Source organism: Butyrivibrio sp. AE2015 (assembly GCF_000420825.1).
In the GTDB taxonomy this organism is placed as follows: domain Bacteria; phylum Bacillota; class Clostridia; order Lachnospirales; family Lachnospiraceae; genus Butyrivibrio.
Window position 1 is genome coordinate 1 of record NZ_ATVR01000012.1, and the last position, 57,671, is coordinate 57,671.

At 40.0% G+C, this 57,671-nt stretch carries 51 protein-coding genes (1 of these 51 running past the window's edge); 11 read left to right on the plus strand and 40 right to left on the minus strand.

All coding sequences use genetic code 11. The features are described from left to right. Window positions 1–794 precede the first annotated feature (794 nt). The 18 genes from G585_RS0107740 to G585_RS0107830 all read right to left on the minus strand — a co-directional run bounded on the left by G585_RS0107740 (window position 795) and on the right by G585_RS0107830 (window position 23,662). Window positions 795–2,027 (minus strand): glycerate kinase type-2 family protein, encoded by a 1,233-nt coding sequence (locus G585_RS0107740; RefSeq protein ID WP_022774147.1) that lies wholly within the window; start codon window positions 2,025–2,027, stop codon window positions 795–797. A 33-nt stretch (window positions 2,028–2,060) separates the two neighbouring features. Next, window positions 2,061–2,744, minus strand: a complete 684-nt coding sequence (locus G585_RS0107745; RefSeq protein ID WP_022774148.1) for a GntR family transcriptional regulator — start codon at window positions 2,742–2,744, stop codon at window positions 2,061–2,063. A 132-nt stretch (window positions 2,745–2,876) separates the two neighbouring features. Next, window positions 2,877–4,337, minus strand: a complete 1,461-nt coding sequence (locus G585_RS0107750; RefSeq protein WP_022774149.1) for a GntP family permease — start codon at window positions 4,335–4,337, stop codon at window positions 2,877–2,879. A 31-nt stretch (window positions 4,338–4,368) separates the two neighbouring features. Beyond that, on the minus strand, window positions 4,369–5,535 hold the full coding sequence (locus tag G585_RS0107755; protein WP_022774151.1) for a UxaA family hydrolase: 1,167 nt from the start codon (window positions 5,533–5,535) through the stop codon (window positions 4,369–4,371). Continuing rightward, window positions 5,532–5,852, minus strand: a complete 321-nt coding sequence (locus G585_RS0107760; protein ID WP_022774152.1) for a UxaA family hydrolase — start codon at window positions 5,850–5,852, stop codon at window positions 5,532–5,534. The genes G585_RS0107755 and G585_RS0107760 overlap by 4 nt, the downstream gene beginning before the upstream one ends. Before the next feature lie 12 nt (window positions 5,853–5,864). Further along, window positions 5,865–7,151, minus strand: a complete 1,287-nt coding sequence (larA, locus tag G585_RS0107765) for a nickel-dependent lactate racemase (protein ID WP_022774153.1) — start codon at window positions 7,149–7,151, stop codon at window positions 5,865–5,867. 178 nt (window positions 7,152–7,329) lie between these two features. Next, complete coding sequence (locus G585_RS0107770) at window positions 7,330–8,973, minus strand: SulP family inorganic anion transporter (RefSeq protein WP_022774154.1); 1,644 nt, start codon at window positions 8,971–8,973, stop codon at window positions 7,330–7,332. Window positions 8,974–9,119: 146 nt separating this feature from the next. Beyond that, window positions 9,120–11,018 carry a peptide ABC transporter substrate-binding protein gene (locus G585_RS0107775; RefSeq protein ID WP_022774156.1) on the minus strand — a complete coding sequence of 633 codons (1,899 nt, stop codon included), beginning with the start codon at window positions 11,016–11,018 and terminating at the stop codon, window positions 9,120–9,122. Between the two features lie 88 nt (window positions 11,019–11,106). Beyond that, window positions 11,107–12,099 (minus strand): ABC transporter ATP-binding protein, encoded by a 993-nt coding sequence (locus G585_RS0107780; RefSeq protein ID WP_022774157.1) that lies wholly within the window; start codon window positions 12,097–12,099, stop codon window positions 11,107–11,109. Continuing rightward, a complete protein-coding gene (locus G585_RS0107785) occupies window positions 12,099–13,085 on the minus strand; it encodes an ABC transporter ATP-binding protein (RefSeq protein WP_022774158.1) in 987 nt (328 codons plus the stop codon). Before G585_RS0107785 ends, G585_RS0107780 begins: the two co-directional genes overlap by 1 nt. Window positions 13,086–13,150: 65 nt before the next feature. Then, window positions 13,151–14,209: an ABC transporter permease gene (locus G585_RS0107790; protein WP_022774159.1), complete on the minus strand. Its 1,059-nt coding sequence runs from the start codon at window positions 14,207–14,209 to the stop codon at window positions 13,151–13,153. Between the two features lie 37 nt (window positions 14,210–14,246). Further along, entirely contained in the window at window positions 14,247–15,176 is a 930-nt protein-coding gene (locus G585_RS0107795; RefSeq protein WP_022774161.1) for an ABC transporter permease, read from the minus strand. Between the two features lie 433 nt (window positions 15,177–15,609). Then, the gene (locus tag G585_RS0107800) at window positions 15,610–16,377 is read right to left on the minus strand and encodes a flagellin (protein ID WP_022774162.1); all 768 of its coding nucleotides are present in this window, start codon (window positions 16,375–16,377) and stop codon (window positions 15,610–15,612) included. Between the two features lie 425 nt (window positions 16,378–16,802). After that, on the minus strand, window positions 16,803–17,240 hold the full coding sequence (locus G585_RS0107805; protein ID WP_022774163.1) for a hypothetical protein: 438 nt from the start codon (window positions 17,238–17,240) through the stop codon (window positions 16,803–16,805). A gap of 294 nt (window positions 17,241–17,534) precedes the next feature. After that, complete coding sequence (locus tag G585_RS0107815) at window positions 17,535–19,112, minus strand: helicase HerA-like domain-containing protein (protein ID WP_022774166.1); 1,578 nt, start codon at window positions 19,110–19,112, stop codon at window positions 17,535–17,537. 106 nt (window positions 19,113–19,218) lie between these two features. After that, window positions 19,219–22,470 (minus strand): carbamoyl-phosphate synthase large subunit, encoded by a 3,252-nt coding sequence (gene carB / locus G585_RS0107820; protein WP_022774167.1) that lies wholly within the window; start codon window positions 22,468–22,470, stop codon window positions 19,219–19,221. Between the two features lie 144 nt (window positions 22,471–22,614). Next, entirely contained in the window at window positions 22,615–22,989 is a 375-nt protein-coding gene (locus G585_RS0107825; RefSeq protein ID WP_022774168.1) for a desulfoferrodoxin family protein, read from the minus strand. Between the two features lie 142 nt (window positions 22,990–23,131). After that, complete coding sequence (locus G585_RS0107830; protein WP_442852423.1) at window positions 23,132–23,662, minus strand: arsenate reductase/protein-tyrosine-phosphatase family protein; 531 nt, start codon at window positions 23,660–23,662, stop codon at window positions 23,132–23,134. 187 nt (window positions 23,663–23,849) lie between these two features. Here G585_RS0107830 and G585_RS0107835 point away from each other — a divergent pair, with 187 nt between their 5' ends. The 3 genes from G585_RS0107835 (at window position 23,850) to G585_RS0107845 (ending at window position 26,981) form a co-directional block, all read left to right on the plus strand. Next, window positions 23,850–24,629 (plus strand): REP-associated tyrosine transposase, encoded by a 780-nt coding sequence (locus G585_RS0107835; RefSeq protein ID WP_022774171.1) that lies wholly within the window; start codon window positions 23,850–23,852, stop codon window positions 24,627–24,629. A gap of 143 nt (window positions 24,630–24,772) precedes the next feature. Then, window positions 24,773–25,798, plus strand: coding sequence for an acyltransferase family protein (locus G585_RS0107840; RefSeq protein WP_022774172.1), 1,026 nt, complete (start codon window positions 24,773–24,775; stop codon window positions 25,796–25,798). Between the two features lie 169 nt (window positions 25,799–25,967). After that, on the plus strand, window positions 25,968–26,981 hold the full coding sequence (locus G585_RS0107845; protein WP_196802896.1) for a hypothetical protein: 1,014 nt from the start codon (window positions 25,968–25,970) through the stop codon (window positions 26,979–26,981). A 79-nt stretch (window positions 26,982–27,060) separates the two neighbouring features. Here G585_RS0107845 and G585_RS0107850 read toward each other — a convergent pair whose 3' ends face one another. The 3 genes from G585_RS0107850 to G585_RS0107860 are packed head-to-tail and all read right to left on the minus strand — an operon-like array spanning window position 27,061 to window position 28,251. After that, window positions 27,061–27,471, minus strand: a complete 411-nt coding sequence (locus G585_RS0107850; protein WP_022774174.1) for a C-GCAxxG-C-C family protein — start codon at window positions 27,469–27,471, stop codon at window positions 27,061–27,063. Between the two features lie 5 nt (window positions 27,472–27,476). Then, window positions 27,477–28,064: a 4Fe-4S binding protein gene (locus G585_RS0107855; RefSeq protein ID WP_022774176.1), complete on the minus strand. Its 588-nt coding sequence runs from the start codon at window positions 28,062–28,064 to the stop codon at window positions 27,477–27,479. Further along, the gene (locus tag G585_RS0107860; RefSeq protein WP_022774177.1) at window positions 28,051–28,251 is read right to left on the minus strand and encodes a DUF362 domain-containing protein; all 201 of its coding nucleotides are present in this window, start codon (window positions 28,249–28,251) and stop codon (window positions 28,051–28,053) included. Before G585_RS0107860 ends, G585_RS0107855 begins: the two co-directional genes overlap by 14 nt. A 126-nt stretch (window positions 28,252–28,377) precedes the next feature. On the opposite strand from G585_RS0107860, the gene G585_RS0107865 reads away from it, so the two are divergent. Beyond that, entirely contained in the window at window positions 28,378–28,722 is a 345-nt protein-coding gene (locus tag G585_RS0107865) for a winged helix-turn-helix transcriptional regulator (protein ID WP_022774179.1), read from the plus strand. A gap of 20 nt (window positions 28,723–28,742) precedes the next feature. Here the strand turns inward: G585_RS0107865 and G585_RS18900 are convergent, their stop codons facing one another. The 5 genes from G585_RS18900 to G585_RS17565 all read right to left on the minus strand — a co-directional run bounded on the left by G585_RS18900 (window position 28,743) and on the right by G585_RS17565 (window position 33,821). Continuing rightward, on the minus strand, window positions 28,743–29,705 hold the full coding sequence (locus tag G585_RS18900) for a class B sortase (protein WP_022774180.1): 963 nt from the start codon (window positions 29,703–29,705) through the stop codon (window positions 28,743–28,745). Window positions 29,706–29,850: 145 nt separating this feature from the next. Further along, window positions 29,851–31,311 carry an amidohydrolase gene (locus tag G585_RS0107875; RefSeq protein WP_022774181.1) on the minus strand — a complete coding sequence of 487 codons (1,461 nt, stop codon included), beginning with the start codon at window positions 31,309–31,311 and terminating at the stop codon, window positions 29,851–29,853. A 38-nt stretch (window positions 31,312–31,349) separates the two neighbouring features. After that, a complete protein-coding gene (locus G585_RS0107880; protein ID WP_022774182.1) occupies window positions 31,350–32,126 on the minus strand; it encodes an amino acid ABC transporter ATP-binding protein in 777 nt (258 codons plus the stop codon). Beyond that, window positions 32,110–32,898 (minus strand): amino acid ABC transporter permease, encoded by a 789-nt coding sequence (locus G585_RS0107885; RefSeq protein WP_026663855.1) that lies wholly within the window; start codon window positions 32,896–32,898, stop codon window positions 32,110–32,112. The genes G585_RS0107880 and G585_RS0107885 overlap by 17 nt, the downstream gene beginning before the upstream one ends. A gap of 65 nt (window positions 32,899–32,963) precedes the next feature. Further along, window positions 32,964–33,821, minus strand: coding sequence for a transporter substrate-binding domain-containing protein (locus tag G585_RS17565; protein ID WP_022774185.1), 858 nt, complete (start codon window positions 33,819–33,821; stop codon window positions 32,964–32,966). A gap of 222 nt (window positions 33,822–34,043) precedes the next feature. Between G585_RS17565 and G585_RS19500 the strand changes: the two genes are divergently transcribed. Both G585_RS19500 and G585_RS0107900 read left to right on the plus strand, forming a co-directional pair. Continuing rightward, a complete protein-coding gene (locus G585_RS19500) occupies window positions 34,044–34,196 on the plus strand; it encodes a hypothetical protein (RefSeq protein WP_022774186.1) in 153 nt (50 codons plus the stop codon). A 12-nt stretch (window positions 34,197–34,208) separates the two neighbouring features. Continuing rightward, on the plus strand, window positions 34,209–34,937 hold the full coding sequence (locus G585_RS0107900; RefSeq protein ID WP_022774187.1) for an ion transporter: 729 nt from the start codon (window positions 34,209–34,211) through the stop codon (window positions 34,935–34,937). A gap of 2 nt (window positions 34,938–34,939) precedes the next feature. Here the strand turns inward: G585_RS0107900 and G585_RS0107905 are convergent, their stop codons facing one another. Next, complete coding sequence (locus G585_RS0107905) at window positions 34,940–35,602, minus strand: hypothetical protein (RefSeq protein WP_196802897.1); 663 nt, start codon at window positions 35,600–35,602, stop codon at window positions 34,940–34,942. 155 nt (window positions 35,603–35,757) lie between these two features. Between G585_RS0107905 and G585_RS17570 the strand changes: the two genes are divergently transcribed. Continuing rightward, a complete protein-coding gene (locus tag G585_RS17570) occupies window positions 35,758–36,663 on the plus strand; it encodes a PrsW family intramembrane metalloprotease (protein WP_022774190.1) in 906 nt (301 codons plus the stop codon). Between the two features lie 53 nt (window positions 36,664–36,716). Here G585_RS17570 and G585_RS0107915 read toward each other — a convergent pair whose 3' ends face one another. Continuing rightward, window positions 36,717–37,943 carry an EAL and HDOD domain-containing protein gene (locus G585_RS0107915; RefSeq protein WP_022774192.1) on the minus strand — a complete coding sequence of 409 codons (1,227 nt, stop codon included), beginning with the start codon at window positions 37,941–37,943 and terminating at the stop codon, window positions 36,717–36,719. A gap of 96 nt (window positions 37,944–38,039) precedes the next feature. Next, on the minus strand, window positions 38,040–38,957 hold the full coding sequence (locus tag G585_RS0107920) for a glycosyltransferase family 2 protein (protein ID WP_022774193.1): 918 nt from the start codon (window positions 38,955–38,957) through the stop codon (window positions 38,040–38,042). A gap of 108 nt (window positions 38,958–39,065) precedes the next feature. On the opposite strand from G585_RS0107920, the gene G585_RS0107925 reads away from it, so the two are divergent. Then, window positions 39,066–40,208: a glucose-1-phosphate adenylyltransferase gene (locus tag G585_RS0107925; protein WP_022774195.1), complete on the plus strand. Its 1,143-nt coding sequence runs from the start codon at window positions 39,066–39,068 to the stop codon at window positions 40,206–40,208. Next, entirely contained in the window at window positions 40,208–41,323 is a 1,116-nt protein-coding gene (gene glgD / locus G585_RS0107930; RefSeq protein WP_022774196.1) for a glucose-1-phosphate adenylyltransferase subunit GlgD, read from the plus strand. The genes G585_RS0107925 and glgD overlap by 1 nt, the downstream gene beginning before the upstream one ends. 56 nt (window positions 41,324–41,379) lie before the next feature. On the opposite strand, the gene G585_RS0107935 is transcribed toward glgD, so the two are convergent. Beyond that, a complete protein-coding gene (locus tag G585_RS0107935) occupies window positions 41,380–43,449 on the minus strand; it encodes a methyl-accepting chemotaxis protein (protein ID WP_022774197.1) in 2,070 nt (689 codons plus the stop codon). 261 nt (window positions 43,450–43,710) lie between these two features. Here G585_RS0107935 and G585_RS0107940 point away from each other — a divergent pair, with 261 nt between their 5' ends. Beyond that, a complete protein-coding gene (locus G585_RS0107940; RefSeq protein ID WP_022774199.1) occupies window positions 43,711–45,174 on the plus strand; it encodes a methyl-accepting chemotaxis protein in 1,464 nt (487 codons plus the stop codon). 68 nt (window positions 45,175–45,242) lie between these two features. On the opposite strand, the gene G585_RS0107945 is transcribed toward G585_RS0107940, so the two are convergent. Next, on the minus strand, window positions 45,243–46,034 hold the full coding sequence (locus G585_RS0107945) for a hypothetical protein (RefSeq protein WP_022774200.1): 792 nt from the start codon (window positions 46,032–46,034) through the stop codon (window positions 45,243–45,245). Window positions 46,035–46,214: 180 nt separating this feature from the next. On the opposite strand from G585_RS0107945, the gene G585_RS0107950 reads away from it, so the two are divergent. Beyond that, on the plus strand, window positions 46,215–46,466 hold the full coding sequence (locus G585_RS0107950) for a hypothetical protein (protein WP_022774202.1): 252 nt from the start codon (window positions 46,215–46,217) through the stop codon (window positions 46,464–46,466). 96 nt (window positions 46,467–46,562) lie between these two features. Here the strand turns inward: G585_RS0107950 and G585_RS19505 are convergent, their stop codons facing one another. The 9 genes from G585_RS19505 to mmsB all read right to left on the minus strand — a co-directional run. After that, complete coding sequence (locus tag G585_RS19505; RefSeq protein ID WP_022774203.1) at window positions 46,563–46,736, minus strand: hypothetical protein; 174 nt, start codon at window positions 46,734–46,736, stop codon at window positions 46,563–46,565. Window positions 46,737–46,867: 131 nt separating this feature from the next. Beyond that, the gene (locus tag G585_RS0107960; protein ID WP_022774204.1) at window positions 46,868–47,122 is read right to left on the minus strand and encodes a hypothetical protein; all 255 of its coding nucleotides are present in this window, start codon (window positions 47,120–47,122) and stop codon (window positions 46,868–46,870) included. Between the two features lie 19 nt (window positions 47,123–47,141). After that, a complete protein-coding gene (locus G585_RS19985; protein WP_022774206.1) occupies window positions 47,142–48,662 on the minus strand; it encodes an oligopeptide/dipeptide ABC transporter ATP-binding protein in 1,521 nt (506 codons plus the stop codon). Further along, a complete protein-coding gene (locus tag G585_RS0107970; protein ID WP_022774207.1) occupies window positions 48,649–49,641 on the minus strand; it encodes an ABC transporter ATP-binding protein in 993 nt (330 codons plus the stop codon). Before G585_RS0107970 ends, G585_RS19985 begins: the two co-directional genes overlap by 14 nt. Before the next feature lie 13 nt (window positions 49,642–49,654). Continuing rightward, window positions 49,655–51,733, minus strand: coding sequence for an ABC transporter permease subunit (locus G585_RS18905; protein WP_022774208.1), 2,079 nt, complete (start codon window positions 51,731–51,733; stop codon window positions 49,655–49,657). Between the two features lie 14 nt (window positions 51,734–51,747). Next, window positions 51,748–52,800: an ABC transporter permease gene (locus tag G585_RS0107980; RefSeq protein WP_022774210.1), complete on the minus strand. Its 1,053-nt coding sequence runs from the start codon at window positions 52,798–52,800 to the stop codon at window positions 51,748–51,750. 210 nt (window positions 52,801–53,010) lie between these two features. Further along, window positions 53,011–55,308 (minus strand): ABC transporter substrate-binding protein, encoded by a 2,298-nt coding sequence (locus G585_RS0107985; protein ID WP_022774211.1) that lies wholly within the window; start codon window positions 55,306–55,308, stop codon window positions 53,011–53,013. A 156-nt stretch (window positions 55,309–55,464) separates the two neighbouring features. Continuing rightward, window positions 55,465–57,135, minus strand: a complete 1,671-nt coding sequence (locus tag G585_RS0107990) for a M3 family oligoendopeptidase (RefSeq protein WP_026663858.1) — start codon at window positions 57,133–57,135, stop codon at window positions 55,465–55,467. A 330-nt stretch (window positions 57,136–57,465) separates the two neighbouring features. After that, window positions 57,466–57,671: the 3' end of a multiple monosaccharide ABC transporter permease gene (mmsB, locus tag G585_RS0107995; protein ID WP_034481723.1), read on the minus strand. The gene runs 988 nt beyond the window's last position; only the last 206 of its 1,194 coding nucleotides appear in the window; its start codon lies beyond the right edge, outside the window; its stop codon occupies window positions 57,466–57,468.

Below are 57,671 nucleotides of genomic sequence, written 5' to 3' on the forward strand. Positions count from 1 at the left end.
ACCGATATAAACTTAGTCTTAATAAACTATCACCAAATGAATACTACAGATACATAAAAACCGGAGAATATCCAAAGAAGATGCTGGTCTAAAAAATGGGTGTAAATTTCAAATACTGTCCTTGACATGGGTAGTAGTTTATTTTAAATTGCAGGTGGCTGAGCTATTGAAAAAGAGCTATATGCCCAAAACAGCAGCTCGCTCTCATAACATTGGGAGCCGAGGGAATAAATCCTTATACGTTCTAGAAGTATCAACATCTACTGTTCCTAGCACTACGCATTCTTGAATGTCGCCACTTCTGTTGTTTTTGATTTCGGTGCGCGAGGCACCTTAAATTATCTCCCTGCAGTTCTTGAATTCGGAGGCCGAAGCACTTTAAAGTAGCCACTCCTACTGTTCTCGGATTCAGAGCCTGAGGCATTAAAACCCAGCCACACCGTAGGTGCTTGCCATTGACGGGTTCTGAGGAAAACGCTACAATGTTGAATCCGACGGTGCGTGAAAATCTACTGTTCCCATCATCCTCACCGTCGGCAGAGCCTACAGGGCGTTTTTCTCAGACTCAGTCAATGGTGGCGGACGCTGCCAATTACTTACCAATCAATTACCAATTTCTTAAGCCTATACATAGAAAACAGGGACGGTTCTAATGACTTATAAAAACAAGTCATTAGAACCGTCCAATCACTTACGCATATACAAATAAAGAGGATTACTGTGCGCCCAAACATGTTGCGCAGTAATCCTCCCGTTAATCTACAACGATATTCTTTTATAGCATTATCATTGCCTTAAACTCCTATGAGCAATACTGCAACATCATTAACGTTTGTCCCGGTGGGGCCTGTTATAACAAGACCATCTACGAGCTTTAATGCATTATATGAATCATTATTGGCAAGAACATCAGATATTGTTATTTCTTTTGTCAAAAGAGCTTCTTTTGTGTTTCCATCCACAATGCCGCCTGCGGCGTCTGTTGGCCCGTCTGTTCCGTCACTTCCAACAGAAAATGCACATACATTCTTAAGGCCGCCTATGCCTTCTGCACAAGCCAGGGCAAGCTCCTGATTTCTGCCGCCAAGGCCTTTTCCTGTAAGTTTTACTACTGTCTCACCGCCCATGATATAGGCAAGCTTTTTTCCATCTCCTGAGTGTTCTCTTGCAATGGCAGAAATAAACTGCCCTGCTGCCTTTGCTTCACAGTCAAGACATGCAGTCAGGACAATAGGTTCATATCCAAGTTCCTTGGCCTTTATGGAAGCTGAAGCACAAAGCTGCTTAACACTTCCTGTAACTATAGTTGTAACATTAGACAGCTCTTTTGGTGTCTCCTCAGTTAAAAGAGCTTTCACATCTCCTGTCACTTTAAGGCTATATTTATTTATGATTCCAATTGCATCCTCAGTCGTTGCTGAGTCAGGGTACGCCGGCCCTGATGCGATCATATCAAGAGGATCGCCGATTATATCTGAAAGAATAATCGAAAAGACTGTTGCCGGCTCACACATTTTTGCAAAACGGCCGCCCTTAACATTTGAGAGTCTCTTTCTTATAGTGTTTATCTCTGTGATACTTGCTCCTGATGAGAGAAGCTGCTTATTGATATCCTGAAGTTCAGAAAGAGACACCTTGGGATCTTCAAACAGCGCTGAACCGCCACCTGAAACAAGGAAAATAACAAAATCATCTTTTGAAAGACCTGATACAAGCTTTTCTGCTTCTTTTGTTGAAGCTACAGAGTTTTCATCAAGAACAGGGTGTCCTGCCTCAAAGCATCTGATTCCGGCTATCTGTTCCTTAACATGATCATATTTTGTAATACAGACTCCGTCTATTATTTTATCGCCAAGTTCATCTTTTGCAGCCTTGGTCATCTGCCAGGCAGCTTTACCTATTGCGACGAGATATATTTTCCCATAACACGCAGGTAACTTCTTAAGAGCTTTTTTTACCGCATTATCGGGTAGTGCACTCGCGATTGAAGCATCGATTATTTCTTTTGCATCTTCTCTTATACCCATGTTTTACCCCCATTGATACTTATGTAGCATGTTTTATTCATCCTCATCTTCTTTAGAACTTTCTCCAAGCAAGTGCTCCAAAGCTGTATCCTTTGCATATGTCAGATGAGTTTTATTTATCCTGTCTGCGCCTTTATAATCACCACTTATTAGTTTATCAATTATATCTGAGTGCTCTTTTTGAGACTCATCAAAACGTTCTCTTGTAGATAAAGAGAATATTCTAAATAGCATATTCATATTTCTGACTTTTCTGTAAAGCTCCATCAGAATACTGTTATCACAGCACTCAATGATAAATCTGTGAAATTTGGAATCAACTTCAATATACATGTCAAGATCATCATCTTTATGATACTTTTTGAAATCCTTTTTATAATCCGTAAGCTTCTTTTGCTGCTCTTTTGTAAGCTCTTTTGGAAGGTTCAATATAGCGTAGGACTCTAAAAGTTCTCTGATCTCATATATCTCAATTATCTCTTTTTGTGTAAACTCTCTTACAAATGTCCCCTTATTTGGAATTTCTTTTACAAGCCCATCTGCAGATAATTGCTTTAAGGCCTCGCGAACAGGGCTCCTGCTAACTCCAAGTTCCTTGGAAAGCTCCACTTCCTGAAGCCAGAACCCCGGTGCATACTCCCCTGAGACAATAGCTTTTTTAATAATAGAATATACCTGATGACTTATTGTATTTACCTGCAGTTTTTTTGTTGGCATGCGTTTTTCCCCATATAATACGATTTCTGATAAAAAAACTTATCATCAGAATTATACCAAATTTCGAGCTGTTAAAAGAAATAATCCGGTCCAAAAGTCTGTATATTTGGACCGGATCTTTCGCATATAGTCTTAATGAATGAACAAGCTAAGAATGATTATAAGAATCGATCCAAAGATCGGTATTGCTATTGTTGATACTGTCCACGTCTTAAGTGATGTCTTAATATCCATTCCTGAGAAGTTGGTTACTACATGGAAGTAAGAGTCATTAAGGAAGGAAGGCATCATAGCTGTAAGGCAGACTGCCAAAGCTGCAAGATATGGATTGATTCCAAGTGTAGCCATCATAGGTGCTACGATTGCTGAACCTGTGATCATAGCAACTGTTCCTGAGCCCTGTGGGAATCTCATGATCGTTCCAATGAGGAGTGGAACAAGGATTGCCGGAATACCCATAGCTACAATTCCGTTAGCCATTATCTGAGCTGCACCTGTTGCTTTAACAACAGCACCTAAAGCACCACCGGCTGCTGTGATAAATACTATAGGGCCAGCGTCCTTACAAGCTTCTCCCATCATAGCAATTACAGTCTTGTTATCAAGGTCTTTTGCCAGTCCAAATGCACCAATGCAGAGAGAGATGAAAAGGGCGATGATTGGTGTTCCAAGGAACTGTACGATCTGTCCGACCATTGTGGCCTTAAGTGCTGTCTGTCCTACCAATGTATTTAAAAGAATAAGTACTACAGGTAAAAGAAGAATTGTAAATGAAATAAATGCTCCAGGGAGCTTTTCTGTTGAAAGAAGCTCTGCAAAATCTGCATTTTCAAGATCTTTTCCTGCATTTAACTTAGCTTCGATCCTGTCGAGAACCTTAAGCTGATCTTCTGTATATTTTGATCTGTCAATCTCAGATGGAACAACAAATTTATCCTTGTACTTTTCACCGAACCAGCGGAATAAGAATACTGATACGATGAAAAGAGGAATTGAGAAAAGAAGTCCTGCAATAATGAAAAGACCAAGATCGATGTTTATGCCATTCTGCTGGAATGTGCTGATAACAGCAAGTGGTCCAGGTGTCGGAGGAACCATGAAATGAGTAATGTAAAGGCCCATTCCAAGGATACCACCAAGCCATACCATTGATTTCTTGGTAAGTCTTGAGAACTCTTTTGCAAGAGAAGAAAGAATTACGAATCCGCTGTCACAAAATACAGGGATAGAAACAACAAATCCTGTAAGTCCAAGAACAACGTCTGCATTTTTTACACCTACAAGTTTTAATATTGTAAGTGCCATTCTCTTGGCTGCTCCACTCTTTTCCATAAAGATACCCATTATTGTACCAAAGCCAATAACGATACCAATAGATGTCATGGTGCTTCCAAAACCGCCAGTTACAGTACTTACTGCAACTGATAAAAGATTGCCACCTTCATTTCCTGTTCCAACAAGAAGTGCGTTTCCTGAAAGGATTGCAATAAAGATAGCAGACACGATCATCGCCGGGAAGGGATGAAGACGTGTGCAGATGATGAGAACCATCATCACAACAATACCGATAAGCATTGCTAATACTGGATTCATAAAAGAAACCCCCTTTCACTTTTTGTGAATTTTATATAACAGGTCCGAGACAGTGAATGTCTATTGCGCTGAAATACTGAATCGCCTCATTTTTTGTCATCTCTCCGTTCAGTACCCGCAATAATTTATCAAAGGCCTCTTCCCCTACCTGTTCTATAGTTTTTTCTCCCGTTATGATAAGACCGGCATTGAGGTCCATATCGTCCTTCATATTTTCATAAGTATTTGGATTGCCACAGATCTTTATTACAGGCATGCTAGGGAACCCCTGTGGTGCTCCGCGTCCTGTTGAAAAGCACATGAACTGAGCACCCGTTGCAGCCATGCCGGTAAGGATTTCTGGTTCTCTTCCAGGTGTATTTTTTATCCAAAGTCCTTTCTGATCAGTGATGTGCTCCGGATACTCCAAAACACCCTGAATTGGTCTTGTGCCGCTCTTCACAATAGCTCCAAGACTCTTTTCCTCTATACTTGAAAGACCTCCAGCAATATTCCCCGGTGTAGGCTGTCCCCTTCTCATATCACAGCCTATACTCTTTGCTCTGTCCTCCATTTCAGTAACAATCTGGTATATTTTGTCTGCCACTTGTTTGTTGACAGCTCTTTTAGCTAAAAGATGTTCTCCACCAAGGAACTCTGTAGTCTCGCCAAAGACTACTGTTGCCCCAAGGTCAACAAGCTTATCAGCTACATATCCGATAACACAGTTTGATGCCATTCCGCTGGTGGTATCAGAAGCGCCGCATTTAATTGCCATTACTATTTCTGATACGTCAGCCTTCTCCCTTTGCTGACCTGAGATCTCTATTACAAGTCTTCTTGCTATGTCAGTACCCTCTCGTATAGCCTTTGAAACTCCGCCAAGGGCCTGAATGTGAATTATTTCTGTTGGCTTACCTGTGGCTGAAAGCTCCTCATACATTCTTGCATGATCTGTTCCCTCACAACCAAGGCTTACAATCAGCACTGCTCCGACGTTGGGGCTTTTTCCCAAACTGATAAGTGTATCTGTAACCCTGTCAAGGTCAGGTGGAAGCTGACAGCATCCCTGATGATGCATGTAGGTAACAGTTCCCTGAACTTCCCTGCAGATGGCATTTGCTACATCATTTGCGCAGGTTACAGATGGGATAACAGCCACATAATTTCTAGAGCCAACTGAGCCATCTTTTCTTCGATAACCATTCCAAGTTGTCATGACTTATCCCCCTTTTTCTCAAGATCTCCTCTTCCCCTCATGCTATCAAGGTTGTGAACGTGTACATACTCGCCAAACTTTATATCATGAGTGGCTACTCCAATTTCCTCGCCGTACTTTGTTATCTGCTCGCCTTTCTTTATATCTTTTACGGCAATCTTATGGCCATAAGGAACATTTCCAATTACTTTTACATTTGTCTTTTGGCCCTTTTTATCTCTGATCTCAACTTCTGTCCCATCAGTTATATTTTCTGCAAAAATGGTGGCGACGTTATCGAGGTCATTTACTTTAAGAGCGATTTTTACTTCCCCCATACTCCCTCCTTCTCAATTTTCAGGTGCAACAGCAAGTACACTTACCCCGTCAGGGATCACAACTACACTGGCATCTTTTCCTTTTATTCCATAAGCTATCTCAAGTGCTTCATCAGGAGTTTTTGCTGGTATCATGTTGCACTTTTTAACAGTCTCAGGATCAAGATATGTTGTAACAAGGATCATCTTGTGTTTATGAAGGATCCTTGCATAGATCTGAGGGCACCACTGCTCAGGGATCGTATCCTTAGCAGGAATCTTTGATAGATAAGCATCGATTTCCTCCGGTGTTCCCATCTGGATCAGCTTTTCAAAATGTGTTCCACCCATGCCATCAGCGCAGCTGCAGCACATTATGATCACGCCGTCTTCTCCGGCACAGGCTTCCGCTGTGGCAACTGCCTTAGGGCTCTGATACAGATTCTGATCAAGCGGATATCCTCCATTACTTGTAACAACTATATCTCCGGTAATACTAGGGCACTGTGACCACTCTCTTATAAACTTAACTCCCTGTGCATGTGCGGCCTCAAGGTCACCGGCCCAGGCAGCAATAACTTTTTTCTCAGCGTTAAGTGCAACATTTAAGATAAACTGCACGTTCACTCTTCTTGCGGCACACAACATATCCTCATGTATAGGATTATGCTCAAGTACCCCGGTTTTTGCATACTTACTGGCTATTGCCTGATAGGAATGATTCATGTTTACAGTTTCCTGTGAACAGATTCCTGGCAAAATACTCTTTCTGCCACCGGAAAATCCGGCAAAGAAATGAGGCTCAATAAAGCCTTCACAGATAAGAAGGTCACACTCTGTAGCAAGCTTATTAACATGGAATTCCGCGCCTGATGGAAGTGTTCCCATATCAGCAAAGTCAGCCGGCTCAAATGCATTATTGATGGCGATCTTCTCGTTATCTACTATCTCATCGCCAAACATTCTGCGCTGTTCTTCCTCAGTGGTTGCCCTGTGAAGACCTGTGGCAATAAGTATCGTGATATCAGCATCAGGGCTTCCCTTTCTGATCTCTGCAAGCTCTAATGGAAGTGTTATTTTACTAGGCACAGCTCTCGTGTGGTCACTTGTTACCAGAACAACTTTCTTTTTACCTTTGGCAAGTTCGCAAAGTGGCGCCACTCCGATCGGATGCTCTAAAGCTTCTTTTACAAGCTCTACCTCTGTTTTTTCAGTTTTAAATTCGTGCATTTTTGCTGTGATAACAGCTTTAAGATTCTCCTCCTCCACATGAATGTCCATAGTGGACGTGTAGTAAGGAATAGAAATTGTTTTTTTCATACCCCGCCTCCAATAAGATGTATCATGTATACATCATACATTCATTGTAGACTTGTGTATCTGATATTACAATGTGGTTTTATCTATTTTTCGACCAAAAAAGTGACAAAAAAAATGGTTTGTAAATGGTGATTATTTCCATTTACAAACCATTGCCTGTTGTTCTATTCAGTTTCCATCAAATCTCAGCTGCTCTCTTTAAAGCATCATCTATATGAGGAAGGAAGTTTTCTCTTCCGACAAGTTCTACGAAACCATCTTTTTCCATAGTGTTCATAGGCTGCTCATTAACATGTGAAAAGACAAGCTGGACATTGTTTTTCTTACATCTGTCGTATAGCTGCTCAAGTGAATGCATAGCTGTTGCATCGATAGCAGGTACACCACGCATACGGATAACAAGTGCTCTTGTGAAATCCTTGAAGCTGATCTCTGCAATCTGTTCAGCATCACCAAAGAACATAGGTCCTGAGATTTCATATACTCTTACGTGCTTTGGAATATCCTTAAGCTCCGGTCCATCAGGATCATCTTCAGGATCAAAATACTTCCATCCGCGAACTCTTGACTCTTCGCTCATTCTCTTCATGAAAAGAACACAAGCTGCAACCATACCAACTTCAATAGCTACAACAAGATCAAATACTACAGTAAGAACAAATGTTGTTACAAGAACTATGATATCGCTCTTTGGAGCTGTTTTGCACAGATGAGCAAAGGTCTTGTACTGGCACATATTGTAAGCAACCATGAAAAGAATTGATGCAATGGTTGGCATAGGAATAAGTGCAGCAAGTGGCATGAGAATAACAAGTACCAAAACAAGGCAGATTGCGTGAACCATACCTGCAATAGGAGTTCTTCCACCGTTTTTAATGTTAGCAGCTGTTCTGGCAATAGCGCCTGTCGCAGGTATACCACCAAATAAAGCTGAACCAATGTTACCAACACCCTGAGCAACAAGTTCCATATTGGATCTGTGCTTAGAATCGATCATGCTGTCTGCAACAACACATGACAAAAGAGATTCTATTGCAGCGAGGATTGCTATTGTGAATCCATCTCCTGCTACAGACTGAATTGTCTTAAAGCTAAATTCCGGTATATGAGGAGTAGGAAGTTTCCCACTTATCTCATAAAGATCACCGATTGTATTAACATGAAGTCCACCAAACTTAACAATAAGGATACCAACGATAACTGCTATAAGAGATCCGGGGATCTTCTGATTAACCTTAGGCCATACGATCTGGATAGCAAGGCAAAGAAGTCCTACAAGAAGTGCCTGACAATTAAAGGTTCCAATATTTTTTACGATTGCTTCCACCTTATCAACAGTCTCAACAGTAGCTGTTCCAGCAGGATATGTAAGTCCCAAAAAGTCTTTTACCTGACCTATTGCAATTGTTACTGCAATACCTGCTGTAAATCCAGTTGTAATTGTATAAGGAATAAATTTGATAAGGGAGCCAAGCTTAAATACTCCCATCAGAACAAGTAAAATACCAGCAAAAATAGTTGCAAGAGCAAGACCATCCATTCCCTTTGTTGCTACGATACCGGCTACGATAGTAGCAAATGCAGCTGTCGGTCCTGCGATCTGAACTCTGCTGCCGCCAAGGAATGAAATAATAAATCCGGCAACGATCGCTGTGTACAGACCTTCCTGTGGTCCAACACCTGAAGCAAGAGCAAGTGCAATTGAAAGGGGAAGTGCTATGATAGCAACAATGATTCCCGCAACAAGATCAGTTGCAAACTGCTTGCCATTGTAGCCCTTAAGGGCCGTAAATAACATGGGTTTTAATTTTTCGTTTTCCATAATCTCCTCACCTGAATAAATAAACTAAAAATCACCAAGAAATATAATACAACAACTAAAACAATAAGCAAGAAAAAAAACGCGGAAGATGCATTATTTTTCCCGCATCTTCCGCGCTTATTTTTTTACATATTTATATCAATCCATTATTCTGCTACTGTGCAATACATGAAATACTTGTATCCAAGTGGGCTTGAGAAGAAGCCGTTTACCTTGTCAGAGATCATGTAAAGATCTGTGTAGTAGTAGATTGGGCAGATGCAACCTGTTGACATAAGAAGGTCTTCTGCTCTGTGCATAAGTGCATAACGAGTGTTAGCATCTGTGCACTTCTTGATGTCAGCGATAACTACATCATATGTCTCAGCCCAAGTTCCGTTCTCAACCTTTGTGTCATATCCAAGGTCTGTAAGATCGATTGAGTATGCAGCAACCTTAGCGTTGTCGCCCTTACCGAACTGAACATCGTTGTTACCTGAAGCTGTTGTCCACATATCAAGGAATGAAATAGGATCGTTGTAATCACCAAGCCAACCGTTACGAGCGATTGAATAGTTACCAGCTTTACGTGTATCAAGGAATGTAGCCCACTCCTGGTTCTCAAGGTTAAGTGTGATACCTACACCAGCAAATGTTGACTGAATAGCTTCACCGATTGCCTTGTGTCCCTCTGATGTGTTGTAGAGGTATGTAAGTGTTGGGAAGTCTGTGAACTGCTGTGTAGACTCATCAAATGTGTAGTACTTCTTAAGTGTTTCAAGTGCTGAAGTCCAGTTTGCTTCGTAAGCTGCATCTGTTACATCGTAGTAACCTGTGAAGCTTGAATCTGGTCCGGCATTCTCATAGAACTGAGATCCATCAGCATCTGTAAGACCCATAGCAACGAATGAAGAAGCAGGAACCTGTCCACCCTGTGCTATATCGTTTACAATGTAGTTTCTGTCGATGAGAAGTGCAAGTGCATTACGAACTTCATTCTCAGCATTTGCTTTTTCAGCACCTGTAAGAGTACTTGTTGAAGGAAGAATCTCTTCATTGATGTTCCAGCATACATAGTATGTTCCAAGCTGACCTGCTGTTACAAACTGTGTAGGATAGTTCTCTTTAAGAGAAGCGATCTCGTTTGTAGGAACATCATCGATGAACTCCCAGTCACCATTCTCAAAGTTAGCGAGCTGGTTGTTAGCATCATCTGAAAGATAGAAGTTAATCTCGTTCATTGTTACGTTAGCAGCATCTACAAAGTTCTCATTCTTTGTAAGAGTGATAACTGAGTTGTGCTCCCATGATGTCATTGTGTAAGCACCATTGTTTACATATGTAGAAGGATCTGTAGCCCATGACTCGTTAGCAACAACATCCTCACGAACAGGCATATATGTTGGGAATGCAAGAAGCTCATTCCAATATGCGATTTGGTTAGCAAGTGTAACTTCAAGAGTCTTATCATCGATAGCTTTTACATTAAGCTTTTCTTCTCCTGTTGCGCCGTCAGCCCAAATATCAGCATATCCGTCAACAACTTCGAACATGTAGCCGTAGTCTGCTGCAAGAGCCTGGCTTGCTGCACGGTTCCATGCAAATACGAAATCACCAGCTGTTACAGGCTGTCCATCTGACCATGTAAGACCATCACGAAGTGTGTAAGTATAAGTAACTGTTCCATCCTCATTCTCAACACCATCTACAAGTGCTTCTGCACAGTCTGGCTGAAGCTCAAGGTTTCCGTTTGCATCAAGTCCCCACTTAGCAAGACCTGAGAAAAGGTGGTTGATCATTGTTGCACCATCAACTGCAGAGTTAAGTGCTGGATCAAGTGTTGCAGGTTCAGAAGCAAGACAAACATTTATTACACCCTTGTTTGTTCCTGCATCAGCTGCTGGAGCAGCTTCTGTTGAAGCATTAGCATCAGAAGCTGTTGTTTCTGTGCTCTGTGGCTGCTGAGTATCTGTGCTCTGTGGAGCTGTCTCTGATGATGCACCACAAGCTGCAAGGCTCAGTACCATTGATGAAGCAAGTAATACTGATAATAACTTCTTTTTCATAATTATCCTCCTTGTAAGATAATAAGTTTTTTTATAAAAAATGCTGGATCGCATCTTCTATCTTTTAATGAAAAACTACATTATTTTGTTATTTTGCAACATCTTCAATATGATGGCAGGCTACAAAATGTCCTGATGAAACCTCTTTAAACTCAGGCATGCTCATTGCGCAGTCTTCCTTTGCATATGGACATCTTGTTCTGAATGGACATCCCGAAGGAGCATTCAGAGGGCTTGGAATATCGCCAGAAAGAACAATTCTCTTATTGGCCCTAGCTATCTTTGGATCCGGTACAGGTACCGATGAAAGAAGGGACTTGCTGTATGGATGCAGCGGATTGTTATAAATTTCCTCAGCATCAGCAAGTTCTACCATTTTTCCAAGGTACATAACCGCAATTCTGTCACTGATATGTCTTACAACCAAAAGGTCATGAGCAATGAAAAGATATGTAAGTCCCAATTTGTCCTGAAGCTCATCAAACATGTTTATGACCTGAGCCTGAATAGAAACATCAAGGGCTGAAACCGGCTCATCGCACACGATAAATTCCGGATTTACAGCAAGGGATCTTGCGATACCGATACGCTGACGCTGTCCGCCTGAAAACTCGTGGGCATATCTTGATGCGTGCTCAGAGTTAAGTCCTACATAGCTCATAAGCTCAAGGATACGCTCTCTTCTCTCTTCCTTGGTCTTGTAAAGGCCGTGGATATCAAGAGGCTCTCCGATAATGTCGGACACTGTCATTCTAGGATTAAGTGATGAATAAGGATCCTGGAAAACCATTGTGGCTTTCTTTCTAAACTCTTTTATGTCATCCTTAGTCTTGATCTGCTTTCCGTCATACCAGATTTCTCCGGCTGTTGGCTTATAGAGGTTCAAGATCGTACGTCCTACTGTCGTCTTTCCACATCCTGATTCTCCTACAAGTCCAAGTGTCTCACCTTTTTTTATGGTAAAAGAGACATCATCTACTGCCTTGAGAGGCTTAGTCTTAAAGAATCCTACATTTACATTGAAATATTCTTTAAGATGTTTTATTTCTACAAGATTCTTTTTATTTGATACTTCACTCATCAGTTAACCCTGCCTTCCATCTGCTTCTTAACGTTCATCCAGCAACCGGCAGCATGATCATCATTGATCTGCATGCGCTCTGCTCTTTCGCGCAAACATATCTTCATAGCCGCATCGCATCTGGGTGCAAATGGGCATCCCTTAGGCATATTGAGAAGGTCAATAGGAGTACCTGCAATAGGTTCAAGTTTCTTGCCCTCTTTGCCCTCTGTAGGGATTGAACGAAGAAGTCCTTTTGTATACTCGTGGCATGGATTATAGAAGATCTCATCCGCTGTACCCTGCTCACATATTGAACCGGCATACATAACAATTACTTCATCACACATCTGAGCTACTACCCCAAGGTCATGTGTGATCATTATGATTGCCATTCCAAGTTCCTTCTGAAGTGACTTCATAAGATCAAGGATCTGAGCCTGGATCGTAACGTCCAAAGCTGTTGTAGGCTCATCCGCAATAAGAATATCCGGCTCGCAGGCAAGCGCCATAGCTATCATTACACGCTGTCTCATACCGCCTGAAAACTCATATGGATACTGATTCATTCTCTTTTCAGGCTCATTTACATTAACGAGTCTGAGCATTTCTATTGCACGCTCTTTTGCCTGCTCTTTATTTCTGTCTGTATGAAGGAGAATTGCCTCCATCAGCTGATGTCCGATTGTATAAGTAGGATTGAGTGATGTCATTGGATCCTGGAAAATGATCGACACCTTATTTCCGCGTACAGTCTTCATGACTTTTTCACCGGATCCTACAAGCTCCTGTCCATCAAGTTTGATCGAACCGGAAACTATTTTTCCTGTTCCTGCAAGTATCTGCATGATTGAATATGCAGTAACTGATTTACCGGAACCAGACTCTCCTACAATTCCCAGGACCTTTCCTCTGTCCAGGTTAAAAGATATTCCATTAACTGCCTTTACCTCTCCGGCGTCTGTGAAGAATGAGGTATGAAGGTCTCTTACTTCAAGTAATCTCATCAATTTATACTCCCGATTATTTATTGTATTTCTGATCTTAGGTTCAACAGAACCTCGTCAGGTGATTACTTTTCCAACTTTGGATCAAATGCATCACGAAGGCCATCACCAAAAAGGTTAAGTGAAAGAACTATAAGTGAAATAACAAGTGCAGGTATTACAAGTCTGTATGGATATGATGAAATACCGTTAAGTGCATCTGAAGCCAGAGAACCAAGTGAAGGCATAGGTGCATTTACACCAAGTCCAAGGAATGAGAGATAACTCTCAGTGAAAATAGCACTTGGAATCTGAAGAGCTGTTGAAATAATGATTACTGAGAAGCAGTTAGGAATAAGGTGCTTTAAGATGATCCATTTTCCTCTTGCTCCTGCAGCCTGTGATGCAAGAACATATTCCTGCTCACGAAGTGAAAGGATCTGACCTCTTATGAGTCTTGCCATTGAAACCCAGTAAAGAACACCAAACACTATAAACAAACTGATGATGTTTGAACCGATCTTGGCAAGCACCGTTCCATCCAGGGCGCCTTCCATAACTACCTTAAGTACTGATGAAAGAAGGATGACCATGAGCATATCAGGAAGAGAATAGATGATATCAACTATTCTCATGATTATCAGGTCGACCTTTCCTCCTGCGTATCCGGCAACTGAGCCAATCGTCATACCAATGATAAGAACGATAATGCTGGCAAAAAATCCAACTGCTAAAGAAATTCTTGTTCCGTAAACAACACGGATGAAGTAATCTCTTCCCTGAGAGTCAGTTCCAAAGATATGAGGAATAACTGTCTCTCCTGCTTCCATTCTTCTGATCTCTGATCTTCCGTACTCAAAAGGTCTAAGATCATTGAAGGAATTATCTACCGGCTTACCCGGTGTCATACCAAGCATCTGATCATATGAGTATGGCCAGAACATTGGGATGAAAATAGCTGCCAGTGTAATGATCACTATTATAAAGAAGCAAACTGTTGCAACTTTATTCTTTAAAAGTCTCTTAACGCTATCCTTAAAGAATGTTGATGAAGGACGCATCTGAACCATGTATTCTTTTTCTTCTTCTGTAGCAGGAATGAAATCGTCCATGTTAACCTGCGCACTAAGCTTTGAAATGTCCATCTGGAAAATCTCCTAACAATTTATTGAAATAATGCTTTTATTCTAATGTAATCCTCGGATCTACAACCTTGTACATGATATCTCCCACAAGGTTCATGATTACGATAAGTGTCGCAAGAACGATCGTTGTTCCCATAACCAGTGGATAATCACGACCTGTAATACTGTTTACAAATGCTCTTCCAATCCCGGGAACTGCAAAGATCTGCTCAACTACAAGTGAACCTGTAACGATTCCTGCAAGCATAGGTCCAAAGTATGTGATTACAGGAATAAGAGAATTCTTAAGGGCATGTCCGAAAATTATCTTCATTCCTGAAACACCTTTTGCCTTGGCTGTTCTGATGTAGTCCTGACCAAGAACCTCAAGCATCGATGACCTTGTAAGCCTTGTGATATAAGCCATTGGATAAAGGGAAAGTGTTACGACCGGAAGAACAAGTCCATTTTGTGAAGCACCGTTTGCCGGGAACACTTTAAGCTTTATTGCAAAAAGAATAAGAAGAAGTGAACCCATGATAAATGATGGCATAGACACAAATGCTGTCGTAATTATCATTATTATCCTGTCAATCAGCTTGTTTCTTCTAAGAGCTGCAACAGATCCAAGGATCACGCCGCAGATAAGAGCTATAATAGCTGCTATAATACCAAGCTTGGCTGATGTCTTCATACCGTCAAAGATAATGTCATTAACGTTACGACCTCTCTGTTTTAATGATGGGCCAAAATCAAACTTTGTAACGATATCTTTCAAATACGTAAGATACTGGACTCCAAGCGGCTTATCCAGGCCATATTTGGCCTCCATCGCTGCCTTTACCGATTCGGTAACAGCTTTCTCACCTGTGAATGGTCCGCCTGGAACTGCATGCATTACGAAAAACGTAACTGTGATAACTACCCAGACTGTAACAATTGCAAGGATGACTCTCTTAACAATGTACATTAGTGTCTTTGTGTTCATTCTAAATTTCCACCTACCTGTTTTATTTGTTTATCTAGTTGCCATTAATGGTGCAAAGCGTTGACGCTTCAACGCACTACATCAACCATGCTATAAAAATTGCAATGACGCCTTATTATTGTGCGCCATTGCACTCATCGACAAGATTGTATACACGCATATAATCATGCAACTGCACTTATGTTATAGGAGTGCTTACTTTATGTCAAGCTAATCAGGTTAATTTCACTCTAATTGATTAATAAACATCAATCATCTTTGAGTAAAATACATATGTCCGTGGTGTGCGCACATTTGGTAAAGTTTGTTTTTTTGATTTTTTTTAATTAAATTTTTCACAACGAAAAAAATCTACGTAATTATTATATCATAATTACGTAGATTTATTAATTAAATTAAATTTAGTTTTAACCGATTAGAATTAATCAGTTGCTCAGGCGAAAAGCATCAGGTTTTGTCTTTCATTATCTTCCATTTGTCTTTTCTGGAGCGTCATCTGGTAAGAATCCAGCGCCTGCTGGGTCTTGAGTTGCTGATAAGCCTTTATAGAATTATCCTCTTCTTTATCCATCTGATATCCATTAAGTTCAAGTGCTGCATGTGAGTTGTATGACAGAGCATAATCGACTCCATTTGTCTGTGCTCCTACATTGGATCTTGAACTTGAAACCTTTTCAAGAGCACTGTCTATCGCACTTATGTCAAAATCTCCTGTAACATCATAGTCTGCTATTCCAAGGGCTTCCAAAGTTGAATTGTAAGTTGAAACCGTAGTCTCGGACCCGTTGTTGTCTGTAGCGACACTAAGATCCCCGCTTGAACCATCAAGAAGATTCTTTTCGTTGTACTGTGTACTTCCTGCTATATCTTCTATTCCCTGCTTGTACTGTTCAATCTGATTCTGAATTGCCTGCTTGTCATCGTCTGATAAAGTTCCATTCATTGCCTGAAGAGAAAGCTCTCTGATGGACTGAAGATAATCAGTTATTCCATCCATTGCTCCATCCTCAATGTTCAAAACAGATTTCGCAGATGTAAGGTTCTCGCTACCTGCATCAAGACCATTTACCTGTGACTTGGTTTTTTCCTGAATTGCCAACTCTGAAGCTCCCTGAGAAGCACTCTGATAAGTTCCGCCTGCCGCAATAGTGGAATATGGAGAGTAACTACCGTATCCACTCACAGATGAAATGCTGCTCATATCGACCTCCTTTTCTCATCATGTGAAGCAAAAAATATACTTACTTAAGGTAATCGTAGCATCATGTAAAGAAAATACTAGACGTAAAAATATTAATTTTGGGGGATTTTGAAATGATATTTCATAGAAAAAATGTAGCCATGAAACAAGAAGTCAAGACTTCAAGAAAAAATGAGCCACGAACCCCGTCCCTAGGGGCCACTTTTTCCGTATAACGCAAAAACACCCACGGGGGGACGTGAGTGCCTGCGATTTTCTTATGAGGGGGAGATAGTGATTGTCTCTAAACGGCTTAGAGAACTGTTTCATCACTAACCTTAATTAACAATATAAACTAAAATTGTGTTCAAAAAGTGAATAAAATAATCTTTTTTGTGAACTTTTTGTGGAGAAAAGGCGAAGTACTATCATTAAAATTATGTTTATCAATTCGAATATCTGCTGTAAATCTCTGCTAATTTACTGATTTCTTCAGGTGAAAGATTCTCAACTGCATATTCCATAAGACCATCTTTGTCGCCTTCATTTACATATTCCATAACTTCTCCGGCAGTTTCTGTATCAATATGATCCGCTATTATTTCAGTCACTGTTTCTCTATCCTCTTCAGAAAGAGACTCCAGAGCCTCTTTTACCTCCGGATGATCTGCTGCGATCTTATCAATATTATCCTCTATGAGGTCAACAGTTTTCTCAGCAACAATCTTTTTTGTTCCCTCTTTTATAATAGGGAGAGCTACATTTATGAACAATAAAACAACAACTCCCAAAATGATGATAGATATCATCAAATGCCCGAAAGCGCTGTTTTTATCCTCTTTCTTGTTTTGACGATATGCGTTTTTACGTTTGTTTTTTGACATTTTTTCTTTTACTCCAATTTATTTTTTATAATAGATTATATTTCTTTAATAGTTCGTACACATTTTGGAAACACTTACCCTGTACTATATAATCTATCAGAAGGACAAAACTTCTGAACCCCCAACAATACTTTTTTTCATACACGGGTTGTCTGGTTCCCCACCTGGCAACCCCTCCTCCCAAAATTCAGAGCCTTTTAAAGGCTCTTTTCTTTTTGGTAAAAAGAATCTGCAAAATAAAGAAACCAGCTTCTATTGTATCACAGAAGCCGGCTTCCAGATTATTTTTTAAGTTCAAGCCTTAAACAGTGTTGAAAGAATGCCTCTTCCAAGGCTCGCTCCCAAATTTCCTCCAAGAGTTTTTCCAAACTTACCAAACTTGCCACCGAAGGTCTTTCCAACCTCTCGACCTACAGTTCCTGCAACAGCATTTCCAACTGATTTTGCTGCCTGCTTTTTCTTTCTTGCCTCTGCAGCTTCTTCTTTTTCTTTTGCCTTAGCTGCTGCGGCTTCCTCTTTGGCCTTTGCCTTGGCTGCCTCTTCCTCAGCCTTTAGCTTGGCTTTTGCTTCAGCATCCGCAATGCCCTTTCTTTCAAGGAATTCATAGGCAGAATCCGGGTCTTCAGCTTCATAATATTTACTGTACAGAACGCTCTGCTTTATCTCTTTTTCTCTCAAAGAATCATCAATACCGCCCATCAATGACTGTGGTGGAAGGATCGATACCTTCTCTACAACAGTAGGCGTACCATCTTCATCAAGAAGAGAACATACTGCCTCTCCTGTTCCAAGCTCCTGAATAACATCAGCTGTCTTAAATGCAGGATTCTCCCTGAAGGAATCAGCTGCTGCCTTGACTGCCTTCATATCAGAAGGAGTATAGGCGCGAAGTGCATGCTGTATCTTATTTCCAAGCTGAGCAAGAACCCCATCCGGAATATCACGAGGATTCTGTGTTACAAAGTATATTCCAACACCTTTTGATCTGATGAGCTTAACAACCTGCTCGATCTTATCCATCAAAAGCTTTGGTGTATCTGCAAAAAGAAGGTGTGCTTCATCAAAGAAGAATACCATTTTAGGCTTATCAAGGTCTCCCACTTCAGGAAGTGTCTCGAAAAGCTCAGAAAGCATCCACAAAAGGAATGTTGCGTACAAAGTACCGTTGTTTATAAGGCTTGTGCTGTCCAGGATATTTATCATACCCTTTCCGCCTTCACCTGTTGTAAAGAAGTCTCTAATATTAAGCGCAGGCTCGAAAAAGAACTTGTCAGCGCCTTCAATTTCAAGAGAAACAATAGCTCTCACGATCGCTGCAATTGAAACTTTGCTGATATTGCCATAGTCTGCGGCGAACTCTTTATTGTTTTCAGAAATATAGTTGAGCATCGCCTTAAGGTCCTTGGTATCTACAAGGAGAAGGTCATTGTCATCTGCAATCTTAAAAGCTATTGACAATATATCCCTCTGAAGATCATTAAGTCCAAGGATCCTGGATAAAAGAAGCGGTCCCATTTCTGAAACTGTTGTGCGAAGAGGGATTCCCTCCTTGCCAAAAACATCCCAGAATGTTGCAGGATATTTTGTATAAGTAAAACCGGCTTCATCAAGGCCAAATCTCCTGATCCTTGCCTGCATGTCCTCTGAATCCCGGCCTTCGCTGACCATTCCGGAAAGATCACCCTTTACATCAGCCAGAAAAACCGGAACGCCCATGTCACTGAAACCTTCTGCCAGGACTTTTAGAGTAACTGTCTTTCCTGTACCTGTTGCTCCGGCTATAAGGCCATGCCTGTTAGCCATTTTAGGCAAAAGAAATACCTTTTCCCCATTCTCATTATTTGCCACCCAGATCTTACCATCTTTATACATACCGACCTCCCAACAAACATATTTATACGCTATATTTTATCACGTTTTCGTTATATATACATTTCAAATAAACAAGAAACCTGCATTTTACTGCAGGTTTCTACAATTAAAGCTGTTTATGGTAATCCTGAAGAGAATTTATGCTTCCGCATCCTTTTACCTTAACTTCATGTATTCCTTCTGCTGCCGCCTTGCCTGCTGCAACAGTAGTAATGTATGGAATACGGGCTTTTATTGCTGCTTTTCTTAAATATGCATCATCATGTTCAGTGTATTTACCAATAGGAGTATTGATAATAAGCTGTACCTCGCCGTTTTTGATGACATCTTCAACGTTAGGCCTTCCACCTTCATAATTCTTCATTATCCTGGTAGCACTGATTCCAGCCTCAGTGATTGTGTCATATGTCTTACCTGTAGCATAGATCTTGAATCCATCTGCAGCAAAGCTCTTTGCAAGTTCAGCTGCAGCAGGCTTATCTTCTGTATTAAGAGATATGAGCACAGCTCCTTCTAATGGAAGGGCAGCATTTGCGGCTTCTGAAGCCTTAAAGAAAGCTTCTCCGGGAGTCTTGGCTAGTCCAAGTACTTCACCTGTTGACCTCATTTCAGGTCCAAGGACAGGATCAACCTCAGGGAACATATTAAATGGGAATACAGCCTCTTTGACACCGTAATATGGTGGTTCTTGCTTTTTCTCTTTTTCCTGAATCAGCTCTTTTACCGGTGAAGGGCGTCCTGTTATAGATGCAGTAATGATATCTGTTGCAACAGGAACCATCTTGATACCGCAAACCTTGGAAACAAGAGGAACTGTTCTTGATGCACGTGGATTGGCTTCAAGAACGTAGACAGTGTCATCTTCGATGGCATACTGCATGTTCATAAGTCCCACTACATTCATCTCGACAGCGATCTTCCTTGTATATTCCTCGATAGTCTTAAGGTGCTTTTCTGAAATATGCTTGGATGGCACTATGCAGGCTGAATCTCCTGAGTGAATACCTGCAAGTTCAATATGTTCCATAACTGCAGGTACAAAAGCCTCGCTGCCATCACTTATGGCATCAGCCTCACATTCAAGGGCATTGTGGAGGAATCTGTCGATAAGGATCGGTCTGTCAGGTGTTACACCTACAGCTGCCTTCATGTAGCCTTCCATGCTCTCTTCATCTCTTACTATTTCCATTCCGCGTCCGCCAAGAACAAAAGATGGGCGAACCATTACAGGATAACCGATCTTTGCAGCAATTTCTTTTGCCGTTTCTACATCGGATGCCATTCCTGACTCTGCCATAGGGATGCCCAGCTTATCCATCATCATACGGAACTGGTCTCTGTCCTCAGCAAGGTCAATTACTTCAGGTGTTGTACCAAGGATGTTAACACCTTCTTCTTTTAGCTTGGCTGCAAGGTTAAGAGGTGTCTGGCCGCCAAACTGAGCAATTACGCCGATAGGCTTTTCTTTTCTATAAATCTGAAGTACATCCTCAAGGGTAAGTGGCTCAAAATAGAGTTTATCTGATGTGTCATAGTCTGTTGAAACTGTCTCAGGGTTGCAATTGACAATGATAGTCTCAAAGCCAAGTTTCTTAAGGGCCATAGCAGCGTGAACACAGCAGTAGTCAAATTCAATACCCTGCCCGATCCTGTTAGGGCCACCGCCAAGGATCATTATCTTTTTATTGTCTGAATCAGGGGCGCTCTCCACAACGCTTCCCTCATCTTCATGCTGATATGTTGAATAGTAATATGCACTTCCGTCAGTGCCGTATACATGAACGCCTTCCCAAGTCTCGCAAAGTCCGGCTTTTTCTCTTTCGTTTCTGATGTCATCTTCTGTAACACCAAGAAGCTTTGAAAGGTATTTATCGGAGAAACCGTCCTCTTTTGCCTTAATAAGATCAAGGGCTTCCGGAACTTTAGAAGTGTATTTTGACGTAAGCTCCATCTCCTCTTCCACAAGATCTTTCATCTCATTAAGGAAGTAGTGCTTTACTTTGGTGATATCGTGTATCTCATCTACTGATACACCTTTTTTCATAGCTTCATATATAAGGAAATATCTCTCAGAAGAAGCATCTTTGAGCATGCGGAGAAGCTCTTCTTTTGGCATTTTTTCGAACTTCTCTATAGCGCCAAGACCATAGCGGTCTTTTTCCAAAGATCTGATAGCCTTTTGGAAGGCCTCTTTAAAGTTTTTACCAATACTCATGACTTCGCCAACAGCTCTCATCTGAGTTCCGAGTTTATCCTCAACTCCATGGAATTTCTCAAATGCCCAGCGGGCGAACTTAACAACAACATAGTCGCCACCCGGAACATATTTATCAAGAGTTCCGAATTTAGAATCAGGAAGTTCTGAAAGAGTAAGTCCTGTTGCAAGCTTGGCTGAAACAAGGGCAATAGGGAATCCTGTAGCCTTGCTGGCAAGGGCAGATGAACGTGATGTACGTGGATTGATCTCGATAACGACGATACGACCTGTTTTAGGGTCGTGAGCAAACTGAACATTGGTACCACCGATGACTCCGATGTGTTCAACGATTTTATAAGCCTGACGCTGCAGCTCTTTTTGAAGATCCTCACTTATTGTGAGCATAGGAGCTGTGCAAAAAGAATCACCTGTATGAACGCCGACAGGATCAACGTTTTCAATGAAACATACAGTGATCATGTTATTGTCTTTGTCTCTTACTACCTCAAGCTCAAGCTCTTCCCAGCCAAGGATTGACTCCTCAACGAGAACCTGATGAATGATTGAAGCCTGAAGACCACGGGAGCAGACAGTCTGAAGTTCCTCCTTGTTGTAAACAAGGCCGCCTCCTGCGCCACCCATTGTATAAGCAGGACGAAGAACAACAGGATAGCCAAGCACGTCAGCTTCTTCAAGGGCCTCTTCTACACTATAACAAGCCTTTGAGCGAGCCATCTCGATGCCGAGCATATCCATGGTCTTTTTAAACTCTGTTCTGTCTTCGCCACGTTCAATAGCGTCAACCTGAACACCTATAACTTTTACATTAAATTTATCAAGGGTACCTGCTTTATAAAGCTCAGAACACAGATTAAGTCCGGACTGACCACCAAGATTAGGTAGTAGAGCATCCGGTCTTTCTTTTTCAATAACTGCTGTAACACGTTCCACATTAAGTGGTTCAATATAAGTCTTATCCGCCATTTCAGGATCAGTCATGATCGTTGCCGGATTCGAATTAACCAGTACTATTTCATACCCCAGACTGCGAAGCGCTTTTAAAGCCTGCGTTCCTGAATAATCAAACTCACAGGCCTGCCCGATGACAATTGGTCCCGAGCCGATGATCAGTACTTTGTGAATATCTGTTCTCTGTGCCATTTCACTCCTCCAAAAACTATTTTTAATTATCTTTTCTACTTTACCATCTTAAAGTGTTTAGCACAAGAACTTTTTTATTGTAGAAATAAGCAAAAAAATGCTGTCACCTTGAATTTAAAGTGACAGCACTTCGTGTGATCAATATCAGATTTCTTTTACCCAAAGTCCATGGAGGTTGCAGTATTCATACGCAGCAACTGCCTTCTCGCCCTCTGCCAGAACAAACTGCGCGCAAGGCTTCTCGCCGGGGTTAAGCTTCTTTATCATGCAGCCCTTGTCTGTCTCTAAGCAGATGAACTGGATGTAATGCTCAGCAAGCATTGGGTGCTCTACCTCGCCAACAACAACAGTAACAGTGTTGCCATTTACTGTAACTGCAGGAACATGCTTTTCCATTGCACCGTCTGTAGCTCCCGGAACAAGCTCTTTCATAGGCTCTCCGCAACAAACCACAGGAACTCCTGAATCATTTAGTTTTGTAATAATGTTGCCACAATGTTCACATCTGTAAAATTTCATAACGAAACCTCCTAATGTAAAAACATGGGAATCTTAGCCTGGTATGTTCTGACTCCCATTTTTGGGTAAATGATACAATATCATTTTATCATAATTACGTTCTGCAATATACATAATTATGCAGGCAATTTTTGTCGGTTATTTATCCTCTTGGAAAGTCATCGTGGATAAGGCCAAAATCTCCGGTGCCATCTCCATATTCTTCATAATTGCTATCGTTATCATCTGCCAACACTTCTGAAAATTCAGGACTTATCATTATCTGCCTGAACAGTCCATGGCACCCATCACTGCAGTCTCTCCAGGTAGCATCAAAATTGCCCGTGTACCAAGGATCAGCCACATCTCCATCTCTGTCAGTAAAGTCCAGCATTTTATATATCTTTTTATCAGGATCACCGCCAAATATACGATTGAGATCGCGTATATTGGCGCTATCCATGCCAATTATAAAATCGAACCTGTCGTAATCCGCCCTTGAGGTAAGCCTTGCTCTTTTTTGACTTACTCCAAGATCATTGTCATCAGTCCCTATACCATGCTCTCTTAGCTTAGCTCTGGCCGGAGGATACACCGGGCTTCCAACTCCATTCCAAATCTCATCCGTATGTGTTGCAGATGATTCTATGTGAAACTTGTCAGAAAGGCCTTGCTTACTGACAATATCCTTCATAATGAACTCCCCAATCGGCGAGCGACAAATATTCCCATGGCAGACGAAAAGAACGCGAATGGCCCTAGGGGACGGGGTTAGTGGTCCATTTTTCAAATTCATATTGTAATTTCCTTTCGGTGAGTATATACTTCTAAAGTCAATTGTTTTGACAATCTATATTTTAATATCTTACAGGAGTTATTTTATGCCAAGAAAGCCCAGAATTCTGAGTTCAACTGGCATATATCATATCATACTTCGTTCTGTTAATCAGCATATCATATTCGAAGAAGATTCCGATTATCAAAAATTCCTTTTTATTTTATCAGACTGTAAAAAGAAATATGATATTGATATTTATGCCTATTGCCTAATGGATAACCATATCCACTTACTAATTCATCTCCCCGACGACAAGCTATCCAGTTTTTTTCAAAGCCTCGGAAGTAGATTCGTTCGTTGGTACAACAATAAATATTTTCGCAGCGGTCATCTTTTCCAAGAACGTTTCCACAGTTCGGCAATTGAAAACGAGCGAGCTTTCCTATCTGCACTTATCTATATTCACAATAATCCGGTCAAAGCAAACGCGTGTCGTTATGCATCAGAATACCTTTGGAGTAGCGTAAGGGCCTTTTATGGCGCTAAAAATTCTTTGGTCAACGTGGCTTATGCCTATAATATCGCTGGCTCAAAGGATTCATTACTTCATTATTTTGCAAAAGAAACTGATTCACCAGAAAATACATTGTTTAAAAATGACCATCTTGAAATAACTCATTTTCTGACAGACGAAAAAGCTTTGACTATATTTAAGTCGGTGACTCATCTCCCTACAGCATCTGATGTGGTCACACTTGAAAAATCGAAAAGAAACGAGTATGTTCGCGCTCTAAAAAAAGAACATCTAACGATCAAACAGATCGCACGAATTATGGATATTTCGGAGACAACAGTCAAAAGAATCTGCAAAATGGCCCACTAACCCCGTCCCCTAGGGCCATCCTTTTTCATATCGTCTATATACTTCTCTCTGCCAATGCATAAACTATCCTCCATTGACAATGTTACCGAATGATGGCATAATTCTGGCAAAATGCAACTATTTGGTTACACAAGAGGCAAATTATGGACGTCTATAAATCAAATTCAAAGAATTGCACCATAGAACTATGGCGTTTTATTGCATCGGTCATCATAATGACCCATCATCTGTATACTACTGGAATTGACAGCAATTATTATATATTCCATGATGGTGACATTTTTGTGGAGTTATTCTTTTTGTTTACGGGTTTCTTTACCGCCCGTCATTTCATGTACAATTCTTATGAAGATATCACAACAGATCAAAAAGTAAAGACGGCACTAACATATTCTATTAGAAAATTCCGCAGGTTTTTTATGCCATGTGCTATTGCAACTGTTTTTCAATACGTATTACTTATTTGTTCTCGTGAAATAGATACTCTGACGAAAATAAAAAATCTAGTGAGTTTTCCACTAGATGTTCTTTTCCTTACTGAATTTTACCAAAGACCGCTTGTAACTCCTTTGTGGTATCTTTCTTCTATGCTAATCACCCTGCCTGTAGTATCATTTCTCATGCAGTCAAAAAACAGACTGTTTCATGCAATGGTTTCAGGAATCGGTATTGGTATCTATTACGGGATTATAATACCTAGGGTGTTTACCCCTTTAAGCTTTGTTAGTTGCGCAGGCGAAGACCTTTTACGAGCTTTTGTGTGTCTCTATTCAGGCTGTTTTCTATTTGAAACATCCACATTCATTTCGGAAATAAAACTTCCTATTTTATTAAAAAAGCTTTTTCCATTTGTGGGAAACGGCTGTTTATTGCTTGTAGTATTAGCCGCATCGGTAGGATATATTACGCTCTTTCATTCAGTCTGTGCATTTATTGCCGGCGCTATCCTTATCCTTTCATTTTCGAGAAATAAAAGAACTAAACTATACGATATATGTTTTTATTTAGGAAGAATTAGTCTATATATTTATATCTGGAATTGGGGCGTAGGAAGCCTTTTGAAGATCCTTTGCTCCGGTTGGGATCCATATTCGATTATGATATGCTACTATCTTTTGACATTTATACTGTCAATAATCACTGACATAATAGTCCAGCACCACCACTAAATCATTTTCAGCCGATTCAACAAATCTGCTGCTACCCCCGAATGTTAACAGGCTAAGCAATAGCAGTAATGGTCCTAGGGGACGGACCATCTACTCGCTAGAATACGGGGGTGCCGATTATTCTCAGCCCATGACTCCACTTGTCACAAAATCTGAAGCCAGAAAAAGAATGACTGATTCAATTATCAGGAAAAGCTATAACTCGATGATCAAAAAAGCTGCTTTTTGCCTGGTTGCAATCATTGTATGCATCGCAATTCCCGGCGGAATGCTTTTATATAACCAGCACTATTCGGCTATAACAAACGGTTCAGTAAATCGCTTCGATATGACAAACACTGATGGCATCGATAATGTCAAAAGCAACGATGCTGCAGAACTTGTAATAACCAAAAGCCCTTCTATGATTTATTCCTACAATGATAACAATTATTATCTTGTAGAAAATGAACACAGCTTCATCGCTATAATGGACAACGAACAATATACTGAAGCTGATACTTCAGTTAAAAGCACAGGAAGTTACAAGCTTGTCGGTTACCTTGAAGCTCCTTCAAACGAAATAAAAGGAAAGCTAAAGGACTACTTTGCTATTAACTCTGATGAATATGACGCTACTTACGGCAAATACATGCTTCATGTTCAAAATGATTATAATGGCAGCGGTTTTCCTATAGAAAAAATAGAAACTACCGCGATCTTTTTTGGTATTATTGCTCTTTTCCTTTTATACTTTGGAATTGATTACATTGTAAAATCAGGGCTGATGCTTAAAAAATTAAGTTATCTTTCAGATGCTTCTTATGCACAGATGGAAAAAGAGCTTGAAGCTCCGGGAGTTCGCAAATATCCTCAGAACCTGTATCTCACCGAGAATTACATTGTGCTTCTTCACTCATTTTCAGCATATAAAGATAACAGCAAAAAGGAAAATGACAGCTTGTTTATTAACTATCATGACGTAACATGGATGTATCCAAGCAATATGACCCAGTATGGAAAAACTGTCAACTCAGGGATAACCGTGTATAACAAAACTTTTGGAGCAGTATCTATCCTGTCGCTTCCTACCAATGACTTTAATCAAAATATGATAAATGAAGTCTATAATATCATAAGTCAAAAGAATCCAAATATTTTGCTTGGATATAATGATGAAAATCAGAAAAGAATTGGAGCTTAACAGCTAAAAAAATCCTTTGTCCGGTGTATTTTTTATAAGCACACTGTCACAAAGGATTTTTTACTGTTCTAATTTAAGTTCAAAATGGACCACTAACCCCGTCCCCTAGGACCACTTCGCCGTAGACCATCACTGCATTTCTTACGCACTCTTCGCAAGGGCAAAGTGGCTTTCCATCTGTAACGGTCTTAAGATCTCTGCACTTTATGGCACCGCATCTTCTTCCGAACTCTTCCTGGAGCTGTCTTGTTTTGGCAAGGGTTCCTTTTCCTTCAGTTTTCAGGCCTGTTATCATTCCGGCACCTATAAGTGCTCCGCAGGTAGCCTCCATGTTTCCCATTCCTGCACAAAATCCTGCGGTTAACTGGCAAAGCTGCTCATCAGTAAGCTTTGTCTCATCAGCAAGTGCCACAGCTACTGATTGCGCACAGTTGTACATTCCGGATGTTTTCATTTCTACAGCTTTCGCTGCTCTTTCCTCTATAGTCATAATCTTTATCCTCTCTTCTCCTTAATCTTACAGATTCCCTGTGTCATTGTTCCCATTGGACAAAATGAACACCAGGTTCTCTCTTTATACAATGCCATAACAATAAGCCCAATAAGCGTTGATGTAAGCATCAGGCTATAAAATCCAAAGCCAAACTGCGCTACCCAATCAGGGAATATAGATCCATTATAAGCCCATTTCCACGGCACTTTAAAGGTCCAGAACAGTTTTATTGCCTTACGCAAAGATCCCGCCCCTGAAAATACCAGATATGTCTGAAATACCATTGTGCCAAACATTGTCAAAAAGAAGGCCAAAAATCCATATCTAAACCACGTCGATGAAATCCATGCAGGAGCCTGTTTTCTTCTTGAACACTTTAAATTTCTTCCAAGAACCCAGAACAGCTGGCCTCTTCCGCACATATGATTGCAAAACCACTTATTTCCACCAGCTATTGCAAATATCAACGGGAGTATGAAATCAATCATACCAAGCCACGCAAAAAGAATATTGAAAAAGCCCAGTGCAAAATAAATAATTGTCCATATCCAAAGATAATCATACCAATGTTTCTTCTTATTTTTTGCCATTAGAAACCTCCATAACTTTTACAGAACCTGCAGGACAAGCGCCCTCACATATTCCACAGCCCACACATTTGTCATGATCGATCACTGCGTAGCAGCCTTTGAATATGCTGATTGCATCCCTGGGACACTCTTTAGCACAAACTCCGCAGGCAACACATCTGTTAATGTCATTAACAGCCTTTCTCATCTCCTACTTTCCTTTCTTTTTCATAAAAAAATTACTTGTTTTTTTCAGCCAATGCTTATATTGTATTAGGTATAAAAAATATATCAAGTACGCAGATTATATGTATCTGGTAAGGAAAAACATACTATGAGAAAAGACGCAAAAAAAGAGCCTTTGTGCAACAGTATTGCAGGCGAAGGCTGTGGATTAAAAAAAGTTATAAACATAGTCGGTGGAAAATGGAAAATCATGATCCTATGTGTCATCGATAACAACGAAACCGTCAGATATGGCGAGCTAAGCCGCTCTATTGCAGGCATTACCAATACAATGCTTGCCAATTCTTTGAAAGAGCTTGAAAAAGATGGTCTCGTAGAAAGAAAAATGTATAACGAGATGCCTGTCAGAGTTGAATACACCCTCACTGACAAGGCAAGAAGCCTTATCCCCATCCTCCTCGAACTGAAAAAATGGGGAGAAGACAATCTCTAAAAGTATGCTGTTTACAACTATTACTCATCTACTTTAACAGCGAACATTACAAAGAACAGGTTATCTTTCTGAGTGCAGGTTGAAAGAGTGATTATCTTATCCTCAACAGTTGGCTCTATTCCTGTGTCAATGTAGGTCTTATACTCTATCGTATCAAGGAACTCACGCATTCTGGATGTGTTATCACCACAAACATCGTAGATGTAAGAATTCTTGGGAACATCCATGAAAGCAAAGAGCATATATCTGCCAGTTCCCCCTGGAGTTATGATCTGGAAATATTTGTGATCATCCAAAAAGCCAAGGTTCTCTTTATAATTCTTAAGCGCACCAAACATGCTTCTGTCCCGCATGTTGTGACCATAGATTATAGTATTTGAATCCGAGAAATCAGCTGATGATCTGTAGTCAAGGAAAATAGCTCCTGTCTCTGAATCATTTCCATCAGCATCCTTTATGGCATATTTGGAATTGTCCTCTGCCTGCATGATAGGATAACTTATAAGATCATCCTCAAACTTTATCCAACCAACAGCCTCTGTATGTGCTTTAATAAACTCTGAAATACCACTATCCACATATAAAGAAGCTGTGCTCTCTAATGAAGCTGCTGCATCAGCATTTTCTAAGCTTGTTTCACTAACTGCTGAATCTACATTTATCAGACTCGCTTCGCCAGATGCTGCGTCTGAAGCTTCAACCGTAGCTTCCTGCAAAGCCTCCTCTACAACTGACACTTCCTCAGAAACAGCTACTACTGGTTCTGCCTCAGGAGCCTTAGATTCAACACTTGTCAGATGTCTGGCCGAAATTCCTATTACAACCAGAACAACAGCTGCTGTCAAAAGAATTTTATAGTGCCTGCAAATATTCTTTATAATACTTGCAAGAAATATCAAAACAATCTCAATCCATATCAGTAATGGAGCAATCTTCCTGTGCTTGTTATTAAAATCCTTAATCTTACTCAAAAAACTCTGCATAACTCTTATCCCTATCTTTAAAACATATACCGAATGATTCTATCTAAAAATCAATGTATAAGTCAATATGTTTTTCGCAAAAAGGCCACAAAAAATCCACACGTAGCGGCACGGATCCTCTGCCACGTGTGGAAATCCATTTACATCAAATCTTTGCTATAGCCCCTTTGGGTATTGGGCAGTTATAGCCATCTTTGGTCCTCTCTTTTAATTCTGAAAGGCTTTCCTTTAATATGTCTTCATTTTCAAAAAGATCTATCGCTGTGGCCGCCAGCACCTTTCCTGCGTGAAGAAGTGCCTTCTTTCCAATGGAAGTGCCGCCACATGCGACATTCTGCCAGCTATGCCCCGGGCACCCATTAGGCCAGGAGGCAACATGTATCTGCACAGTAGGACAATTGTAGCTCACATCTCCCACATCAGTTGATGATGCTTCAAAAGCATCTCCCATGTAGTGCGGCAGTAAAAAGTCATTCATATAAGAGCCGTTTTCTTTCCTAAGTGAAGCTGCCTTTTTTGCATATTCCTCGTCAAAAGAAGAACCAATACCGGGATTTTTGTCACTGCCTTCATAGGTTAGAGCTATCTCTTTTGCCAGATTCAGCTCCCAATCAGTGTGAACCGGAACTCCCAATTCTGCAAAATTCTTATATGCTACCTTCTCCAGACATCTATTGGTAACTGTATCGGACATGCCATCTATAAAGATTCTCTCAACTGTTGTATCAGTCATAAGAGCCGCACCCTCTGCGATCTTGTCTACTCGCTCTTGAAGTTCCAGAGCCTCTTTTACATGGTTGGAACGCACCATATAAAGTACCTGAGCTCGTGCCTGAACGACGTTAGGACTCATTCCACCTGCATCTGTTATGGCATAATGAACTCTCGCCTTATCACTCATGTGTTCTCTTAAAAACTGAACGCCGATATTCATCAGCTCCACAGCATCAAGAGCGCTTCTCCCCTTTTCAGGCGCTGCAGATGCGTGAGAAGATACTCCCTTAAATGTGTACTTCACCTGAATACAGGAATTGGACGAGCCTGTAACAACCTCATTGCAATCTGAAGGATGCCATGTAAGTGCCGCATCTATATTATTCCATAGGCCATCCCTGGCAAAAAAGGCCTTCGATGCGCAGCCCTCTTCTCCGGGGCACCCATATAAAATAACAGTTCCCTCACGGCCTGATTCCTTAAGATATTTCTTTATCCCAATAGCCGCTGCCATGGCTCCTGCACCCAAAAGATTATGTCCGCATCCATGGGCTGAGCTATCCGATGTTATGCTGCTTTCAAGCTTTGGGGCATCAAGATGCTCTTTATTTTCAACATTACATTTGGGAATTCCTGAAAGAGCATCATATTCTGCCAATAGCCCTATTACAGGTTTTCCATTGCCAAAAGAGGCCATAAAGGCCGTTGCGATACCGCTCAAGCCTTTTCTGACCTCAAATCCTTCATCTTCCATGACCTTACAATACAGATCGCAGGACTTATACTCATTTAGAGAAAGTTCTGCATAATCCCATATTTTATCGGCCACATCATATATAAGTTTTTCTTTTTGCTCTATTTCTTCTACTGCAATTTTTTTATTTTTATCCATCATCAGGTCCCATACATCCGGTAATTAATTATTCAAATTTACAGCACTTTTCCCAAAAACTCCTGAAGCCTTGGGTGCTTAGGATGCTCAAAGATCTCAGCAGGTGTGCCCTGTTCAAGAAGTTTTCCATCAGCCATGAAAAGAACTCTGTTTCCTACTTCTCTTGCAAATCCCATCTCATGAGTAACAACAACCATTGTCATTCCCTCTGACGCAAGCTGCTTCATAACATCAAGAACTTCACCGACCATCTCAGGGTCAAGAGCTGATGTAGGCTCGTCAAAAAGCATAACCTCCGGTTCCATCATAAGAGCTCTTACGATAGCGATACGCTGTTTCTGACCACCTGAAAGCTGAATCGGATAAGCGCCTGCTCTATCTTCAAGTCCAACTCTTTTTAATAGCTCTAAAGCCTTCTTTTTAGCTTCCTCTTCCGGAACTTTTTTTACCTTTATAGGAGCAAGGATCATGTTATCCATGATAGTCATATGAGGGAAAAGATTGAAATGCTGGAATACCATTCCCATCTTCTGCCTGTGAAGATCCATGTCCACCTTAACCCATTTGCCGGATTCGTCTTTATATTTTTTCTTGGTTATATCAACATCGTCAAAAATGATAGCGCCGCCTGTAGGCTCTTCCAAAAGATTCAGTGAACGAAGGAATGTTGATTTACCACTTCCTGATGGTCCGATAACCACCATCACATCACCTCTGTCTATATCTACAGTTACTCCATCAAGAGCTTTGATAGCTCCACCATTATAATGTTTTTCAAGGTCTATTACCTGAATAAGTTTATCTTCTGTCGCCACGGCTCATTCTCCTTTCAAAATATGCTATGAGCTTACTTGTTGGGAAGCACAGGCAGAAATAAATTGCTGTTGCTACAAGCAAAGGCTCTATAATTATGAAAGTAGCGCCCCTTACGGCGTTAACAGCTGACATGATGTCCTGAACACCGATTGTATAGGTAATAGCTGACTCTTTTATAATTACTACAAATTCATTTGCAATTGCAGGAAGAATATTCTTGATAGCCTGCGGCAAAATGATATATCTCATGTTTTGCATCTGGCTCATACCAAGAGATCTTGCAGCCTCAGTCTGTCCACCGTCAATTGACTGAATTCCTGATCTCATTATCTCGCAAAGATATGCACCTGAGTTCATCCCAAGAGCTACAACACCGGGGAAAAATCTCTCAAACTTGATAAATCCAAAAAATGTGAAGCTTGGAAGTGTTATAAGAGATCCAAAAACTCCATAATAGATGATCGCTACCTGAACGATAACAGGAGTAGATCTCAAAATCTCAACATATGCAGTTGCAAGAAAACTAAGAGGGTTGAACCTGCTAATGGCAGGAAGAAATCCCTTTTCCCTCTGGTGTCCTTCTTTATCAAGCCCCAAAAATGCAAATGGGTAAAAATGTGACATTCTCATGCCTGATAAAATAAGTGCCAATACAAAACCAATAGCCACTGTAAATAATGAAAGCATTACAGTGACTACCATACCCTGCCAGAACAGGCTGGCATAGGGTGAAATCTTAGAAAAATTTTCCGCTTTAATAAAACTATCCATATCCATCCTTACTTTTGCGTGGGCAAAACATTTTTATGTCCTGCCCACACATATTTTATAATTTATTAGTTATCGAGAAGTCCCTCGATTATCTCGCCACTTGCCTGCTCATTTGCAGTTGCAACGAATTCATCCATCTTACCACTCTCAATAGCGCTCTTTATTGCCTCATTTACAGCTGCCTTAAGAGCATCATTACCCTTTGATACACCGATTGCAGACCCTTCAGCTCCATCATAAGGAACATCAAGTACTACGCAAAGATCAGGATAATTCTTGGCATAGCTCTCAGCAACAGCAGTCTCAATGTATGCGCCATCAAGCTTACCTGCGATTAGTTCTGCTACGATATCTGTAACCTTTGTGAGCTGGATGATATCTGCATCAGGGCTGTTTGTCTGAGCAAGGTCAACCTGGATTGAACCTGTCTGTGCGCCGATCTCAAGGCCTGCAGCATTTACATCAGCAAGGCTTGTAAACTTGTCTTTGTTGGCCTGTGTGCAAACAAATGACTGTCCACCTTCATAATAGATATCTGAGAAATCCATGATTGATTCACGCTTTGGATCAGGTGAAAGGCCTGCAACACCAAGGTCAACTGCCTTAGTCTGAAGTTCCATCAAAACACCATCAAAATCAACTGGAACAATCTCAAGCTCAAGTCCAAGATAATCTGCAATGTACTGAGCAAGTGCAATATCAAAACCTGCAAGCTGTGGAGTTCCGCTCTCATCTACTGCATAGAACTCATATGGAGCAAAGTCAGGTGAAGTAGCTACTGTGAGCTTTCCTGCTGTAACTGTAGAAATATCAGACTTGGCAGTTCCTGTGCTCTCATTTGTTGTAGATGATGAAGAACCGCATCCTACTGCAAGGATTGCCATCATTGATGCCATAACTAAAGAAATAATTTTCTTTTTCATAATTTTCCCTCCTGTATGCATATAAAAGATTGAAATATGCATTTTAATAACCGTTTCTGTATTTTTATGCATTAATCATGTATAAATAATAATACACTTGATGTTTTTTATCAATAGTAAATTAAAAGAAAATTAAATTCTTGATAGCTTATCATATTTACGATAACATTATTATATATCACTGATAATTACATTTCTAACAAATTAGGTGGAATATAGTAAATGACTAATAAAAAGGAAAAAGAAACCCTGATCCATGATTCAGGTCTTATCGAAGATAAACGAGTTCAAAAATCGAGAATATTTGTCGCCTTGTGCCAGATTTTTTCGATCATTCTGATCTTTTTAGGGATAATGGCTATTTTTGCTAAATAAGGAGCTGCGAAAATGGAAGATTCTAAAAGAAGAATGTATGAAGTCCTTGAGGCTTCCCATACCGGAGACTCTTCGTCCAAAGCATACGACATGCTGATGACCACTTCAGTTATCGTAAGCCTTATTCCTCTTACGCTCAAAACAGAAAATGTCTATACAGTATATATAGATATTCTTACTTTTTTAGTTCTTTTGATAGATTACTGCGCCAGGCTCTATACCGCTGATTACAAAATGGGATACAAGAGCATCAGCGCTTACATAGCTTATCTTTTTACTCCACTTGCCATATTTGATTTTCTGTCTCTTATCCCAATCCTATATGTTATCTGGCCTGTAAACACGTCTTTAAAGCTCCTTAGGCTTTTTAGGGCTTTCAGAGTCATAAAGCTGGTTCGCTATTCCAAAACAATGGTCGTTATCTCAAATATGTTAAGGAAGGTAAGAAAACAACTTGGAGCAGTTCTCATCCTTATTGTAATCTACATATTCATTTCGGCTATGCTGATCTTCCAGCTTGAATCAGCTCTTTTCAACAATTTCCTTGATGCTCTGTACTGGGCAACAATATCAATCACAACCATTGGCTATGGCGATATTTCTCCTGTCACCACTGCAGGAAGAGTCATAACCATGATATCTGCCCTTGTTGGCATGGCTGTCATTGCTCTTCCTACCGGTATTATCAGTGCGGCCTATATGGATGAGATCCGCCGAAAGAAATCAAAATACGAATTATAAGGTCACGGCGACTGCAAAAAGTCCTTCAAATTAAATTCCTTACCGGTTCTATCCTCATATATTTCAGAAAAACTCTTACCCTGGTCTTTTGGGTCAAGGTCGACGTTCTGTGCATGGACTTTCCATGAACTGTCATCTGACAAAAACTGATAGGCAATATTGTGCTGAAGCCATTCATATGCCATATCCTCGGCTGTTCTGTATGACTCCATATCACTGCCATGAATCTGATGAACACTAATAAGTGCCTCACATATAATAGTCATATCTTCAGTATTATTTATCTTGTAAGAATCGTAAATTTTCCAATTATCCGTGGTATAGACTACTGAAAAATCTTCACCATCATAGGTAAAAAGATAATTCTTGCCATTTCCATCTGTATCACGAAGGTTTATATCTGAAGGGTCTGAAAGTATACCTCCCCCTACTTCCGTTGATGCTGCAACTGAAGAATCCAAATGATCAGTACTGCTATCTTCTTCCAGAGCTGTTTCTTTATCAATATCCTCAATAGAGGAGTCCTCTTCTGCTTCAAGGCTGCTATAAAGCTGCTCAAAGCTTAAATCTGCACTGCCTTCATCTTCTATTATTTGCGTTAAGCTACAGCCATTTAGAAGGAGCATAATTATTAACATAGGTAAAAAGAATTGTTTTTTCATCATACTCAAGATTATACCTTCATATATCATGAAATCAAGAATCTGCATTTATTCCCTACCACAATTCAGTTGACATTTGTCTTGAAATATAATAACTTATCCAAGTAATTAATTTTTATTAATTATGGAAAAAAGCATGAAAAAAGGGGAAAAATTAAATGTCAACACTAGCTTTACTTGCAGTACTTCCTGCAATCGTTCTGCTCGTTGTTATCTACAAAGCTGATAACATCGAGAAAGAGCCATTTTCACTTATGGCCAAAGTTTTCGGACTTGGTGCTCTTACAACAATCAGCGCCATGATCTTAGAAGAGATAGGATTGTATATTCTGTCATTCTTCTTCTACACACCAAATGCACTTTACACATTTTTTGAAATGTTCTGCGTTGTTGCTCTTGCAGAGGAAGCCGGAAAATATTTCGTACTTAAAAAGGCTACCTGGAAAAACAAAGAGTTCAACTTCTCATTCGATGGAATAGTTTATTCTGTTTGTGCTTCACTAGGTTTTGCGACACTCGAAAATATTCTCTACGTTATCCAGGGCGGTTTTTCAACTGCTATAATGCGTGCTATCACTGCTGTTCCTGGCCACTGCATCTTCGGAATCTTCATGGGTATCTACTACGGTATTGCCAAGGGCTGTGAACTTAGAGGCGATGAAAACGGCAAAAAGCTCAATCTAAGAAAAGCTCTTCTCGTTCCTATTTTCCTTCATGGTTTCTATGATTTCAGCTGTTCACTTGAATATGATGGAATGCTCCTTGTATTTATCCTTCTTGAGATATTCATGACAGTTAACGCGATCAAGATGGTAAAAAAGATGTCAAAAGAAGACAAACCACTTAGTCCTGAGGTTCAGATGGCTGCTCCTACAGTAGATTCAGTCGGATCAGTTGCTCCTGTAGTATTTCCTGAAAACATTCAGCCTGCTGTAGAAAATGCTGCAACTGTAACACCTGAATTTGCTACAGCAAATACTCAGTCAGCTCCTGTTAATGTTCCTCCGGTAAATCCTAATCCGGTTTTTACCGCTGATAGCATTGATCAGTCAACAAACGCATAAAACAAATAAAAAAAGCTTGCTGCACATGTAGCAAGCTTTTTTATTATTCTTTTTTAATTTGCAGGAATGAGATCTCTGTACCAGCGCAGTGCTCCAAGGTATGCCTCATAGATCTTGTCCATATCCAGGTTTTCAAGAACCATTATTCTTGAAACTTCCGTCCAGTCAGCATCCTCATATGACTTAATAAAATGCAAGATCTTGGCATAATCGCCCTCTCCATCCAAAAGAGCTGCTCTTACATTTTTAGGAACAACAACCATATCAAGTGCTTCCTGCATAGGCTTATCAAGCATAATATCAAGCGCTGAGAAAAGACCCATGATAAAGAGTTCCGGAGCCATAATGGAAAGCTCAAAGCTTTCAGAGAGGTTCTCAGCAAATTTAGCCCTTATCATAACAAGTCTAGTGATCTCCGACGGCTTATCAGAACAGAGTTCCTTAGTAACCGCTGTATTTATCCAACGCTTTAGCTCTTTTTGGCCCATCATCGCAGCTGCATGCCTGATAGATGTGATCTCCGAATTAAGAGCCATCCTGTTTACAATCTCCAAAAGAGAAATAACAAGCGCAGGGTCCTTTCCGATGACATCAGCAGCTTCTGTAAGATCAAAGTCAGGGTTATTTACAACATTTAAAAGCTCTATATAAGTTGCCTTCAAAGGACTGACTTCTGTCTCTGATTCCTTTACGGGCATTCTGAAAAATCCGCCCTCATAAAGGTCATATCCACCGTCTTTTGTAAGCTCATCATATTCTTCCTGAGTATCAACATTAACGGCGCAGAGCTTTATATTTGGATAAACCGAGCTGAAATAGAGCTTGGCTTTATCAATATGTATTTTTGCATGATTAAGCAGAATGTAATCGCACTTACTTAAGATTTCTCTGTAGGGTTCAAAACTTGCAATCGGAAGCTTACGCATAGCAAGCTTGTACCCCTGACTCTTCAGCTCTTTTACCCTTCTGACAAACTGTTCCTCCGGAAGGATCGTATTATCCATCAAAAGAACTACCTTTTCAGCAGGCACAGTACACTGAAGAGAAATCTCAGAGAAAATAGAAAACTGATTAATGGGGACAAATACTTCCTTTCCACCGGAAAGTGTGGCAACGCCCATGCTGCTTACAACTTCAAGCTCATGGATGGTGCCTGCGCCGTCATATCTGGCGCCTCCTTCAAATCCCGGATTCAGGAAGTGGTTTTCTTTTCTCGCGAAAACTGAATAGGCACAAACCGACATTTTATCGTCAAATAAAGGAATTAATGTAGCAAGCATTATCCGCTCCTTTCACGTGCGCATAACAATCTCCCACTCACTAATATTGTACCCCATCATTTGGAATATACCAATTATATTTTTATAAAATTACGTTTATTTCTCGTAGGTTGTCTTATCAATAATGAACTTAGGTCTTCCCTTTACTTCCTCATAAATCTTGGAAATGTAAAAACCAATTACTCCAAGTCCCATCATGATGACTGAAGATGTAAAGCACTGAAGAATAATTACTGTAGTAAAACCGGCTCTGGCATTGCCCAAAAAGTACTGAACAAGAGCTTCTACGCTAAATGCAAGTCCTACAAAGAAAACCAAAAAACCAAGTATTGTCACTATCTGCATAGGAGCAGAGGTGAAAGAAGAAATGTTTGTAACAGCATATTTAATAAGTGACCTTGTGCTCCACTTGGACGTTCCGGCCTCTCTTTCTCTGACGTCATACTCTACTTCCGTGCTCTTAAACCCTATCCATGATGAAAGAGCTCTAAAGAAAGCATTTTTTTCTCTCATGTTGAGAAGAACATTGATAGCCTTTCTGTCAAGAAGCTTAAAATCAGATGCTCTGGACATATCAAATCCAACCGCATCACTCATGATCGCATAAAAGCTCTTGGCAGCAAACTTATGAAGTGCACTCTCTGTGCCACGGCTTGTTTTTACGCCCTCAACTATTTCATAGCCCTGTTCCCAAAGTCTGTACATCTCAACAATCTTTTCCGGTGGATGCTGAAGATCACAGTCAATAACTACACAACAATCGCCTGTTGCCTGTGATAATCCTGCAAAAACAGCAGATTCTTTTCCAAAGTTCCTTGAAAAACATACTCCCTTGACGTTCTTATTCTGAGAAGCAGCCTCCTCAATGATCTCCCAGGTTCTGTCCTTAGAACCATCATTTATAAACAAAAGCTCATGCGCTATATTGGCGTCATTTAAAATCCCATCAATAGTACTGACTGTTTTAGGGATGATCTCTTCTTCGTTGTAAGCTGGAATAATAACTGAAAGCACCTATAAATCCTCACCTTATGTATATTTTTGTCTATCTTTTTTTCGCACTGTATTATATCATAATTATGAGGGTAATTCTATAAATCTACAGAATAGGGGGGATTTTATATGAGTCAGAATGAAATGCTGGCTATGATTCTTGCCGGTGGTCGCGGAAGCAGATTAAAAGATCTGACTACAAAAGTAGCCAAACCGGCTGTCTATTACGGCGGAAAATACCGCATCATTGACTTTCCACTCAGTAATTGTGCTAACAGTGGCATCGACGTTGTCGGAGTTTTAACACAGTATGAATCTGTACTGCTAAACAGTTATGTAGCACAGGATGGTCGTTGGGGTCTCGACTCCAAAGACAGCGGTGTATACGTTCTCACGCCTCGTGAAAAAGCTGATGAAGGCCTTGATGTCTACAGAGGAACCGCAGATGCAATCTCTCAGAACATTGATTTTATCGATGCTTACAATCCGGAATATCTACTCATTCTCTCCGGCGATCACATTTACAAAATGAATTATGCAAAAATGCTGGCATACCACAAGGAAATGAATGCGGATGCTACTATTGCAGTGCGTGGCGTTCCTATGAAAGAAGCCAGCCGTTTCGGCATCATGAACACAGACGGCAAGGGACGAATAATCGAATTTGAGGAAAAACCTGCAAAGCCAAAGAGCAATCTGGCTTCTATGGGTATATACATTTTCAGTTGGAAGCTTCTTAGAAAAATGCTCGTTGAAGATATGAAAAATCCTGAATCCGACCACGATTTTGGAAAAGACATCATTCCAAGAATGCTCAATGAGCACAGAGGTCTTTTTGCTTATGAATTCAGCGGCTACTGGAAAGACGTTGGTACTATCGATTCGCTTTGGGAAGCAAACATGGATCTTCTCGATCCCAAGAATGAACTGAATCTAAACGATTCTTCATGGCTCATATATACAGAGGATATCTCAACTCTTCCTCAGTATATCGGCAAAGAGGCAAAGGTTAAAAAAGCTTACATTACACAGGGCGTTCAGGTTGAAGGTTCAGTTTCAAATTCAGTTCTTTTCACCAACGCTGTTGTAAAAAAAGGTGCCAAGGTAATAGACAGCGTGCTGATGCCTGGTGCAATAGTTGAAGAGGGAGCTGTAGTTACCAGAGCGCTTGTCGCTGAGAATGTTAAGGTTGGAAAAAAAGCAAAGGTCGGTTCAAAGACCAGCGAAAATATAACGCTTGTTGCAAAGAATGTGAAAGGAGGTAACAAATAATGGCTAAAGCATTTGGAATTGTATCCTCCGCAGATAATACAATATATGTTGATGGACTTCAGGACTACCGTCCTATCGGATCATTCTCATTCCTTGGAAGATTCAGGGTTGTGGATTTTCCAATTTCCAACATGAGTAATTCTGACATCAACAGGATCCAGGTCTACCTGCAATCTAAACCGAGGTCTCTTTGCGAGCACATCGGATCAGGAAGACATTACAACATAAACAGTAAAAGAGGTAAGATACAGCTTCTTTTTTCAGAAAATACCTCTTCACGTTCAATCTATAACAACGACATTTCTGCTTACAAGGCAAACCTTGACTACATCCAGCGTATGCACGAAGAGTATGTTATTGTTGCTCCAAGCTATATGGTTTACAAGCAGGACTACCGTCAGCTCCTTGAAAGCCACATAGCATCCGGAGCTGAGATAACTGTTCTATACCACAAGGTAGAGAACGCCAGGAACTACTTCAAAGGCTGTCACACAGTAGTTCTAAATAAGCAAAAGGGTGTTCAGGCAATCGAGAAGAATCTCGGAACAGCCAGCAACAAGAATATCCTCATGGATACCTATTGTATGAGAAAAGAGACATTTATTGAACTTGTACAGGATGCAAGCTGGATGTCATCAATCTACACTCTTCCTGATATCATCAATCTCTACTGCAAACAGATGGATGTCAGAGCTTACCAGCACAAGGGCTACTTCGCAAGTCTTACAAGCCTTGATGATTATTACCACGCATCAATGGAACTTTTGGACTACAGTATAGCAAGTGACCTGTTCAAGGCAGACTGGCCAATATATACCAGAACTACAGACTCCTGCCCTACTCAGTATTTTGAGACAGCTAAAGTCACAAATTCTTTTATCAGTAATGGTTGTCTCATTGAAGGAACAGTTGAGAACTCGATCATTGGACGTGGTGCAGTAATAGGAAAAGGCGTTACTATCAAAAACTCAATCATCATGGCCTATTCTGAGATTTCAGACAACATACGCATCGAAAATGCCGTTGTAGATAAGTGGGCTAAGATTGTAAATGCCAAGAATATCATTAGCACAGAACTTCAACCACAATACATTAAAAGACGCGACATTCTCTGATAAAGGCAAAAAAAGAACTCCCGGATTTGGGAGTTCTTTTTTTGGGGAGGGGAAAATTATTTAAGTTTAAATTTGCCAACAATCTCTCCGAGAGTATCCGCAATCTCTTCCTGCTTGCTGGACATATCATTTACATTGGATACCACATCAGCTGCAGCCATTACAGAATCATTTACTCTGCTTGACAGATCAGCTGTATCCTGAGTGGACTCTGCGATATTCTGAATAGCTTTAGATACCTCTTCCATAGCTGCTCTGATATTCTCAACCATTCCTGCGATCTTTTCTGAAGAATCGCCAAATGCTCCTGCATCATCACCATACTGTTTTGCCATATTAACAAATTTATCATAGTCAGGAGCAACTGTTTCTTTGATAAATCCAAGGAGTTCTCCGGATGAACTTGAAAGTGTTCCGAATGCTTCCTGTACTCCGTCTATTGTCTCTCTGATCTGTTCTACCGCTTCTGAAGTGCTGCTTGCAAGCTTATTGATCTCAGAAGCTACAACTGCAAATCCTTTACCTGCATCTCCTGCTCTTGCAGCCTCTATGCTGGCATTAAGTGAAAGAAGATTGATCTGATCAGCAATTTCAGCAATTGTATCTGCAAGTGTTCCGATTTCATCAACAACTTTAGCTTTTTCATTGGCATCCGCAAGGTCAGCCTCGCGCTGCTCTGCAATACGTAAAGCATTATCATATGCAGCTTTGCTCTGCTGCTCGATCTCACCTGCTTTTTTCTTGATATCAACAGCATCTTCGCTTGTCTTTTCTGTTTCAGATGCAAGCTGCTGAACCGATGCATTAACTTCTTCAACAGATGCATTTACCTGCTCTGTAGCAGCTCCTGACGACATCATTGCATCGTTAACACCTGACATATTGGTCTGGATATCATTAAACTGGCCGGAGAGCTCATTAGCCATATTGGCGAGGCCTGTTGATGTCTCGCTCACCTGTACTGATCCATCTGAAATTCTAGAAATAACTTCCTTGTTATTCTCAAACATATCGTTGAGGGAATCACTCATCTGACCGAGTTCATCACCTCTGTTAGATACGATTTTATCAACTGTAAAATCTCCACTTGCAAGAATGTTTGCAAACTGTTTAACGCTGTTGATACTCTTAGCAATACTCATAACAAAGATTGTTATAATAACAGCACTTATAATAAGAGCAATGATCATGATTACTGTAAGAACTCTTGTAGCATTTTTTGATGGTGCTTCAATTTCTTCAAGATCCATTCTGATGATCATCTTCCAATTAACTTTTGCAACATCCATATAGGTTAAGAGGATTGTTTTTCCACCAACTCTCATAACTCCCATATGTGGCTCTTCGCCGGAATTTGAAAGGATCATCTGACCTCCTGCTGCTATATTTGCATCAGGGTCCTCCTGCATCTTTACGCCATCCATTACCTTTTGGTTGTCGTCCGTATATATATAAGTACCATCAGAAGAAAGAAGTATAGCACTTCCTGTTGAACCTACTTTGATATTTGATACAAACTCTGAAATATCAGTAAGCTCCATATCAACAGTTACACATCCAACATATGTATTCCCATCATATATTGGAGCAGAACAACTGGACATGATCTTTCCACTTGTAGGATCATAATATGGATCTGTTATAACGGCCTGTCCCTGCGAAAGAGCTTTTGCATTCAAATAATATTCCTGATTAAAATAATCATACTCTGCATTACTATAATCCCAGGTTTCAACTATTGTACTTCCATCTCTGTACCAATATGGGCCGATATATTTTTCAGCCGGATCAAATGTATTTGGCTCAAACCACAATCCTGCACCAAGGATAGAATCATTATCATTAATAATCTTAGATAATGTTCCCTTATAGTTATCCATCTGAACAAACTGATAAGATGTAGAAACCATTTCTGCAACAGTTACAGCTGTAGTTCTTATGATCTCCAGTTTTCCATCAAGACTATTTGCATTTGCCTCAACATTATTGTTCATGGCTTCAGTATTCGCTGTCTGAAGATTGGTAGACAGTTCCTTGGTAGCCACATAAGTTAAGATGATCATGGCGATTGCCATAACAGGCAAAATACAAAGTAACATTTTAACTTTCAGGCTCATTTTTTTCATAGACACACCTCTTCTGAATCATACATTTTTTCGCGCCAATGTTTTCAAGTGTATACTGAACGCTAACTATATTTTACAATATATTGTTTTTATGTGTTCTTAAAAAAGTATAAACATCTATAAAAAATCACTTTATAACATTCGCTTTTATCTTTTTTTAATAACTTTTTAATACGTTAAATAGTTTATATTCTAGCCTGCTATGGTAGAATTAATATGGTTTTCATAAAACACAATGTAGTTAAGAAAGGAAAATAACATATGAGCCCAGAACAATTTCGCCGTGCTAACAGTACTTCTTTTTCTGTTTGTGTAGTTATACTATTAAGTGGACTTATACTTACAATAATCAATACTTTCTCAACCGGTTTAACAGTTGGTAAAATATCCATTTTTGCCAATGTCGTACTCGGTGGTGTAATGATCTGTATTGGTGAATTTAAGTTCGCCACACAGAAACTTGGCTGCATTCTCATAATGGGTGGTGCAACGATCTTCTATTTTGTTTTACTTATCGCAGAAGACAGCATTTCATATTTTGCATTTGGTCTTCCGATACTTTTCTGCAGCATTGTCTACTTAAATATAAGGCTCTGTAAAGCTGGAATCTCGGCTATAACCATTTCATTCTTTATTACATGCATAAAGGCCTATGTTTCAAAAGGTTCTCTGGATATGGTTCATGTTCCTGCCTTCATCACACTGGCTCTTGCTTTTGTAGCTTGTATTGCTACAGTAACTCTTTTAACAAAGTTCAACGATGAAAATAATGAAAAGATAACAAAGAATGCCGAAAAGACGCTCGAGACAGGAAATGCAATGGCAGAAATTGCCAATACTATTACTGACCTATTTAATTCTTCTCAGGAAGATATGGTCTCTTTGCAGAATATAATCGAAACACAGCACGAAGGCATGAAGGACATTGCTTCAAGTATGGAAAGTACAGCTCAGGCCGTAACACAACAGGCTGAACGAGTTCAGGAAATTCAGGAAGAAACAAATACTACGGAGCAGCATAGAAAAGAAATGACTGTAGCTTCAGAAAGTACTCAGGAAGCCGTAAAGGACGGCGTAAAAGTTATTGAAGATCTTAAGATCAAATCTGAAGATGTTTCAAAACAAAGCCAGGTTACAGTTGATGCTACTCAGGCAGTTATCAATAAGGTTGAAGAAGTACAAAAGATTGTTGGCTCTATTATGTCTATTTCCAAACAGACTAACCTTCTTGCACTTAATGCCAGCATAGAGGCTGCAAGGGCCGGTGAAGCAGGAAAAGGCTTTGCAGTAGTTGCTAACGACGTGCGAGAGCTTGCCGATGAAACAAATACAGCTTCTACAAAGATTACAAATATCATAAATGAGCTTAATGAAGATGTTCAGAAAGCTATGGCAAGTATTGATGATACAGTTGCATCCGTATCAGAACAGAATGCAATGATAGAGTCTGTTGGAGAGAACTTCAATAGTATCAATGAAAATGTTACAGAGATGCTTGACAGATTCGCCGAGATTGGTGAAGGAATGAAGCAGATTGCATCTTCTACTACTGAGATCAATGACAGTATCTCCAACCTGTCAGCTACAAGCCAGGAAGTTGCTTCTCTCTCCAACGAAGGAGTTCGCTCATCTGATATGGCTGTAGAAAAATTCGAAGGTTTCAAAAAGATTTTGGGCGAAATATTCCAGCAGGCTAATAAGCTTAAAGACATGCAAACAGACTAATGTAAATTCATTTATAGAAAAAGGCTACGCATTAAAATGCGTAGCCTTTTTATTTCATGCATTATTCTTTATTCTGATACTGAACTGGAAGAAGCATCTGCTTCCTCAGAAGAACCGGTGGCTGATGATGTTGCCTCAACAGTAGTCGCAGTCTCTGTAGCAGCCTGTGTAGTAGATTCTGACGCTTCATCGTAAGATGTAACACCTGTCACATAATAGCTGTCTGTCTCAGCATTTTTCTCAACTGTAAGTGTTATCGCATAGGTTTCGGGCGAAGCCTCTTTAATAAGTGCTTCATAAACATCAATGATCTTGATGATCATATCGTTATAAATATATGCCTCAACCTCTTCTTCTGTCTTTTCCTCATACATTGCCACTATCTGCTCTTCATTCTCAGCATAGTAGGACTGAGCCTGCTCTTCAATAAGCTCAAGAGCTTCCGAGTTGTCAATCACATCAATAGGAAAAGAAGTATCGATCATCGCTACAACTGTTCCCACGCCGCTTTTATCAACAGAAACTTCTGATATTTTGTAATCTGTAATCATATCGGAAAAGAGTGAACAGAATGATTCAACTCTTTCCATCGTAGCATCATCTATCTCGCTGCTTACAAAACCGTCCATAAAGTTCTGTTTAAGATATTCACTATCGAAGGTCTTAACAAATTCGCTTTCTGAAACTTCGGCACTGGCATATTTCTCAATATCCTCGTTTGTACCGCTTTTAACTATTTCAAGAAATTTATCAGCAGTATCCTGTATAGCAGTTTTATCAGCTGAAGAACAGCCTGTAAGAAGTGAAAATGATGTTGCTGTAAGTGCAACTGATGTAAGTAACTTTTTTATAGTATTCATTTCTATATATTAAGCGCCAAAATGGCTCTGTCATCTTCCTTTCAAGAATATATTACAAATTTTGTAACACAAGTTTTAGTATAGCACAAATAGGCAAAATAGCCAAAGAGTATCGCAATTACATCATTTTAGTGATAAAATATAGACTATAATATCACTTACATAAAGGAGGTTTTCTTAATGAGAGTTCTTTTTGGTTCAGGAATTATAAAAGAAGTAAGCTCTGTGGAAGTAAAGCCATTGGATTTTGGTGATGGAAAGATAAGCGGAACAGAAATAGACTTCTTACTTACAACCGGTGATAACTTAAAGTACATATACAGTCAAAACGTGCCTATAGAGGAATCAGGTCAGAGAGCTATAGACTTTGTAAAAGCTCTTTACGAAGAAGGAAAAGCTGACTTTACGCATGAGCCTGTAGAAATGCTTTGATAATAATAAAAAAATATTAAAGGTCCTATGCTTTAATTGCACAGGACCTTTAAATTTGCTGTTCTTCCATGGTATTCTCCATTAAATTGGTGAAGATCATCTCTTTCCAAGACAACCCTGGTTTTTAAGTTCGATTAACAGATCAAACACAACCCCCAAAGGTAAACCGGTAATATGGGCAACTTTCTCGGGATCTGGATAATATTCGTTCTCACAATCCTTTCTAATGCAGTCCATAACTTCCATTCTGGCATCACATGTAGCTGTCATACACATTTTTCCTCCTTTCTAAAATAGTATAATAATTTGAAAGCAGATCCCATCTGCTTTTCTATTATTATATCGTAAAATAGGCACAAAAGTTAACACTTTTGTGCCTATTTAATGAAAAGTTTATTATTTTAGAGTCCAAGAAGGAACCATGCAAGTAATACGATAAGAAGAAGAATCCCTAAAGCTATCGGCATGATAACAATCCAAGCCGACACTATCATAGCAAAAAGATCTCCTTTTTCCAGGTTATCTCCTACTTCGTAAGGAATTCTGTCCTCTTTCGGATCATAATACTCATCCGCGTATATATCAGGCATCTCTTCACTTTTTTTATTTTCTTCTCTTGCCTTAAATATTCTGTCAACTTTTCTATTCCATCCCATTCAAAGTAACCTTTCAAAATTACACAAGCTTATGATGGCATGCTACAAAGTGATTTGGAGATATCTCTTCCCACTCAGGAACAACATGTTCACAAATTTCTGTGCAATACTTACATCTTGTGTGGAACTTACATCCCTTAGGAGGGTTAACAGGGCTAGGTATATCTCCTTCGAGAACTACCAGATCCTTTTTGCTGTCAGTTGTAGGTATTGACTCAAGAAGAGCCTTAGTATAAGGATGCGCAGGTGATGCAAATATGTCATCAGCTGTTGCAAGCTCAACAAGGTTTCCTAAATACATAACACCGATTCTGTCTGAAATATATTTTACAACAGAAAGGTCATGTGTGATAAACAAATATGTAAGGTTCTTTTTCTCCTTAAGTTCCTGTAACAGGTTAAGGATCTGTGACTGAATTGAAACGTCAAGAGCTGATACAGCTTCGTCACATACTACAAACTTAGGATTAACAGCAAGGCTTCGTGCAATACCAATACGCTGTCTCTGACCACCTGAGAACTGGTGAGCAAATCTGTGTACGAAGTATCCTGCAAGTCCGCAGTCTTCCATGATCTTGATTACTTCATCCTGCATACGCTCATTGTTGCCCTTGCAGAACTTATGAGCCATAAGTCCCTCACCGATAAGTGATGCAACAGTCATTCTAGGATTAAGTGATGAATACGGATCCTGGAAAATATACTGGAGCTGATTTCTGATAAGACGAACTTCGTTGTATGAAAGTCTTGCAAGATCAATACCCTCATCTCGATTCTCTTCATGCTTTGCAAAATCAGGATTGCTTCTGTAGTTTGCGCGAAGAGCTTCTATTCTCTCATCAATTGCTGCTATTGCTGCTTTATCAGCATCAATTGTATTTTTAATAAGATCTGCCTTTGCCTTAAGAGAAGCAAGCTTATTCTTCTCTTTATCTGTTGCCTTATCAGCCTTTTTATTAACTACATACTCAAGCTCATCTGCATCAAGCTTAGCACTCTTATGCTTCTCAATATCCTTATTGAGCTTTTCACATGCTGAATATCTCTCTGTATAGATTTTCTCAACAGGAGCAAGGTCGTCAGCAACTATAAAGCCACCGATAAGATTAACAATATTGAGATAAGAATCCTTAGCAGTCTTCTTTTTTGCTGTGAGATCTGTGTGAAGGTGAAGTTTCTTATCATCAGGTGCTGCATCATACTCTTTCTGAGCCTTTTCATACTCAGCCTGATGCTCTTCCATCTTCTTCTTTAGCTTAGTAAGGTTTGTAACAGTCTTTTTTACATACTTAGGAGCAAGTTCATCAAGAGAAGCTCCATAGTACATTGTCTTACCACCGGTCTGACGATATAACTGAAGAAGTGTACGGCCAAAAGTTGATTTTCCACAGCCTGACTCTCCAACAAGACCTAATGTCTCACCTTCGTAAATATCCAATGTAATACCATCATTGGCTTTTACATACATTCCCTTTTTAGCTACAGGGAAATACTGTTTTAAGTTTGTAATCTTTAAGAGGACTTTATCATTTTGTGGCATGACGATCCTCCTTTCTAGCATAGAAACATCTTACCTGCTGGCCCTCACGAACCTTGATAAGTGGTGGTTCTTCATTTAAGCACTTCTCTGTTGCATATTTACAACGAGGAGCGAACTTACATCCCTTTGGAAGCTTAAGTGGATGAGGCACTGCACCCGGAATAGCATCAAGCTTCTGGTTTGAAGGAGTATCAAGTCTTGGAATAGAAATCATAAGTCCTTCAGTATATGGATGTGAGAACTCTGATACGTGGAAGATTGTCTCTGCGTCTGTAAGCTCAACAACCTGTCCGCAGTACATAACTGCAACTGTATCAGCAATCTGTCTTATTACACCAAGATCGTGTGTAATAAAGATGATTGAAGTATTGTATTCACTCTTAAGATCATTCATAAGCTTAAGAATCTGGGCCTGAATTGTAACATCAAGGGCCGTTGTAGGCTCGTCAGCAATAAGAAGCTTGGGCTTGCAGGCAAGAGCCATAGCAATCATAACTCTCTGTCTCATACCACCTGAAAGCTGATGTGGATACTGCTTTGCAACAATGTGAGGATTAGGAATCTTTACATCTGCCAGCATCTCAACGACCTTCTCGGCTGCTTCTTTTTTATTCATACCCTGATGGATAATGAAAGGCTCACTTACCTGTCTTTCGATAGTGAAGACAGGATTTAAGCTTGTCATTGGTTCCTGGAAAATAACCGAAATATCATTACCACGAACCTTATACATTTCTTTTTCTGAAAGCTTTGTGAGATCTCTGCCATCGAACATGATCTCACCGCTATCGATGTATCCGTTACCATCAAGGAGCTGCAGAATACTCATTGCTGATACGCTCTTTCCGGAACCGGACTCTCCTACTACGCCAATGGTCTTTCCTTCATCAACTGAGTAAGAAACGCCATTAACCGCTTTAACTATTCCCTTTTTAGTTCTAAAAAAGGTATGTAAATCTTTTAATTCTAATAAAGCCATCTCTTACACTCCCTTACTTATCACGATCTGATTTTGGATCCATTACATCTCTTAATGTGTCACCTACAATGTTGATACAGATACAGGTAACTGCAAGGAAGATAGATGTAAATACCCACTGCCACCAGTAATTCTTGATAATAGTTGAATTGTTTGAACCACTCAGCATGTTACCCCATGTTGGTCTTGGATATGTAACACCAAATCCAAGATAACTAAGAGAAGATTCTGTAAGCATACATGTTGCAAAATCAAGTGTTAGTGTAACGAAGATGATTGAAACAATATTTGGAAGGATGTGTCTGAAAGCAATTCTGCCTTCTTTAACACCCATAGCCTTAGCTGCTGTAACATACTCGTTCTCACGTGCTACAAGGACCTGTCCTCTTACCATTCTTGCAAGTCCTGTCCATGTAAGAACACCAAGGATACACATAAGAATAAATATCTTTTTATTCTCTGAAATATCCATCTGTGCCATGATAGCTGAAAGAATAAGTGCAAATGGAAGGAATGGGATAGCTGCAAAGATCTCTGCTACACGCATGAGAATGATATCCACTGTTCCGCCAAAGTATCCTGAAAGGCATCCAACCACAATACCGATAATAGTTGAAATGATAACTGCAACCGCACCGATTGTCATAGTCATCTTTCCACCTGCAATGATACGCTGGAAGATGTCTGCTCCATTACCGTCTGTTCCAAAGAGATATCCCTTAAGGCCCCACTTATCAAGGAGCTTACCGCTATCGTTAACTGCATAGCTTTGGAAAGCACCTGCAAATACCTTTGTCACCTTTCCATCAAGTCCATTTGGAACATCTGTCTGATGAAGTGTTGAGCCACCCCATGAAAGAACTCTTCCCTCTGATGTAAGAGCTGTGTAGTGATATGTTCCTGCTTCAAGCTGTACTACGGTCTCTCCGTCATGAAGAGCAGGCATAGCAACTGAATCATTTGGGAAGTTTCCTGTAAAGAACAGGCTTCCGTCACTAAGCATTCCGCAAAGGTGATTGTTTGTAGCATAGATTGAAACAATCTTTCTCTTTCCAAGGAACTTCTTGGAAGACTTAGCTGCTTCATTTATATTTGTACGATACTGATCGTAGAGACCACGCTTTCCTGTGTAGATTGATGTTCCTGCATCAGTAAGACCAACTACATAGTTAAGTGTGAAATCAATATCAGTAAGGTCATCTTTATCAACAAAGCTGCTGATATTCTGGTATGCATTAGCATTACCCCAGATATAGAGCTTGCCATCATTCATAAGGATTGCAGTGCACTGATATCCACAAACGAGCTTTTTGATATTAGCCACATCAATAGTTCCATTCACAAGCTCATCTGGCATTGCAATGATATTCTCACCTGCTGAAGCAGATGTTGCTGCAACTTCTGTTTCCTCAGTAGTCTCTTCCAAAGCCTCAGTATCTTCACCCTCTACAGAAGATGAAGCACCAGCCTCTTCAAGGATAGCCTGATCCTCTTCACTTACTGATTCCTCAGCTTCTTCAAGCTGCTCAAGAACCTCTTTATCAGTTGTTATGTACTGACCGTGCTTATTGGAGCCCCATCCGTAAACCTTACCTGATTCACTGATAGCAATAATATGGTCAATACCTGCTGCAACATAAGCAATTGTATCTTCCTTAACTGCATCAGGGATTTCTCCAATATCAATACCTGTTGTTCCAAGCTGTGTAGCTCCCCAAACATATACATCTCCCGAATTGGAAAGACCTACTGAAAAACTACCATAGCTGTCGATCATCTTTATATCATTTTTAAGTCCTGAAGGAACTTTCATCATGCTCATTGTAGGAGCAACATTTTTCTGAGTAACTTCTGTATATGAGTCATAGTAGTTAGGCATAAAAAGTGGTCCAAAGAAAACCAAAAGGAACATTAAAATAACTACTATTAAAGCTCCAACTGCAAGTCTTCTCTCAAGGAAGTTTCTTACAATCTGTCCTACAGGGCTTACTACTTCTTCAACATCAATGGAGTTTGCAAGATCTCTGCTTCCTCCAAAAAATACTCTGCGTACCCAGCCGTTCAATCGGCCAAAAAAATTCTTTTTCTTCATAATCTCACTGCTCCTTAGGCGCTTACTCTGACTCTAGGGTCAACAAGTCCATATACAATATCAATTATCAGGTTGCCTATAAGAGAAATAGCAACATAGAAAAGCTGCATCAAAATAACTACATCAAAGTCCTGTGTACGGAGTGAGACGATCATAAGTTTACCCATTCCGTTGATACCAAATGTATTCTCGAAAATAAGTGATCCACCGAAAATACCAAGGAACCATCCAACAACAAGAGTAACAATAGGGATAAGAGCGTTTCTCCATGCATGTGAATAAATAACTGCCTTTTCTGTAACACCCTTAGCTCTCGCTGTTCTGATGCAGTCAAGTGAAAGAGCATCAATCATAGAAGCTCTGACGTATCTTGTCATAGAACCAAGTGAGCAGAAAGTCATTGTTATAAGAGGAAGTGCCATGTAGTACATTCTGTCGACAAACCACTTCCATCCTGTATAGTTACTTCCCGGAGTCTTCATTCCACTAGGAGGGAATATTCCAAGAAGTGAACAGAATATCCATACAAAAAGAATTGCTGTTACGAAAGTCGGAAGCGAATAGCCTATGATGGTAATTACCTGCATAGCCTGATCACCTTTGCTTCCCTTATGTACAGCGCAGACAATTCCCAAAGGAATTGTTATTCCAAGCGCAAGAATTGTTGCAAATATATTTATAAATATGGTGTTTTTCAAAGGTTCCTGAACGACATTGATAACATCATCCTTGAACTCATATGAGTAACCAAAATCTCCCTGTAAAAGTCCGGAATAAGTACCATAATAGTTAGGCATAATTCCTACCCATCTAAGGTATCTCACCGCCATATTATCGGTATCCGTTCCATATCTACGCTGGTATTCCAAATACAAATCATTAAACATCTTGTCCTTCTCTTCTTCGGAAGCGTTACGAAGACGAGTTTTCTGAGCTGTCATATCCGCTTTTGCGTCTGTATAAGCTCTGTTATTTGGCACCAGATTATATATAAGGAATAGTAAAACTGACATAACTACAAGAACAATAAACATGTAGCCTATTCTTTTAAGAATATATTTTCCCACAGCCAAAACCTCCTAAAAATATTCTATATATAAACCATCTGTAATCAATTTGCAGATAGGAGTATTCAAATTCAAATAACAAATAATCTATATTGCGAAAATCATCTTTAAACCGACAATAATCCACGGTTATGGGCTCATTCCCATAACCGTGGATTGTCAGTCAGTTACCTATATTACCATAATCCTACCGAAACTTCTAGTAGAAAATTAGTTCCAATAAATATCTGCTTCATCCTTAATGTAATATGCCTGATAATCGTCATATGTTGTAGGATTAATAGTCATATTAAGTGAATAATCATAAACAGCTGAGTTGAATCCAGTAGCAAAGTTAAAGCATGTGTACATAGGTGTACCACTGTAGTAACCATAAATCTGCTGCTGAGCAAGCTCATCAAGCATTGGTGCAAAGTCACCAGTTGTCTTCTGAACAGCAAATCCTGCAGCTGCGATATTATCGTTCTGCTCGAAACCTGTTACAAGGAGATCTGAGAACTCGTTATCAACAGTACCATACCAGTTAAGTACAAGAGGCATATAGTAGTCGCCATTGATTTCAACTGTCTTGTATGCACCGTCAACTGACTGATAGTTCTTGTCGTTATCTGTAGCATACTCGCCGGAAATCTTCTTATAACGAACACCTTCTGTGTACTCGCCACCTTCTGCATTGTATACCCAACCATCGTTCTCAAGAACTTCGATAGCTGAATCTACAGAAGTATCATATGTGTTAAGAAGCATTCCCTGATCTACAGCAGCCTTATACATCCAAGATCCTGTGTAGTAAGGTCCGTCAACAACTCCGCCGTAACCACCTGTGAAGTCCTTAGCAAATGTTGCTCTGTCCATGCAGTATGCAATAGCCTGACGAACTGCTGTGTACTGAACTGGGCCATAGTCACATCTGAATCCAAGTTTACCATAACCAGCTCTTGAATAGTGTGTATAAGCATAAGCTCCGTTTGAACCATCAGCAAGTGCTACAGCTTCATCAGTTGCAGAACCACCTGTGATACCTGAAAGGAGATCAATACCGCCTGACTTAAAGTCTTCAAGCTGAGTCTCTGCGATTACCTTCTTATAAACTACTTTTTCGATAGAAGGAACTGCTCCATCATAGTTACCTGCATAGTACTCATTTCTCTCAAGAACAGCTGACTTATCGCTTGCGTCATAGCTCTTTACAACATAAGCACCTGTGTAAGGATACTTTGTATCTGTGTTGTTAGCTGACTCAGTAATGTGCTTAGCCATTACATAGCTGTCACCGTCTTTTGCATAGAAGTCGCCTGTGATATAAACGCCTTCGCCGTCATCAGCTATATCACAATCACCAAACCAGAGATCCTTGTATGAAGGAGCGAAGTAATCTCTTGCAAGGTATGTGTTTGCATAGAAGTAAGGAAGATACTGAGCATCAATTGTTACTGAGAATGTGTAATCATCTATAAGACGAACACCGCTCATAACCTTTGTTGCGCCGTCTGTACCTTCGTTTGTTCCGTCATATGCATTGAATGCATCAAAGCCTACTTCATAAAGAAGTCTCTTGTGATCTTTACCTGCAGCTTCTGCAGCAACTGGTGTTGAGAATGCAAGTGGGAAGTACAGATAGTTCTTAGCTGTTACAGCAGATCCATCTGAGAATTTAAGGTTGTCCTTGATCTTAACTGTGTAAGTTCTTGAACCATCCTCATTGTCTACTTCTTCATAGCTGTCAACAACAGTCTTGTTAACTTCATAGCCACCTTCTTTTGTCATAGCAACGATGTCAAGGCCATTTGTAAGTCTGTAGATATCATTATCTGATGCGCCAGGGTTACTAGCTCCGAATACAGAATATCTGAACTTACCAGAAAGATCTGTTGTATCACCGAGGATGATTGAGTTATCTTCTTTTTCTGATGTCCAGTCGATAAGAGCAAGAGCTGGATTCCAATATGGGTTTGTAGGATATTCATCTACGCCCTTGATCTGTGTGTTGTAAACATCATAGTACTCGTTTGAGTAAAGAGGAATCTCAGGAAGCATATGATTCCAACGTGTGATGTAATACTTCCACCACTCTGCATATACTTCATCTTCTGTAGCGAAGTCTGTTCCCTCTGTTGATGTGTTGTAAACCATAGCCATTGAAAGGAAATCAAGACCGAGCTCGTAGCTCTTTCCGTCTACATTGAGGTAAGCAAGTCCAGTTGTCTCATCTTCTGTTACATCAGCGATTGAGATCTGCTTGCCATACTTGTCGTAAAGTGAAATGTAATCAGCATTCTCACCATACTCTTTTCCGTTCAGTTCCTGAACTGATGATGGAAGATCAGCAGTTGAAACTAATTCTGTTTCTGCTTCTTCTGTTGTTTCTGTCTCTGCAGCTGCTTCTGTAGAAGCCTCTTCAGTTGCCTGAGGAGCTGCAGGTGTCTCTGTTGTTGTCTTACCGCAAGCTGATAATGAACCAGCTACCATTGTAAGAGCAAGGAGAGACGCAAGTGTCTTTTTTTTCATATTTCTACCTCCCGCATAATATATATGTAATCGCACAGTGTTTGTCACCGGCGCACATATGTCTTTTTGACACTTCACCATTTTAAATCGGCGAAACCAAAAATGCAACATAAGTTTTTTAAAAATAAACTTATCTCTTCCTATAATAAAGAGTTATCAGACTTTTTCTCTCATATTCCTTGCAAGCTCATCTATTGTGCCATCCTTAAATGGGCTCTTAAGGCCAACTTCAGCCAGCTCGTTCTCGTAAAAATCTCTGGTTGAAAGTTTGCAGAGCTGTAAGTAATGATTCCAGGCATCCTTATAGTCTTTGTCCATCCATACTTTGAACTGCATAGCCACTACGCTTGCAAGAACGTAATCTATGTAATAGAAAGGATTCCAGAAAATATGTCCCTGTTTCTGCCAGAAACCGCCTTCATCAAAGAACTCATCGCCATCAAAATCAAGCCATGGTCTGTATGTTTTCTCAAGTTCTTTCCAAACCTGTTTTCTCTCTGCCGGAGTCATCTCAGGCTTGTCATAAACAATATGCTGGAACTCATCAACCATACATCCGTAAGGAATGAAAGTGATAGAATCCTGAAGATGCATCTTAAGATAATCATCTGATCTGTCGCCAAAGAACTTATCCATCCAGCCGTATGTGAAGTACTCCATTGACATGGAATGAATCTCAGCTGTCTCCATAGTAAGGTCGTTGTTTTCAGGAGTCTCATCATTTCTGGTAACAAATCCTTGGAACGCGTGGCCGCACTCATGAGTTATAACATCTACATCTCCGCTTGTACCATTGAAATTAGCAAAGATAAATGGAGCCTTATATTTAGGAAGATAATCCATATATCCGCCGGCTTTTTTTGTCTTTCTTCCAAGGACATCAAATAGCTCATTCTCCATCATGAAATCAAAGAACTCTTTTGTCTCAGGAGAAAGCTCTGAATACATTTCCTGTCCTGCTCTCATGATTTCTTCAGGTGTTCCGATAGGTGCTGGATTGCCATTTTTGAAGAATACATCGTTATCATAGTATTTAAGTTCATCTACACCGATCTGAGCTTTTCTCTTTTCCTGGATCTCACATACAAAAGGAACAAATGACTCCTTTATCTGTTTTCTGAAATTCTCAACTTCAGCTCTTCTGTATGCATTTCTCTGCATACGATTGTAACCAAGTTCTACGTAATTATCATATCCAAGCTTTTTAGCCTGCTCTGTTCTGTTCTTTACAAGCTTGTCATAAATATCATCGATTTCATCAGTAACTGAAAGGAAGTACTCTGAAAGAGCTTTCCATGCACGCTTTCTTGTGTCTCTATCCTCGTCTGTAAGCTTTTTGCGAAGAAGTGATATATTGTACTCTTCTCCATCAAAAGGAATCTTTGCAGAAGCAATCACTTTGTCATACTTACTGATAAGTGCATTCTCTTCCTGCATAAGAGGAAGTATCTCTTCACTGATTGAATTGTTTGCAAGTTCAATATTCTTGAAAAAGATCTTGTTTATCTTTTCTTCAAGGTACTCACGATATGGAGATTCAAATAAAACCTTTTTATATTGATTATCCAGATTGGAAATAAGAGGCATTATCTCATCGACATAATCATTTTCTTTTGAATAAAACTCATCAGTTGTATCAATGTTATGTCTAAATACAGCGAGTCTGATCTCTGTATTAACATCTGCAACAAAATCAGTATACTTTTTGTGAAGTGCGTACTGTTCTTCACCGCTTTTAGCATTCTTACTATCGTCTATTAGTTTCTCATAAAAAGCCTTTATGGCATCCATATCAGGACGCTCATAAGGCATCTGTGATAATTTCATCATTTATGTAAACCCACTTTCTACTTTAAATATTAAATTTTTATAAATTACATTTTTTCATTATACTTTATACATATCAATTTAGCAATAGAAAGCGTTGAATTGTTAAAATACATCAAGTTAATTCACTAAACTGTAGGAGCAAAATTAATCTCCTGCCGAAATCACGTATGTTTGTTCACAAAATATTATGTTAACAAGTTAATGCATTAACTCGTTAAAGACATGCTATACAAATAAAGAGGATTTCTGCGCAACCAAACAGGTTGGCAGAAATCCTCTTGCTAATCCACAAAGTGCTTTTTTAGCTGTTTTCAAACTTACCTTAGATCAATTCTTCACGATCATCTTACCACCACGCTTTGATACTACATCAAAAATAACAGCCGCCAAAAGAACTACACCTTTTACAACCTTCTGCATGTTGGCATCAACGCCCATAAGTGACATGCCAAGGTTGATAACACCCATAAGAACCGCACCTACAATAACCCCCGGAACTGTTCCGATTCCACCATAGGCAGATGCTCCACCGA

What these genes read in the sequence shown, in the direction of transcription:
- G585_RS0107740 (WP_022774147.1), bottom strand. Translation starts at nt 2,027, where the DNA reads ATGGGTATAAGAGAAGATGCAAAAGAAATAATCGATGCTTCAATCGCG.
- G585_RS0107745 (WP_022774148.1), bottom strand. Translation starts at nt 2,744, where the DNA reads ATGCCAACAAAAAAACTGCAGGTAAATACAATAAGTCATCAGGTATAT.
- G585_RS0107750 (WP_022774149.1), bottom strand. Translation starts at nt 4,337, where the DNA reads ATGAATCCAGTATTAGCAATGCTTATCGGTATTGTTGTGATGATGGTT.
- G585_RS0107755 (WP_022774151.1), bottom strand. Translation starts at nt 5,535, where the DNA reads ATGACAACTTGGAATGGTTATCGAAGAAAAGATGGCTCAGTTGGCTCT.
- G585_RS0107760 (WP_022774152.1), bottom strand. Translation starts at nt 5,852, where the DNA reads ATGGGGGAAGTAAAAATCGCTCTTAAAGTAAATGACCTCGATAACGTC.
- larA (WP_022774153.1), bottom strand. Translation starts at nt 7,151, where the DNA reads ATGAAAAAAACAATTTCTATTCCTTACTACACGTCCACTATGGACATT.
- G585_RS0107770 (WP_022774154.1), bottom strand. Translation starts at nt 8,973, where the DNA reads ATGGAAAACGAAAAATTAAAACCCATGTTATTTACGGCCCTTAAGGGC.
- G585_RS0107775 (WP_022774156.1), bottom strand. Translation starts at nt 11,018, where the DNA reads ATGAAAAAGAAGTTATTATCAGTATTACTTGCTTCATCAATGGTACTG.
- G585_RS0107780 (WP_022774157.1), bottom strand. Translation starts at nt 12,099, where the DNA reads ATGAGTGAAGTATCAAATAAAAAGAATCTTGTAGAAATAAAACATCTT.
- G585_RS0107785 (WP_022774158.1), bottom strand. Translation starts at nt 13,085, where the DNA reads ATGAGATTACTTGAAGTAAGAGACCTTCATACCTCATTCTTCACAGAC.
- G585_RS0107790 (WP_022774159.1), bottom strand. Translation starts at nt 14,209, where the DNA reads ATGGACATTTCAAAGCTTAGTGCGCAGGTTAACATGGACGATTTCATT.
- G585_RS0107795 (WP_022774161.1), bottom strand. Translation starts at nt 15,176, where the DNA reads ATGAACACAAAGACACTAATGTACATTGTTAAGAGAGTCATCCTTGCA.
- G585_RS0107800 (WP_022774162.1), bottom strand. Translation starts at nt 16,377, where the DNA reads ATGAGCAGCATTTCATCTGTGAGTGGATACGGTAGTTACTCTCCATAT.
- G585_RS0107805 (WP_022774163.1), bottom strand. Translation starts at nt 17,240, where the DNA reads ATGTCAAAAAACAAACGTAAAAACGCATATCGTCAAAACAAGAAAGAG.
- G585_RS0107815 (WP_022774166.1), bottom strand. Translation starts at nt 19,112, where the DNA reads ATGTATAAAGATGGTAAGATCTGGGTGGCAAATAATGAGAATGGGGAA.
- carB (WP_022774167.1), bottom strand. Translation starts at nt 22,470, where the DNA reads ATGGCACAGAGAACAGATATTCACAAAGTACTGATCATCGGCTCGGGA.
- G585_RS0107825 (WP_022774168.1), bottom strand. Translation starts at nt 22,989, where the DNA reads ATGAAATTTTACAGATGTGAACATTGTGGCAACATTATTACAAAACTA.
- G585_RS0107830 (WP_442852423.1), bottom strand. Translation starts at nt 23,662, where the DNA reads ATGAAGGATATTGTCAGTAAGCAAGGCCTTTCTGACAAGTTTCACATA.
- G585_RS0107835 (WP_022774171.1), top strand. Translation starts at nt 23,850, where the DNA reads ATGCCAAGAAAGCCCAGAATTCTGAGTTCAACTGGCATATATCATATC.
- G585_RS0107840 (WP_022774172.1), top strand. Translation starts at nt 24,773, where the DNA reads ATGGACGTCTATAAATCAAATTCAAAGAATTGCACCATAGAACTATGG.
- G585_RS0107845 (WP_196802896.1), top strand. Translation starts at nt 25,968, where the DNA reads ATGACTGATTCAATTATCAGGAAAAGCTATAACTCGATGATCAAAAAA.
- G585_RS0107850 (WP_022774174.1), bottom strand. Translation starts at nt 27,471, where the DNA reads ATGACTATAGAGGAAAGAGCAGCGAAAGCTGTAGAAATGAAAACATCC.
- G585_RS0107855 (WP_022774176.1), bottom strand. Translation starts at nt 28,064, where the DNA reads ATGGCAAAAAATAAGAAGAAACATTGGTATGATTATCTTTGGATATGG.
- G585_RS0107860 (WP_022774177.1), bottom strand. Translation starts at nt 28,251, where the DNA reads ATGAGAAAGGCTGTTAATGACATTAACAGATGTGTTGCCTGCGGAGTT.
- G585_RS0107865 (WP_022774179.1), top strand. Translation starts at nt 28,378, where the DNA reads ATGAGAAAAGACGCAAAAAAAGAGCCTTTGTGCAACAGTATTGCAGGC.
- G585_RS18900 (WP_022774180.1), bottom strand. Translation starts at nt 29,705, where the DNA reads ATGCAGAGTTTTTTGAGTAAGATTAAGGATTTTAATAACAAGCACAGG.
- G585_RS0107875 (WP_022774181.1), bottom strand. Translation starts at nt 31,311, where the DNA reads ATGGATAAAAATAAAAAAATTGCAGTAGAAGAAATAGAGCAAAAAGAA.
- G585_RS0107885 (WP_026663855.1), bottom strand. Translation starts at nt 32,898, where the DNA reads ATGGATAGTTTTATTAAAGCGGAAAATTTTTCTAAGATTTCACCCTAT.
- G585_RS17565 (WP_022774185.1), bottom strand. Translation starts at nt 33,821, where the DNA reads ATGAAAAAGAAAATTATTTCTTTAGTTATGGCATCAATGATGGCAATC.
- G585_RS19500 (WP_022774186.1), top strand. Translation starts at nt 34,044, where the DNA reads ATGACTAATAAAAAGGAAAAAGAAACCCTGATCCATGATTCAGGTCTT.
- G585_RS0107900 (WP_022774187.1), top strand. Translation starts at nt 34,209, where the DNA reads ATGGAAGATTCTAAAAGAAGAATGTATGAAGTCCTTGAGGCTTCCCAT.
- G585_RS0107905 (WP_196802897.1), bottom strand. Translation starts at nt 35,602, where the DNA reads ATGATGAAAAAACAATTCTTTTTACCTATGTTAATAATTATGCTCCTT.
- G585_RS17570 (WP_022774190.1), top strand. Translation starts at nt 35,758, where the DNA reads ATGTCAACACTAGCTTTACTTGCAGTACTTCCTGCAATCGTTCTGCTC.
- G585_RS0107915 (WP_022774192.1), bottom strand. Translation starts at nt 37,943, where the DNA reads ATGCTTGCTACATTAATTCCTTTATTTGACGATAAAATGTCGGTTTGT.
- G585_RS0107925 (WP_022774195.1), top strand. Translation starts at nt 39,066, where the DNA reads ATGAGTCAGAATGAAATGCTGGCTATGATTCTTGCCGGTGGTCGCGGA.
- glgD (WP_022774196.1), top strand. Translation starts at nt 40,208, where the DNA reads ATGGCTAAAGCATTTGGAATTGTATCCTCCGCAGATAATACAATATAT.
- G585_RS0107935 (WP_022774197.1), bottom strand. Translation starts at nt 43,449, where the DNA reads ATGAAAAAAATGAGCCTGAAAGTTAAAATGTTACTTTGTATTTTGCCT.
- G585_RS0107940 (WP_022774199.1), top strand. Translation starts at nt 43,711, where the DNA reads ATGAGCCCAGAACAATTTCGCCGTGCTAACAGTACTTCTTTTTCTGTT.
- G585_RS0107945 (WP_022774200.1), bottom strand. Translation starts at nt 46,034, where the DNA reads ATGAATACTATAAAAAAGTTACTTACATCAGTTGCACTTACAGCAACA.
- G585_RS0107950 (WP_022774202.1), top strand. Translation starts at nt 46,215, where the DNA reads ATGAGAGTTCTTTTTGGTTCAGGAATTATAAAAGAAGTAAGCTCTGTG.
- G585_RS19505 (WP_022774203.1), bottom strand. Translation starts at nt 46,736, where the DNA reads ATGACAGCTACATGTGATGCCAGAATGGAAGTTATGGACTGCATTAGA.
- G585_RS0107960 (WP_022774204.1), bottom strand. Translation starts at nt 47,122, where the DNA reads ATGGGATGGAATAGAAAAGTTGACAGAATATTTAAGGCAAGAGAAGAA.
- G585_RS19985 (WP_022774206.1), bottom strand. Translation starts at nt 48,662, where the DNA reads ATGCCACAAAATGATAAAGTCCTCTTAAAGATTACAAACTTAAAACAG.
- G585_RS0107970 (WP_022774207.1), bottom strand. Translation starts at nt 49,641, where the DNA reads ATGGCTTTATTAGAATTAAAAGATTTACATACCTTTTTTAGAACTAAA.
- G585_RS18905 (WP_022774208.1), bottom strand. Translation starts at nt 51,733, where the DNA reads ATGAAGAAAAAGAATTTTTTTGGCCGATTGAACGGCTGGGTACGCAGA.
- G585_RS0107985 (WP_022774211.1), bottom strand. Translation starts at nt 55,308, where the DNA reads ATGAAAAAAAAGACACTTGCGTCTCTCCTTGCTCTTACAATGGTAGCT.
- G585_RS0107990 (WP_026663858.1), bottom strand. Translation starts at nt 57,135, where the DNA reads ATGAAATTATCACAGATGCCTTATGAGCGTCCTGATATGGATGCCATA.